Below are 57,671 nucleotides of genomic sequence, written 5' to 3'. Positions count from 1 at the left end.
TTAATAAAGAAGGTTTTTGAATGCTTTATCCAGAATCAAATGAATGTCGGATGTTAACCAGTCTTGATGGCTTTTGGAATTTCAAGGTTGAAGAGCAGCCGATTGATCCCGCTCAACCGTTGGCGAATTCAATTACGATGGCTGTGCCGGCATCGTTTAATGATCAGGTAATTGATCAGCAAATTCGCAATCATGACGGCTATTTTTGGTATCAAACAACGTTTAACGTTTCAAAAATGCAACTGGCACAACGCAATGTCTTACGGTTTGGCTCGGTTACTCACGAAGCAACGGTTTACGTAAATGGCAAGCAGGTTGGTCATCATCAGGGCGGGTTTACGCCGTTTGAAATTGAACTTGATGGGCAAATTCATCCTGGCGAAAACGACCTTAAAGTCCGGGTTTCAAACCTGTTAAGCAATAAGACGATTCCGATTGGAAAACTGACGGAAGAAAATGGAAATTACCATGTAGACCCGAACTTTGATTTCTTTAATTATGCCGGAATTCACCGCCCCGTTAAACTTTATACAACATCGCGAATGGCCCACATTGACGAGATCGTCGTTAAGTACGATACGGATCTAAAGCAAACAACCGTTAATCCGGAAGTGAGGGTTACCGGAGATTTTGACCAGGTGGTTGCTGAAATTCTGGATGAAGATGGAAACCGAATCGAACGGGTTCAGGGAAACTCATTGAACGAAATTCAAAAAATGGTGATCAGCGATACGCATTTGTGGCAGCCGATGAATGCTTACTTGTACCGTTTAAAAATCAGCTTGTTGGCTGAAGGCGAACTGATCGATACGTACACGCAGGAATTTGGTATTCGAAAAGTCGAAGTCAAAAATGCTGGGATATATGTTAATGACCAGCCGGTTTATCTTAAGGGATTTGGCCGGCATGAAGATTTTCCAATCATTGGCAAGGGGATGAACCGGGCGGTGATCAACCATGATCATCAAACAATGAAGTGGATGCATGCGAATGCTTTTCGAACATCGCACTACCCATACTCTGAAGAAGAAATGCAGCTTGCAGATCGCGACGGTTTTTTAGTGATCGATGAAGTCCCGGCGGTTGGATTATATGCCGGCTTCTCGGTTTCAATGATGGGGCAGAAAGCAGCAAATACTTGGAAAATAATGCAAACAATGGATGCCCATAAACAGGTTATCCAAGAAACGATCACGCGGGATCAGAACCACCCATCAGTTATTATGTGGTCGGTTGCCAATGAACCGGCAAGCCAGCAAGAAGGCGCTCACGAGTACTTTAAGGAAATAACGGACTACACCCGTCAGTTAGATTGGCAGCATCTTCCACTGGTGGCACCGAAAATTGCATCAGCAACGGTTGACGTTGATTTGACGGGTGATCTGTTCGACGTGATCGCATTGAACCGGTACTACGGGTGGTACATTGATTTTAATGATTTAGCCCAAGCCAAATCAGACTTGATGACTGAACTTCGAAAATGGCACCAGAAGTTTCCGGATAAACCAATTCTCTTTACAGAGTTTGGGGCTGATACGTTAAGTGGAATGCATTCGATTAACCGGGAGCCGTATTCGGAAGAATACCAGCATGATTATTATCAGATGAACTTTGATGTCTTTGATCAATGCGATTTTGTTTGCGGCGAATTGTTATGGAATTTTGCGGACTTTGCGACTCCGGCCGGATTGATCCGGGTCGATGGAAACAAGAAAGGAATTTTTACCCGTGACCGGCAGCCAAAACAAATCGTATATGATTTAAAGAAACGCTGGGGAAATAAATAGCTTAGAGATTGAAAATTTAAAGACGAGGTTGTGATTGAGGACGCAACCTCGTCTTTTTCTCATAAAAATAGCAATAATTATCCGTTATTTTATAAAAATTTAATATTTTGGCAACGATTAATCAGGAATTTTCTAAAAAATGTAAAAGAAAAATTCTCTATTTTGAAGAATTTTATCAGCTAAAAGCGAACTATGAAAAATTGTATTGCTTTTATAATTTGCGTTTTACTATAATAAAACTGACGAAATTGAGAAAAGAGGGATTTTAATGAAGAAGATCAAGAAAGTTTTGCTTTCGCTTTTTGCAATTTTAGGATTAATAACGATGACCGCCGCTTCAAGCGTTCACGCTGACGGCGATTATACTCCGAAGCATTTAACGGTGGAATTCGTTCCATCATCAAATGCGCAAAAGATGTCGGCACGGGTCAAACCGCTTGCTAAGTTATTGGAACAACAATTACACATTCCAGTAACGGTTACCGTATCAACGAACTACAATACGATCGTTGAAGCCATGGGTTCGAAGAAGGTTGATGTTGGTTTCTTGCCGCCGGATGCCTACGTTCAAGCTCACAAACAATACGGTGTTAAGGTTCTTTTGCAAGCTCAACGGTTTGGTTACAAGGAACCGGATGATCAACAAACGAATCAACTTGTAAATTACTATCGTGCTCAAATCGTTGTTCGGAAAGGCAGCGGAATCAAGAATCTCAAGGATTTGAAGGGCAAGAAGATCGCGGTTCAAGATACAACTTCAAGTTCTGGATGGGTATTCCCAGTTGCCTGCATGGAAGAACACGGGATCAACATTAACAAGGATCACATCCAAACTGTCCAAGTTAAAGGTTATGACCAAGCCGTAATGTCAGTTTATAACGGCAATACCGATGCCGCCTTCATTTTCCAAGGCGCACGGAACCTTGTAAAGAAGGACGCTCCAGACGTTATGCAAAAGGTTGTTCCGATTTACACGACCCCAAAGATTCCAAACGATACAATTTCAGTTCGCGGCGATATGAGTGCGGCATTCCAAAAGAAATTGATCAAGGCCTTCCAAAACATTGCGAAGTCAAAGAAGGGGCACGCAATTATTTCAAGTGTTTACCAACACGAAGGATATGTTCCAGCAAAGGACAGCGACTTTAATACTGTTCGGAAGTACGACAAGATCGTTCAAAAGATCAATCAGTAATTTGGAAAGGTTGAACATTTTTTATGGAAGAACCGTTAATTGATATTCGAAATGTCAGCAAGGTATATGACAGTGGAACTGTTGGCCTGAAAAACATTAATTTAACAATTAAAAAAGGTGAATTTGTGGTCGTTGTTGGGTTATCAGGGGCCGGCAAGAGTACGTTGTTGCGGACGATCAACCGGATGCACGACGTTACGGACGGCGATATTTTGATCGAGGGGAAGTCGATCATTCACTACAAGGGCAAAGAGCTGCGGAAGTTACGGCGGAAAATCGGGATGATCTTCCAAAACTTTAATTTGGTAAAACGGTCATCCGTTCAACGCAACGTTTTATCCGGAAGAGTTGGTTACTACTCAACGTTGAAGTCCGTTCTGGGGCTGTTTTCAAAGGAAGACAAGCAAAAAGCGGTTGATGCGTTGAAACAAGTTAAAATGGCTGATAAGATCTATTCCCGGGCTGATGAACTTTCTGGCGGTCAGCAACAACGGGTCGCCATTGCACGGGCGTTGATGCAGGATCCGAAAATCATGTTAGCCGATGAACCGATTGCTTCGCTTGACCCGTTAACAACGAAAGCCGTAATGGATGAATTGAAGGAACTTAACCGGAAACTTGGAATTACGGTAATTGTCAACTTGCACTCCGTTCCACTGGCAATGCAATACGCTGATCGAATTGTCGGTTTACGGGCAGGACAGTTAGTTTACGATAAGCCGATTGAAGAAGTTCAAGAAGCAGACTTTGATTCAATTTATGAAGGAGCGGCAAAGCAAAATGAATGAAGTACCGAAAAGAACGTTTGCGCAGCGGTTCCATCTTAAGTTTGTCGCATGGTCAGTTTTGTTTATCGTCCTGCTTTGCGGTTCAGCTGCGTTAACAGGAGTTAATTGGGGAGAATTTTTCAGTAATATTGGTCAATTCTTCAGTTTGATCGAGAAGATGGCGCACCCGGATTGGAAATATGTTCAAATCGTGATTCAACCCGTAATCCAAACGTTGCAGATGGCGATCGTTGGAACAACGATTGGGACGTTGGTTGCAGTGCCATTTTCAGTCGTTGCAGCGCGTAACCTGGTTAAAAATCCAGTAATCCGCGGAATAATTCGCTTTATCTTGAACCTTGTTCGGACACTTCCTGATTTGTTATTGGCGGCCATCATGGTTGCAATCGTCGGGATTGGCCCGAGTGCAGGGGTTTGGACATTGGCAATCTTTTCATTCGGGATGATTTCGAAATTATTTTATGAATCGATCGAAACGATTGACAATGGCCAGCTTGAAGCTTTACGAGCAGCCGGAGCAAACTATTTTCAAATTATCGTGTTTGCCGTTTTGCCGCAGGTAATCGAAAACTTTATCAGTTACTTCCTTTACACGTTTGAAATCAACGTGCGGGCATCAACGGTTTTAGGATATTTAGGTGCCGGCGGGATCGGAATGCTGTTGCAGCAGTCACTGGATTCCTTTGATTACAGTCAAACGGCGGTTATTATCATTGCAACGTTAATTGTTGTTCTGGTAATTGATGGATTAAGTAATTATTTACGGGAGAAATTGGATTAAATGGTTAAAGCATCGAAAAATAGAAAATATGATTGGATATTCTGGGTGATTTTAATCATTGCGGTATATGTGTGGGCAATTCTTGGAATGAATTTGTCCGGAATCCAATCATCAGCAGTTGAAGTTACGAAATCAATCTTTAATGGAATTTGCCATCCAGATTGGCATTACGTCTATAACGGCAGCGGCGAAGACTTAGTATCGCTGATCATTCAAACATTGGCGATTGCGTTCCTCGGGACGTTTGTTTCAGCATTCTTGAGTGTGCCGTTTGCTTTCTTAGCTGCCCGGTCATCAAAGCATCTCCAAGTCCGGTCCAAAATCGGAAAGTTTATTCTGGTATTTATCCGGACATTTCCGGAAATCGTGCTTGCGATCATGTTCATCAAAGCGGTTGGCCCGGGCGCATTTGCCGGGGTGCTAGCCGTTTCGATCCACTCGATCGGAATGCTGGGAAAGCTCTTTAGTGAATCATTGGAAAACATGGATCACGGGGCTGAAGAAGCAATTTTATCTGTTGGCGGAACGAAAAGTGATGCCCTTTTCTTAGCAACGTTGCCGGATATTATGCCGCAGTTCCTGTCATACACTTTGTACCGGTTTGAAATTGCGGTTCGTTCGGCTTCAATCTTAGGAATGGTTGGTGCTGGCGGGATTGGGACGCCATTGTTGTTCGCAATTCAAACCCGGACATGGAGTCGGGTCGGCATCATCCTTTTAGGAATCGTTGTGACGGTTACGGTGATCGACTGGATCTCAGGAACTTTGAGAAGAAAACTTGGTTAAAAATAGAAGGTTGCGATGTTAGGCGCAACCTTTTTGCTATCTCCGCATAATCGGGTTCCAAAACAAACGAGCTGCGTGGAAGGACGCAAACCTCCGAATCTATGCTGACGCGATTCGTTCGCTTTTCTACTTCCACCACGCTCGTTTTGAACGTTTTGTCACACCTTCATTTTTTTAACGTCTTTACTTTATTTTTAATGATCGAAAAGGGTAAAATTAGGTTATAAGTAAAATTTGAGAAGGAGTGTCGTCATGAAAATTAAGATCGTATCAACAAGTGATGTTCACGGATATATTTATCCCACGAATTTTACAAGTCGGAATGACTATCATGGATTAGGCTACTTAAAAGCAGGCGCAGTTATTGAAAAGATTCGGCGCCAAGCAGAACAAGACGGGGATATCGTATTATACGTTGAAGACGGGGATTTTGTTGAAGGCTCGCCGATGACGGATTACGCATATCAAACCTGTGATGAAAAGCACTATAACCTTGATCTGGTTAAGATGGTCAATCACCTTCAAGCAGACGTTGGAATTTTAGGCAACCACGAATTTAATTATGGCCCAGACTATTTGAACCCAACGCTTGCAGACCGGAATTATCCAATTTTAAATGCCAATATGCAAGAAGGAACGGATTACCATATTATCGATGCTCCTTATAAAATCATTGAAAAGAACGGGGTTAAGGTCGGGGTTCTCGGACTGACAACGCAATACATTCCGCATTGGGAACAACCTGATCATATTAAAGGTTGGAAATTTGAACCAGCATTAAAGGCTGCGCAAAAGTACGTTCCTGAACTGCGGGAAAAGGCTGACATCGTTGTCGTTGCATATCACGGCGGATTTGAACGCGACTTAGCAACCGGCGAACCAACTGAAAGTTTGACCGGCGAAAATGAAGGCTATCAATTATTGACGGAAGTCCCAGGAATTGATGCGTTAGTTACCGGACACCAACACCGCCAAATTGCGGAAGTGGTTAATGGAATTCCAACGACTCAACCAGGATTCCGTGGCGAAAAGGTTGGCTGCATTACACTTGAATTGAATGATCAGAAACAAGTCATCGGTTCAAAGGCTGAACTGATCGATACGGCTGATGCGGATGAAGAAATGTGGATGAATGCCCTGACTGCTGATTGGCGCAATGATGTTGAAGACTGGCTTGATCAAACATTGACGACGATCGATGGTGATATGGAGATCCATGATCCGATGCAAGCCCGGCTGCACGGTCACGCTTACCTTGACCTGGTCAATAAAGTTGAAATGGATGCCACAGGGGCTGACATTGCCGGAACTGCTTTGTTTAACGATGAAGTTACCGGATTAGGTCATGAAGTTACGATTCGAAATGTCATGAACAGCTATGTTTACCCGAATACTTTAGTCGTTGAAAAGATCACTGGAAAGGACCTTAAGGCGGCGTTGGAACGTTGTGCATCATTCTTTGAAGTTGGCGAAGATGGCAAGCTTAGCGTTTCAAAGGACTTTTCATACCCGAAGATGCAGTTATACAACTACGACTACTATTCAGGAATTGATTACACCTTTGATTTACGGCAACCGCAAGGCCACCGGGTAACTGAATTGAAGTATCACGGCAAAGATGTCCAAGATACCGATGAATTAAACGTTGCGATCAACCAGTACCGGGCTGTTGGCGGCGGTGACTATCCAATGTACAGTATGGATAAAATGGTCAAACAGGTTGAAAACGAAATGCCGCGGATGATCATTGCATACTTGCAAAAGCACCCTGAAATCAAGGCAGTTCAACCAACAAATTTAAAAATTATTATGAAATAAAAGCGAGGAATTAGTTTATGGAAAAGGCGGCAATTTATCACCGCCCGGAAAGCGAAATGGCTTACTTGGCGGGCAAAAACCAGTTTCGGATTCGGCTTCGGACCAAACATGCGGATGTGTATCAGGTCGAAATTATTTATGGAAGACTGGATCGCATTAAACAGCAAAAACTGGCAGCTGACAGTGAAGATATGGAAATCATCCGGCCGAACGTGGAAGCAATGCAATGTACCTTAAAGACGGATTTGTATGATTACTGGGAGATCACGATTCCAGTTAAGGTTCGGGAACGGACCCAATATCTTTTCCATTTGATTGGCGATCATGATGGTGAACTGCTTTATGATGCGGTTAACGTCCGTCTTTACATGGCTGATTTTTTGGAAAAGGCAACCCCGTTTAACACCCCATATTATCAAAACATGTTTTTAATGCATTCCAATCCTGAATGGACGAAACACACGGTATGGTACCAGATTATGCTTGACCGGTTTGCTGATGGTGACGAAAACAACGAACCGCTTGAAAAAGCCCGGTGGGATCTTGATAAATCAACGGCGACGAACTTTTATGGTGGTGATTTGCAAGGAGTGATCGATCATCTTGATTACCTTGATGAACTTGGAATCAACGGGATTAAGCTTTCACCGATTTTTGCATCATATTCGAATCAGAAAAACGACCCGGTCGATTTTTATGATTTGAGCTACATGTTTGGTTCAAAAGAGCTTTTCCGCGAGTTTGTCCAAAAGGCTCATCAGCACGGAATGCGCGTAATGGTACAGCTGCCGCTTGACCGGATGAGTGACATGTCGCTTCAGTGGCAAGATGTTCAACGGCTGGGAGCACAATCACGGTTTGCAAGCTGGTTTAAGGTTCGACAATTCCCGGTCCAGATTCCAAGTGAAAATGAAGACCCGGATAAGTATTACTTAACGATTGACGGCAATATTCATATGCCGAAATTAAACTTGCAAAGCCCGGCGGTTCAGCAGTATTTGCTGGAAACTGCCCGGTATTGGATCGAGACGTTTGATATTGACGGCTGGGAAATTTTGAATGCTGACGAGATCGACCAAACATTTTTGAATTTAATGACCCAACAAATGCACAGTATCAAAGCTGATTTTGTTGTCATGGGTCAATATCAATACTTACCAAACGGTGATTTAGCCAAGGACTACATTGATAGTGCGAATAACGTCGATTTTTATACGATCATGCATGACTTCTTCGTTACACATCAGTTAAGCGTTACGGAGATGATTTCGCAAATCAACGATGCGTTAATGAAGAATACCGTTTATACGAACCAAACGCTGATCAACGAGGTTGAAAGTTTTGTAACTCCGCGGTTGATCAGTGAGTGCAACGGCGAAGAAGATCTGGCGCGGGCAATCATTGCATTTACTTTTATGCAAATTGGAATTCCATCGTTCATGTATGGTACTGAAGTTGGAGTAACTGGTGAGAACGTTCCAACGAACCTTGCACCGATGAAATGGAAGGATGAAGAACAATCTTCGTCAATGCTACAATTTATGAAAAATGCGATCGCGATGCGGCGGGAATACGCTAATTTATTAAATGACGGCACCCTTGAATGGGGCCAGTTAAGTAATAAATACCGGTACTTTACGCTGACCCGTGAATATGATGGTCAAAAATTATTCTGTCTGTTTAATTTCGGATATGGAAGCGTGAAGGTCGTTATTCCGCAAAATTCCGAAGTTGTCTTGAGTCAAAACTTAATGGAAGATGAAAATAAAATTGCTCAAAATGGATTTGTGATTTTGAAAGTTTAAATCAAAAAAATAGGCTGTGACGAAAGTCATAGCCTATTTTAATAATTAGTTTTTAATCTTACAATCGAACAGCGAATGATGGTTGGAAGTATTGAGTGCTTCCAATTGAAACGCTTTGGCCTGGTTCTGGAGCGGCAATGTATTTACCATTACCAACGCAGATGGCAACGTGGTATGCAGAACCTTTGTTACCCCAGAAGTATAAGTCGCCTGGTTGAGCTTGGCTTACAGGAATTTGAGTACCGCAATTTTCTTGTTGCGTTGTTGTCCGTGGTAAGCTCTTGCCAAAGTGGTTGTATACATATTGAACGAAACCTGAGCAGTCGAAACCGCTTGGAGTTGTTCCGCCGTATACATATGGAACCCCAATGAATGATTCAGCATATGAAACAACGTTGTTTCCACTGCCTGTCCGCGTTGTTGAACTTTGTTGTGCTTGCGAACTTACTTGAGCAGCTTGGTTATTGTTATTGTTGTTTTGTTGTTGATTGTTGTTGCTTTGAGCAGCTTGTTGGTTGTTAGCTGTCCGAGCTTGTGGAGCAGCAGCTTCACGAGCTTGAGGTGCTTGTTGTTGTGAACTTGCTGAGCTTGCTTGAGCTTGTTGTGATGAAGATGAAGCAGCTGCAGGGTTCTTAGTTGGATTATTAATAATCAAGCTTTGACCAACTGTCAATGAGTTTCCTAAGTTCGGGTTAGCTTCACGCAATGAAGCAACTGATACACCGTATTCTTGGGCAATTGCGTAAAGTGAATCGCCTGACTTAACTGTCGCAGTTGTGTGGTTAGCAGCGATGACTGCTTGCTTTGAACTGCTTTGTGAGCTAACTGATGAAGCAGGAGCTGCAGAACTTACAGATGAAGCAACTGAAGTTTGTGAACTTGAACTGCTTGCAACTGTTTGTTGTGAAGCGCTGCTTGAACTTACTGAAGCTGAAGAAGCAGAACTTGAAACTGGAGCTTGTGAGCTTGAAACAGTTGTTGCTGATGAGCTTGTGACTGCTGGAGCAACCTTTGAAGTTGCAACTGAACTTGTTGCAGGTTGTATTTGGGTTGCAGATAAAGCAGGAGCTTGTGAGCTAACTGATGAAACAACTGGAGCTTGTTTTACAGTGCTTTGAACAGCTGGTGTGCTCTTAACGGTTGATTGAGCACTTGGTTGTTGAGCTTGTTGAACAGGAGCTGCTTTTTGAGTTGTTGAAGCAACTGAAGCTTTTGCAACTGGTGCTTGTTGTTGAACTGGTTGTGCAACTGTCTTAGCCGGAGCAGGCGTTGCAGCTTTAGCTGGTTGTGCAACAGCTTGACCGTCAACCTTTAATGTTTGACCAACATAGATCAAGTTTGATGTTAAACCATTTAATTGTTTTAAGTGGCCAACGCTTGTATTGAATTTTTGAGCGATTGCCCAAAGAGAATCTCCAGATTGAACAGTATATGTATGTGTATTGTTCTTTGGAGCTTGTGCGTCCTTATTTGGAATTTGTAAATTTTGGCCAACATAAATCATATTGGTATTTTGATCAATGTGGTTTAATTGTTCAATTGATTTAATTGAAACTCCAAACTTTTGAGATAAGGCCCACACAGTGTCGTTTTTAACGACGTGGTGAACAGAGTCAGCATTAACAGCAGTTGCAGCTGAAGCTAAGAATAATCCAGCAGCACCTACCGTTCCTGCGACGATTTTCTTTGCTGTTTTCTTCAAAAAATTTCACTCCTATAACTATATAGACTTTAAAAATACACCCGTATTATATTTTAAAGGGCTTTACATAATGCGTCAAATTATCAAAAGTACATATAAAAAAATTAATGCAATTAAAACGCTGGTCTAATGCAGTTTGAAGCCGTTAACATAATCTTCATAATTTACAGTTCTGTTACATCTTTATTTTTTTACTATAATAAGGGTGATTAAGGATTTTAGGAGGAGAAAAATGGAAGATCAGTTTCAAAAGATTTTTGAAGAAATCAAAGCAGATCCAATGAATCAAGAATATACGAAAAAGGGAATCGATCCGTTATATTATGCTGACGCAGATGCCCGGATTTTGATCGTCGGTCAGGCTCCGGGACGAGTCGCTCAAGATACTCAAATCGTATGGAATGATAAAAGCGGCGATCGGCTTCGTGATTGGATGGGAGTTAGCCATGACGAATTTTACCATTCAGGTAAGATTGCGGTTCTTCCGATGGATTTTTATTTTCCAGGAAAGGGCAAATCAGGCGACCTGCCACCGCGGAAAGGTTTTGCTGAAAAATGGCATCCGCGGTTGTTAGAAGCGATGCCGAATTTGAAATTGACATTACTGGTTGGAAGTTACGCCACCAAGCATTATTTACACCTTAAAAGCTCAGCGAAACTAACGGATGTTGTTCATAATTACCAGGATTATTTGCCACAATATTTCCCGTTGGTTCACCCTTCACCGCGGAATCAATTATGGATGAGTCGCAATCCGTGGTTTGAAGAAGAAGTTTTACCAGATTTAAAACACCGAATTGATCAATTCTTGAGATAGTTTTCTGAAAGCTCACCGCAAAAGTTAGCTTTTTTCTGAAAAGCGTGTATAATAGTAAGTTATGAATTTACTTACAAATAGTTAGAATGAGGTGAGACTTTGAAAGCAAAAATCCCAGAATGGAAACAGAATTTGCGGGTTCTTTGGTTTGGAAACTTTATTGTTGGAATGGGATTCCAATTGATCATGCCGTTTATGTCCTTATACATTAAGACGTTAGGACATTTTAATCGGATGCAATTGAATCTTTGGAGCGGAATCGTTTTTTCAGCAACTTTTTTAGTTTCATCATGGATGGCCCCGATTTGGGGAAAATTTGCTGATCGGCACGGCCGCAAGAAAGTGATGCTGATTTCGGCTGCCGGCATGGGAGTCATGATGGCTTCGATGGGATTGGTTGCTCATGTATGGCAGTTAGCTCTTTTGCGGTTACTCCAGGGATTCTTTGCCGGATACGTTGCGAACACATCAGCGCTGATTGCTTCTCAAGTTCCAAGCAAGCATAGCGGGAAAGCATTAAGTACCTTGTCGACCGGGACAACGGCCGGAATGCTTCTCGGACCATTATTCGGCGGAGCAGTTGCCGGAGCGTTCGGTTATCGGGTAACCTTTTTCTTGACTGGGCTGGCATACGCAACGGTATTTACGTTGACCCTGTTTTTTGTTCACGAACGGAACTTCACGCCGGTTTCAAAGGAAAAGACGCTTCCGGCCCGCGAATTGTTTAAATCGCTTGAATATCCGCAAGTCATTATTGGAATGTTTGTTACAACGTTGATCATTCAGGCTGGAAATAATTCGATTTCACCAGTCATCAGTTTATATGTTCAACAATTATTGCATGGCGGCCATAGTGTTGACATGGTTAGTGGAATCATCGCTGCTTTGCCGGGGATTGCAACGTTGTTTGCAGCTCCGTTGTTCGGAATATGGGGTGATAAAATCGGAACGCAGAAGATTTTGCGTGGCGGTTTGATCTTTGCAATGTTAGTCTACATTCCACAGGCCTTTGTAACGAATGTCTGGCAGTTAGGAATTTTACGGTTCTTAGTTGGAATTTCAGATGCGGCATTGCTTCCACAAGTTCAGACGTTGTTAGCTAAATATTCGCCGAATGAATATTTAGGCCGGGTATTTAGTTATAACCAGTCAGCGCAATTTATGGGAAACATTTTTGGCCCATTGATTGGTTCAACGGTTTCAGGAATGTTTGGCTACGGTGGCGTGTTCTTATCAACTGCATTTCTAGTTTTGATCAATATTGGATGGGTTCACCACAGTACAAAAGGAATTGATGCGAAGAAAGCATAAAAAATGGTTGGCAATCGCCAACCATTTTTTATTTTGCAATTTGAGTTTTCGACACGGCCTTTAAAATCAGAAGGTCAACGGCTGCCTGGATCGGCCATGAAATAATTTCTTTAGGAACCCGCACAGCCAACAAAGCGGTCAGTGCCATGTGATGCGGGGAAGTCATGCTTAAGATATAAACCCACAGAGTCGTAAAAATAACGTTTGAAATTAAGATTTGAATAAATTCATATAAAAAGACCCGTTGCCAGGTAACTTTCTGGTGGTAAAGAAATGCACCGGCGATGATTCCACTGATAAATGCGGAAAAGGTAAATCCGGGAAAGAAGACTCCGCCGGAACTGAATACGGTGTTGGAAATAATATCAACAAGAACGAGGATCACACCGCCAAGCCACGGACCGGTCAAGTAACCGATCAATGCCGTTCCAAGAAAACCAATTCCGATTTTTAAAATGGCGGGATCGCCGATCGAAATTTTGTTAAGAACGATCTGGATCGCAATCAGCAGCGCAGACATTGTAACGGTCCGAACATCGAGTTTCGGACTCTTCCAAGATAATTTTTTCATCAAAAAAGCCTCCCAAAATCCACGGGGGAGACACATACACCAGATGAATTTTATGGTGAATGCGGATATAAATCGCCCGTTATGGTTCTGCCAAAGTTCACATTCCGTTCCATTGGCCATTTACGAGATATATCCTACCCCTGTTGTGACCTATTCTAACACTTTAAAAAATGAAATTCCATATAAAATTTTGATATAAAAAAATAATGTTCACATATTAGTGAACACTATTGCTGTTTTTACTTTTGATTAATCGAATTATCTTGATTAAATATTAATTATGATGGTCGCTGATTTTTTGCTTTAAAATCGCACTGCCATAAATCAACGCTTCAATGACCGTGATAAAGAAACTGACCGGCCAGTTCGTTAAATAACTTAAATATAATCCGATCCAAATTCCGGTGATTGCGAAGATGAAGGTCAGGCCAATCATTTTCCATAATGAATGCGCATAGTATTTAGATGCGGATGCCGGAATCGTAAGCAGAACGAAAATCAGCAACGCACCAATGATCTGCGCCGTAATGCTGACGGTCAACGCAAGCATTAAAAGGAAGAGGATTGAAATCAACTTGTTATACCGTTGATTATATTCAGAACCTTGGGCATCAAAGGAATTGAAAGCTAATTTCCGGAAAGTAAAGAAAATCAGAATCAATAAGAAGATGCTCAAGCAAACGAGATCACGCAGGTTAGTAGCATCAATGCCGACGATGCTCCCAAACAAAATGCTGGTTGCGTAGTTGGCTTGTTTATCAGAAAGTGACAGGAAAAGCACTCCCAGGCCTAAGAAAATTCCTGAAAAAACACTGATCGATGATTCGCGCCGGCTGACTTTTTCACCTGAAAAGCCGATAAATAACGCACTGCAACAGGTGAAAAGCAACATTCCTGCAAGCGGTGAAATGCCCGCAAACACGCCAAAACTTGCACCTGAAAAGCCGATTTCAGAAAGGGTGTGGGCAAAGAATGATGTTTGCCGGGCGATGACGAAAACGCCCATGACAGCACAAATTAATGCGATAAATATTCCAGCAATGAATGCATATTGCATAAAAGCATAATTAAACATTAATTTTCTCCTTTCTTCATTTTAGTCATCGTTGCGGTTTGATTTTCAAGGTGCAACTCGTTATCAGCATATGCAGCGATCAGTTCCGGATCGTGGGTGATAAAAATCACAGTTAAATCATGATTTTGCATGATCGATTTTAACAGCTGCAACAGAAAGTGCTTGGCTGATTGGTCCAGGTTAGCAGTGGCTTCATCCAAAATTAAAAGCTGCGGATCAGCGCACAATGCTTGGGCAAGGTAAGCCCGTTGCTTTTCACCGCCGGAAGCTTTTCCTAAAGGCCGCGCTTGGATGCGGGCCAATTTTGTTTCGTCCAGAATTTCACGTAATCGTTGGTTCATCGCTTTTGAATTCCATGGAAGAATGCGATGTTTAAATCCTAAAGCAACAAAGTCATGAATGTTAAGAGGATATTCATCATCAATATTGCGCAATTGCGGGACGTATTGAACCTTATCGCGCGGAATTGCAAATTGCGCATGAATCGTTGAATTCCGGTTAAGGTCCTGAATTAGATGCTTGATCAAAGTTGATTTACCAACGCCGTTTTCACCCGTAATGCACGTTAATTCATTGCGCGGGATTGCAAAGTTCAGGTTTCGAAAAAGCGTTCGGTCAGGGACTTTAATATCTAAATTTTCAACTTCTAAGATTGGTTGCATATGATGATTACCTCTTTGTTTGAACGATTTTAGCGAGTTGATCTAATTCATTACTGAACCAGTCGATGTAATTGCCGCCTTTTGGCATTGTTTCGGTAACTTCGAGAACCGGAATGTTTTCTTTCCGGCAAAGGTCAGCGATGTTATCAACGATTTTGCTATCATCTTGTTTATTTAAGACGAAAAAGGCGATTTTGTGTTCTTTAATATTGTTTTGCAAGTCGCGAATATCAGTATATGACGGATCTGATCCTTCTTCGATTGCAAGGGCAAAATGGCTGTCAGTAACCTTAAAGCCCATTTTTTGAAGGGCATAGTTAAAAACTGGTTCACTGACCGCGACGTTGGCATTTTGCTTTTCGTTTTTGATTTGATCCATTTTTTGGTTAAGAATGTTCAACTTCTTTTTATAAGCAGCCGCGTTCTTTTTAAAGGCTGCGGCGTCTTGAGGTAAAAGTCGGCCATATTGGGCAGCTAACGCGTCAACATATTTTTCAATGTTGGCAGGGTTGTACCATAAGTGTTCGTTATCGCCGTCTTTGGCACCAACGATTTTCCCAACTGAAAGAATTTTCCGGGCTTGCAGTTTATTGACCCATGTATCGTACCCTACTCCGTTTTCAATCACAAGATTGGCCTTAGCAACTTTTTTGGCGGTTGCGGTTGTCGGGGTAAAGTCATGTGGATCAATGTTTGGACTATTAATGATCGACGTTACGGTTCCGTGATCGCCGAGAACTTCCTGAGCAATGTTGCCGTAAAAATTGGTTGTTGCAACGACATTGAGTTTGTCAGTTGATGCTTTTTTAGTGGACGATTGCTTTCCGCAAGCACTTAAAGAAAATGTGAATAAAATTGCGCCGACAGCTAATAAAAATAATTTTGAAAATTTCTTCATTCAGTAGCTCCTTTAATGAAATTAGTAATGATTACTTTTTAGATAATAAAGGGGCAAACTAGGCGTGTCAACAGCCAAAAGTCCGTTAGATCGGGATTACGATTTAGAAATTGAATTGAATTGCTTGTTTATTAGAAAGTGAAAAACGAGGATTACGATTTAAATTTTTTTATTGAATTTTTTGTGAAGTGAAAAAAGAGTAAAAAAATAACCCGCATGGGATGCGAAAGGGCAAAAAAAACTCTGCATTATACATTGTATAGTGCAGAGAAAAAAAGGAGTAAGTGATGATGAACAGAACTCATATTAACGTGAGCCGAATCTAGGGGGAGATGGAAGCCCACAAAGCTCTTTCATCAATATCTATATAATACCCTGGTTTTAATTCAGTGTCAATCCTTTTTGGGAAATTTTTTATCTTTTTTGTTTATAAATGTTTTTGAATTTGTTTTTCAATGATTGTCAGCATATACGGTGTGTAAAAAGCGTTAGTTCCGCTGGCAGTATTTTTCAAAATAAAATCCTGGACTTCATTTTGAAGACGATAGGCCTTGATAAATTGAGTCCGGCATGCTTCATCAAATGAATCAAGTTCGCCGTTATAGATAAACAACGCCGGCCGTTTATGCGACGGAATCATTGCGGTTAATTTAGAGTAATCCGTCTCGCCGAATAAAAAGCCAGCCCGGAAACGTAAGGGGAGAACCCGCGGATCTTCGGCATTCCATTCAGGATCATTAGCAGTAAAAAGGGTCATTCCGCTTAGATCGGCTCCGCGCTTTTCGCCCCAGATGAAGATCCGGTTAGTGTCGATTGAAAATTGGGCGGCGTGCAAAAGCAAAAAGCGAATTGCAGATTTAATTTCGCCCACCTGATGATGCAGATCCCCGGTTAATTGATCAGCTGCCATCATCGCAATTGTGAATCCATGGGCGCTTAACCGGGAAAGCGGAATGGTGTGAAGTTGTTCTTGACCGTCCCCGATGAAAATAATCAACGGGTTGAACTTGGCAGTTGGGGGAACAAGAACATGAACAAAATGATGCGGTAAATATTCATGGTTTAAGCTTAAATGTGGGAGTTGTTCAGTGGTTGGTTCGTTAAAAAATTCAGTCATTTAAATTCCTCATTTGATAAATTTCTACTATATAAGTATAGCGTAAAAAGAAATGAATAAAAATTCTCAAAGAAAGAGAATGGGTCCGGAATTCGCCTTGCTTTTAATGAGTAAATAAATTAAACTTATCAGTAGTGTGAAACATTGAAAAATTAAGTGTTTCACGAAGAACAGAGAAAGGAAATCCGATGACACCAGAAGAATTTAAACAGGAACTTGCACTTCATGGAATCATGCTTTCTGATAAGCAGATGAAACAGTTTGAAGATTATTACGAGTTGCTGGTTGATACTAATAAAGTTGTAAACTTAACAGCAATTACGGCGAAAAAAGAAGTTTATTTAAAACATTTCTATGATTCGCTGATCCTTGGAATTGAAGTTCCAGCTCTTCGGACGGAAGCAGTTACGCTTTGCGATGTAGGTGCTGGTGCCGGATTTCCATCAATTCCAATGAAAATTGCTTTTCCGCAATTAAAAGTGACGATCGTTGATTCATTGAATAAACGCATTAAGTTTCTTCAAGAATTAATTACCCGGCTGGGGCTGACCGATGTTGAACTGTGCCATGCCCGGGCGGAAGAATTCGCGGGCAAAAAGAGTAAGCATCGTGAAAGCTATGATTTTGTGACTGCCCGGGCGGTGGCCCGCATGTCCGTTTTAACAGAATTGTGTCTGCCGCTGGTCAAAGTCGGCGGCCAATTTATTGCGCTTAAAGCCCAAAAAGCCGATCAAGAATTAGCTGATGCCCAGAAGGCAATTCAAGTTCTTGGCGGGCAGTTTAAACAAGATATTCAAACTGAATTGCCAGCCACGCATGATGAACGTCACTTATTGATCGTTGAAAAAGTTAAATCAACGCCAAAGCAATATCCGCGCAAGGCGGGTACTCCTGCACGGAATCCGATTGTTTAGACAATCAAAGGAGGAAAATTATGGCATTTTTATTTTGGGGTAAGAATAAAAAGAAGGAAAAGGATGCTGAAACCGCAACGCCAGATGTTGAACAGCAGCCTCGTCCAGAAGACCAGGTTGAAGAAATTGCGGTCAATCAGATCATTCCCAACCGCTTTCAACCACGGCAAATTTTTGCTCAGGAAAAGATCGATGAATTAGCGGATACGATCAAAGATCACGGGTTACTTCAGCCAATTATTTTGCGCGAATATGAACCTGGAAAATATGAAATCATTGCTGGTGAACGGCGTTTCCGCGCAATTCAAACGTTAAAGTGGGAAAAGGTCCCGGCAATTGTCCGGACAATGTCGGATACCGAAGCAGCTTCAATGGCGGTGATTGAAAACTTACAACGCGAAGAGTTAACCTCAATCGAAGAGGCTGAAGCATACCAGCGCTTACTTGATTTAAACAATTTAACTCAGGCACAGCTGGCTGAAGAACTCGGGAAAAGCCAATCATTTATTGCTAATAAGTTACGGTTGTTGAAGCTGAGCCGGCCAGTTCAGCAAGCAATCTTAAACCGTAAGATTTCAGAACGGCACGGGCGGGCGCTGGTTCGATTAGATAACGAACAACAGGCCAAGGTCTTAAAAGATGTTTTGAATAATCACCTTTCAGTTAAGGAAACTGAAAAGAAGGTCAACCGGATCGTTGTTCCCCGCATGAAGCCGAAAAACCGGCCGCAAATTAAAGGGGTTGCCAAGGATGTTCGACTGGCAGTCAATACGATCAAACAGTCAGTCAATATGGTTCGTGAAACGGGAATCGACGTTCAGGTTGAAGAAGAGACCAACGATGATGTTCAAAAAATTGTAATTGAAATTCCATTAAAAAATAAAAATGAACGAAACTAGTGAAGGAGAGTGGATTAGATGGGACGCGTAATTGCACTTGCCAACCAAAAAGGCGGGGTTGGTAAAACCACGACAAGCATTAACCTTGGTGCTTGTTTAGCAAAATTAGGCCAGAAAGTATTACTGATCGATGCCGATGCTCAAGGAAACGCAACGAGCGGACTTGGAATTCGGAAAGCAGATATTAAAGCGGATGTTTATGATGTTCTGGTAAATGAAGTTCCAATGACGGATGTGATCATTCACACCAGCCGGAAGAACCTTGATATTGTTCCGGCAACGATTCAATTATCAGGTGCTGAAATTGAATTGACATCTCAAATGGCACGGGAAAAACGGTTAGCGGATGCAGTTGTGCCGATTCGAGACAGCTATGATTATATTTTGATCGACTGCCCGCCTTCACTTGGAATGCTGACGATCAACGCGTTTACAGCTTGCGATACGATTTTGATTCCGGTTCAAAGCGAATACTATGCTTTGGAAGGATTAAGTCAGTTATTAAATACAATTCAGCTTGTGCAAAAGCACTTCAATCCAAACTTGAAGATCGAGGGGGTCTTGTTAACAATGCTGGATGCCCGGACTAACCTTGGAAACGAGGTTGTTGAAGAAGTTAAACGGTTCTTTAAAGACAAGGTTTATCAAACGATTATTCCCCGCAACGTCCGGCTTTCAGAAGCTCCAAGTCATGGAATGTCGATCATTGACTATGATCCATCATCACGGGGAGCGAAGGAATACATGGCGTTAGCAAAGGAGGTCTTAGCAGCTCATGGCAAGTAAGAATAAAAAGGGACTTGGCCGCGGAATCAATGCTTTATTCGCTGATTTTGACGAAGAAAAAGAAGCAGATGAAAAGGTTGAAGAACTTCAACTTGACGAGATCCGCCCGAACCCTTATCAACCACGGAAAAACTTTGATGAAGAAAATTTAAAGGATTTATCAGATTCAATTCGGAAAAACGGGGTCTTCCAACCAATCATTGTGCGCAAATCAAGTGTGATGGGTTATGAGATCATTGCCGGTGAACGCCGTTTCCGGGCTTCAAAATTAGCTGGAAAGGACTCAATTCCAGCAATTGTGCGGGCAATTGACGATGAACAAATGATGGAAGTTGCCGTCCTTGAAAACTTGCAACGGGAAGATTTAAGTCCGCTTGAAGAGGCTGAAGCTTACAGTACATTGATGAAGAACCTGAAAATTACCCAGTCAGAGTTATCAGAACGGTTAGGCAAGTCGCGGCCATATATTGCAAACTATTTGCGCCTCTTGGATCTGCCCCGGGAAGTCAAAGCATTTGTTCAAGACGGTAAGTTGTCAATGGGCCAGGCCCGGACATTGCTGGCTTTGAAAGACAAGGATAAGTTAGTTGAACTTGCAAAGAAGACGGTTAAGGAAAACTACACGGTTCGTCAATTGGAACAAATCGTCAATGACATGAACGGGAAAAAGAAAGTCAAAAAGGACCGGAAAAAGAAACTTTCACCGTATCTTCTTCAAAGCCAAGACCGGCTTCAAGAAAAATTTGGAACGAAGGTTGCAATCAAATCCAACGAAAAGACGGGCAAGGGTAAAATTGAAATTAACTACCTGTCAACGGAAGATTTTAATCGAATCTTGGATGTTTTAAACATTGAGTTGTAATCATGAATTATTTATGAGGCGAGCTTTTAAATGAAAGATTATGATTTAAACGACATTGTTGAAATGAAAAAGGCTCATCCGTGCGGAACCAACCGTTGGAAAATCATTCGGATGGGAATGGATATCAAGATTGAATGTACGGGGTGCGGCCACATTGTAATGCTTCCCCGGCGTGAATTTGAACGCAAAATGAAGAAAATTTTAGAAAAAGCTAATTAGAAAGAGTGAATGAAATGGCATTAACAGCTGGAATTGTCGGCTTGCCAAATGTTGGAAAGTCAACGCTATTTAACGCAATTACAAAAGCAGGAGCAGAAATGGCAAATTATCCATTTGCGACAATTGATCCCAATGTAGGAATGGTTGAAGTTCCTGATAAACGATTGGCGCGGATCGATGAAATCATCCCTGCCAAAAAAATTGTCCACACCACCTTTGAATTTACTGATATTGCGGGAATCGTTAAGGGCGCCAGCAAGGGTGAAGGATTAGGAAACAAATTCTTGGAAAACATTCGTCAATGTGACGCGATCGTTCACGTTGTTCGGGCTTTTGATGATGATAATATCACTCACGTTTCAGGAAAAGTTGACCCAATCGATGATATCAACACGATCAACCTTGAATTGGTATTGGCCGACCTTGAATCGATCAATAAGCGTTATACCCGGGTTGAAAAGGTTGCTAAAACCGGGCGTGATAAGGATGCCCAAGCTGAATTCGCCGTTTTGCAAAAGATCAAGCCAGTGCTTGAAGAAGGAAAGCCGGTTCGCTCGATTGAATTTAACGATGATGAAAAGAAAATCGTTAAGGGCTTATTCTTATTAACTTCAAAGCCGGTCCTTTACGTTGCAAATATCGGTGAAGAAGATATGGCTGATCCAGACGGCAACAAATACATGCCAGAAATCAAGAAGTTCTTAGCCGAAAACGATCCTGGTTCAGAAGTTATCGGGGTTGCTGCCGGAACGGAAGAAGAAATCGCCGAAATGGATGATGACGAAAAGAAGGAATTCCTTGAAATGGAAGGCGTTGAAGAGCCTGGATTGAACCGGCTGATTCGGGCCTCATACAAGTTATTAGGCCTTGAAACATTCTTTACAGCCGGTGGGAAAGAAACCCGGGCTTGGACTTTCAGACACGGAATGAAGGCTCCGCAAGTTGCCGGAATTATTCACTCAGACTTTGAACGGGGCTTTATTCGCGCTGAAACTGTTTCATTTGATGACCTTGATAAATATGGCAGCATGCAAGCCGTTAAAGAAGCTGGTAAGATGCGCCTTGAAGGAAAAGACTACGTGGTTCAAGATGGCGACATTATTGAATTCCGGTTCAATGTCTAAAATAAGAGTTTAAAAGTCGATTTCAGTTAAAGGAGGAACCGTTGTGGCAGACGAAGATATTCGGCAAAAAAATCAAAAAGCAGCTCAACGTCAGGCAGAAACCCGTGAAAAAGAACGTCAGGAAAAAATGATCGAAATCAATAAGCAATTCGCGGACTTGACTAAACGGAATGCAGAGTACATGATCAAGTTAAACCGGGCGTTGAATGCTCAAGGGTATGACCCTGAAAAGAAAGCAACTGCTTTAAATGAAGTTTATGAAGAATTAAAAGTTAAGCAAAAACAAGGCTATACAGCTGCAAAGTTATATGGTCCGGCTGCTAAAAAAGCAGACGATATTATTAACGGACCGAAGCGCGAATTGGAAAACAAACCGCCTAAGTTCTGGGAATCAGCTTTGGATAACGGATTATTGATGTTCGTTATGTTCTGTGCAATGTACGGAATTTTAGGTCTGTTTTCAAAACGGCAAACAGCAGATGCTGGGTGGTTAACGATCGTTTCAACTTCCGTAATTGCCGGCTTAGGATTAGCAGGATTCTACAAGGTAATGAATAACCGGAAGGCAAAGCACCGGATCTTACGGGCAATTGGAGTCTTCTTAGGCTTGTTGATCGTTTGGTTCGCTGCCTTTGCATTGATCGCCAAGATTCCGCCACAGGTCAACCCGGCCTTTACGCCGCTTGCTGATATCCTGTTTGCACTGATTGGTTTTGGTGTACGGTATCTGTTAAAGAAGAAATTGAATATTCGTTCATTCTAAGGCTTAAAGAGGCTGCGACTGGTGTTGCCGCCTCTTTTTGAATATTGGTACAGAAATTTTTTGCGCGTAGATCCCTTGATTAGATTTTTTTAATTAATCGAGGTGTGTTAAAATTAAAGCTAAAGGGGAAAACAGTTTTATTAAGGGATCTAAGATTAAAGTTTGATGAAAAGATGGAGGAATATTTTATGGAACTCGGAAAGAATTTAGAAGAAGAACGTGAAAGTTATCACTTTACCCAAAAAGAGGTTGCTGACATTTTGCACGTTTCACGGCAAACTGTTTCAAACTGGGAACGTGATGTCAGCTATCCGGATTTGGAAAGTCTGGTATATTTAAGTGATTTATATCACATTTCAGTTGACCAGCTGTTAAAACATGCGATGTAAGAGTTAAGCGAGTCTTGATAAAACTGAACGAGGAGGTTGCATCTATGGGCAGCCTCCTGTTTTTAACCCCATTGTCATGTTTTCGTCATCTAAGCGTTCTTGACAAACGCCTGAAATACCATAGAATTAAGAAAGAACATAATGATTGCTGAATGCTGGAGGAAAGACATAAATGAATCAAGATAATACCGGAATTAAACTTTTTGCCTTAAATTCCAATCCTAAATTGGCTCAAAAAATTGCCGATGATCTTGGAGTTGAGTTGAGCGATACAACTGTTCATCATTTCAGCGATGGTGAAATTCAAATTAATATCGACACAAGTGTTCGCGGATGCGATGTTTTTGTTATTCAATCAATTTCAGATCCAGTCAATGAAAACTTTATGGAATTAATGGTAATGATCGATGCGTTACGGCGGGCAAGTGCCGGAACGATCAACTGCGTAATTCCGTATTACGGTTATGCCCGGGCTGATCGGAAGACGCGGCCACGGGAACCAATCACAGCAAAACTAATTGCTAACTTTTTGACGATGGCAGGTGCTGATCGGGTAGTTACCCTTGATTTGCATGCTGGTCAGTTACAAGGATTTTTTAATATTCCGGTTGACCACCTTTTAGCAATCTATAGTCAAGCTGATTACTTCAAGAAAAACGGCCTTGATAAAGATGTTGTGGTCGTTGCTCCGGATCACAGCAGTGTAAAATTAGCGCGGAATTTGGCAGAATGCCTGAAAGCACCAATCGCAATTGTTGATAAGCGGGATTCGAAACGCGTTGATAAAAATACTGATGTGATTGGGGATGTCAAGGGCCATCAATGCATTATCTTTGATGATATGATCGATACGGGTGCGAAAATGGCGGATGCCGCTGCCGTGTTGAAACAAGCGGGGGCAACGGACGTTTACGGTTGTGCAACGCATGCAATTTTCTCTGGCAATGCGGTTAACGAATTGAAAAATTCAGCGCTTAAAGAAGTTATTGTAACCGATACGATTCAAATGCCTGAAGAGAAAAAGTTTGAACAGTTAAGAATCTTATCAGTTGCACCGATTTTTGCGAAGGCAATTTCATTGATTTATCACAATCAATCAGTTGATTCATTATTTAACAAAAACGATAATATTTAAACAATGGGTTGAACGGAAAAGCGAAAGTTTTACAATGCTGTTCAACCCTTTGTATCTACTGGAGATAAAAGGAAAGCATGGAAAAACGAAGCGAATCGATTAAGCGTCGGCGACAGGAAAAACTGGCGAACATTAAATTTCGAAAAATTGATATTTTAATCTTAATAATGACGCTTCTTGGCCTTTTTGGCTATCGGCACTGTATGCATGTTGCTGATCATCACCAAATTGTGATCGAACAACAGGCCAAAGCGCGGGCTGCTAAAATAGCAAGGAAAAAAGTTGCAGCCGCAAAGAAGCGGGCTGCAAAGTCAGTAATGCGGACGCCGATCAATTGGCAGGAGTCTTCAGAAAAGGTTCCGTATCCAAATTTAAATAACGTTAAAAATTTCTGGATCAAAGTGGCGTTGTTAAAGAACCGGACATATTTGATGTCGGGGAATAAGGTAATTTACACGATGTACTGTAGTGGTGGCCTTTTCCATAAGGATCCGAATACCGGAAAGATGGTCAGCGATACGCCGACGGGAACATACCAAATTCAACCGGAACGGGGCCAAAGCTTCTTTAACAGTTCATTAAATGAAGGCGCAAATTACTGGGTTTCGTGGAAGGATAACGGGGTTTACCTTTTCCATACAGTCCCAACAAAGAAAGACGGAAGTTACAATGTTCCGGAAGCTGAGAAGCTTGGAAAGCAACCGGCTTCGCACGGGTGTATTCGGCTATCAGTTCCGGATGCGAAATGGATGATGCAGAATTTAAAGGTTGGAACAAAGGTTGTTGTTCAAAATGATTAAAAAGTTGGGACATCAGTTCCAACTTTTTATTTTTTTAATGTTGATATTTTGAACGTGTATGTTAAAATACAATTAAATTAAAATTAGTTTTTGATGAAAGAAGAATCATGATGACAAAGGAACAGGATATTACATATCAAGATCTGCAAAAATTTAACCAAGATTATGAACAAACCCCAGCGTCAGCTTCACTTGGCCGGGCGGTTCAGGAAAACGGCGTGATCGCAGCCAGCCGCAACTATGCAGCTAAACGCGGTTTAAACCGGGTATTTTCAATTGAGGTTGAAACCGGAGCAGTGACTGCTCAGAAAAAGAGCGGTCGTTGCTGGTTATTTGCAACGTTGAATACCATGCGCCACGAATTTGAAAAGAAATACAATGTTAAGGACTTTCAGTTCTCCCAAAACTATAATTCGTTTTTTGACCGGTTGGAAAAGGCTAATCATTACCTTGAAGAAGTGATTCGGTTGGCTGATCGTCCAAGCGATGACCGGGAATTACTTGATGTTTTGAACTGGAATGATAATGATGGCGGTCAATGGGCCAATGCGGCGGCATTGATTGACAAATACGGGGTTGTTCCGCAAAGCGTCATGCCGGAAACTTTCGCAAGTGATCAAACGAGCGACTTAAACTCATCATTAAATCTGAAACTTAGTAAGGATGCAATGCATCTGCGTGAAATGAAGGCAGCCGGGAAATCCGATGAAGAATTAAGGGCATATAAAAAAGAAGCTTTAAGCGATATTTACCGGATGCTTGTTTATGCGTTTGGACAACCGCCAGTTAAATTTGATTTTGAATACCGTGATCAAGATAAAGATTACCACATTGATCGCGATTTAACGCCGAAGAGTTTCTTTGAAAAATACTGCAAGCGGAATTTTGATGATTATGTTTGTTTGTTAGATGCACCCGATCATGAAATGGATCAAAAATATGGTCTGCCAAGTCAAGACTATATTTACAACGGCAAGCATATTGAATTCTTGAATGTGGGCACTCAAGAATTGAAGGATGCCGTGATTGCATCACTTAAAAACGGTGAAACGGTTTGGTTTGGATGCGACGTTTTACAAGATCTTGATCGGCAAAAAGGTTACCTTTCATCTGAATTCTTTAAACAGGGTGAATTATTTAACGTTGACCTTGAATTAAGCAAAAAAGATCGCCTGATGTCACGCAACGGGGAAGTCTCCCACGCAATGACGTTTACGGGCGTTGATATCGTGGATAGCAAACCAACCAAGTGGAAAGTTGAAAATTCATGGGGAAGTAAAATCGGCGACCAAGGCTACTTTGTGATGTCGGATGAATGGTTCGATAAATACGTTTATGAAGTCATTATTAACCAAAAGTATATTTCAGAACGTGCTAAGCAAATTAATCACCAAGCAAAGATTGATTTGCCAGCATGGGATTCATTGAGATAATTTGAAAAGAAAGGTTACGGCGATTGTCGTAACCTTTCTTTTTTCTTAAATCGTGAGAGTAAGAATTTTTCGTTAAACAAATATTATTTTTTTAAGATTCATTATTAGGAATAATAGAAACTATTTAATCTATGGTACAATCATTAAATGAGTGATAAAGTTAAAAAGTAAAAAATTTTATCAAACAAATAACTATTATGGGGTGAGTTTAAACGTGAGAAAAAGAGAAAAGAAATCCTCGCGTAAAGTTTCGGATTCAAGCAAAAACACCCGTCTCTTGCAATTGCTTTCATTTGCATTACCGATTTTGATTTTATTAGGGTACTTTGCTTACCGGAAGATGTTCCCGTTTGGAAATTCGTCAATTTTGACGGTTGACTTAGGGCAGCAATATGTTGATTTTTATTCATTTTATCGGAACACATTGCTGCACCATTTCAGTCAATTCTTCTATTCATTCCAAAATGCGATTGGGGGCAGCATGTGGGGAACATGGGCATACTATTTATTCAGCCCGTTTAATTTAGTATTGCTCTTTACGCCTGGAAAATGGATCACATTCGGGATTCTCTTGATTACCGTTTTAAAAGTTGGATGCAGTGGATGGGCATTCAGTAAGTTGCTGCTTAAAGAAAAGTGGCAAAAAGGATTCTTAGTTCCAGCATTTTCAATTGCATATGCCTTAAACGGTTTTGTGGTTGCAAATATCTTGAACATTATGTGGTTAGATGCATTAGTTTTCTTGCCACTAATGATCATCGGAATTGAAAATCTGATTGAACGGAAGAGCATGTGGGTCTACCCGGTATTTTTAGCAATTATTTTAGTTACAAATTACTACATGGGTTACATGATCTGCATCTTCGCGGTTTTATACTTTGCATGGACATATGTCCGCAACAGTGAAAAGATTCAAGCAAAGTGGAAGACGATTGGAAGCTTTATTGGCCGGTCGCTTCTTGGAGCCGGCATGGCAGCCGTTGTCTTATTACCAACGTTCTTTAACATTATGCAGACCAAGGCGCAATATAATACCAAGTCATTCCAATGGAAATTTGATTACTCACCATGGAAGATCTTGCCGAAGTTTTTGGTCGGCGGGTTCAACTTTGACCAAATGCCAAAGGGAACGCCAAACATCTTCGTTGGAACTTTGGTATTAATTGGATTTATCTGCTACTTCACATGCAAGGAGATCAAACTGAAAGAAAAGATCGCAACGATCGTTGTGAGTGCCTTCTTTGTTGTTTCCCTTTGCTACCAACCGCTTGATTTGTTCTGGCACGCAATGCAATTCCCTGTATGGTATCCATACCGGTTCTCATACATTGTCTGCTTCTGGATGATTCTAATTGCGGCGCGGGGACTATTGAAGATCACCCGGCTATCCCGGTTACAGTTGATGCTCAGTGTTATTGTTTTAGGGGTAATCGTCGAATACAGCTTCTACAACATTAAGAAGTTTGGTTTCTTAAAGAGCACGAATATTGTAATCAGCAGCGTGATCATCATCGGATTCTTAGTATTATTCTCAGTTCCGATGAAGAAATGGTTCAAACTTTCATTATTAGCATTAACAACCGTCGAAATGGGGGCAAACGTCGCTTTGAGTTTGAATCCAATCGACTATGTTAAACAAAGCGATTTTGCCGGCTTTATTTCAAACCTGAATACTGCGCTTGATGGAATTCGGCCAGGTAAGAATGAGTTTTACCGGATCGGCAAAACCTTTGAACGTTCAAAGGACGATCCAATGCAATGTAACTTCTATGGAACCGATGAATTTAATTCAATGATGGATCCGAAGACTTCAAACTTTATGAACGAAATTGGGGATTCATCCGGTGATAATTACACGGGTTACAGTAACGGGACGCTATTCTCAGACTCATTCCTTGGAATCAAGTACATGTTGAATCAAACGTCAGATACGAACGTTTTATCACCATATTCAACCCGGCTTGATTTGAGTAATGATAATTTGGTAAATGGAACCAACACGATTAATATTTACAAGAATCCGTACGTCTTGCCGATTGGTTTTGCCGCAAGTCCAGATATCTTGAATGTTAAGTTACAATCTGCCCAACCAATTCAAAATCAAAACATGATTGCGGCTGGCTTGGCAGGCAACAAGAAACTGAAACTCTTTAAGTCATATAAAGATTTAAGTGTTGTTTACAGCAACTTGAAGGATGAAGGAAATAATACGTATACCAAGGTCAATGGTAATCAGGATGCAACGATTCAAATGCCATTTACACCAAAGACAAACGATCCATACTACTTAACGATCGGACCAGCATTTGCCAATAATGGTAACTTGAATTGTTCATTCACGATCGGTGATCAACAGTTGACCCAAACCGGGGACTTTAACTCACCAATGATCTTGAACATTACCGGCGGCGGTCAAAAAGATCAAAAGCAAACGTTGACGATGACATTGACTAACAATAGTTTGCAACTTGACAGCTTTGGGTTGTATCACCTTGATATGAGTAAATACAAGTCATTAATGAATGATTTGAATGAACACCCATTGAAGCTTGATCACTTCAGTAATACGAAGATCAGCGGAACGATCGACGTTCCAAAACATGAATTGATCATGACAACGATTCCTGCTCAAACTGGTTGGCACGTTAAGGTTGATGGCAAGACAGTTAAACCGAAGAAGGCGCTTGATGAATTCTTAGCAGTTCCTGTCAGTGCTGGAAAACACCAAGTAACGTTTACTTACCGGACACCATACTTGTTCCTCGGAGCAATCGTATCCGTTGTAAGTATCGGAATTTTAGTTGTTTTGAAAAAGAAGGAAGATTCAACCGTTCGTCAATCAGAACCTGAAACGACGAAATAGTAAGTGTAAAAATGAAAGGGGTAACTCAAGATGGCAGAATCAAGAAGTAAAAAACATGGGAAAGTAAGGAAAACCCTTGTAAGTATTTTGGTTATTTTATTGGTATTATGCGGCTTAGCATTGATTTTTAACGAACAAATCAAATCATTTGTTGTTAACCACATTTCAACGACCGCATTAAACAAGCCAATCAGCAGTTCAAAGCCGAAGAAAGGGCAATTCGATTATGATGCCGTTCGTCCGGTTGACACGAAAGATGTTGCCAAGGCTGCAACTTCAAATGCAGCGGATTCAATCGGAAAGATTGCGATTCCAGATGTCGGGATTCACTTGCCAGTCTTCTACGGTTTAGCTCAAAGCAATTTGATGCGTGGGGCTGGAACGATGAAACAAAATGAAACGATGGGTGAAGAGGGCAACTACTGCCTTGCCGGTCACCACATGGAAGACAACAGCATTTTGTTTGGACCGTTAGCAAACATTGGCGTTGGGGCCAAAGTATATTTGACAGACGGAAAGAACGTTTATACTTACAAGGTTACATTGAAGAAAATCGTTAATGAAGATCAAGTTCAATGGTTAAATGATGTCCCAGGTCAAAAGTTATTAACATTGGTAACCTGCTCATCAGGAACTCCTGGAGTTAAGACCCGGATCATTGTTCGTGGCGAACTCCAACAGGTTCAACCGGCAAATAAGAGTACTTTGAAAGTGTTTGATAAATAAGAATGAAAAAAGCTATGGCTTTGGCCATAGCTTTTTTTGTTACTTTGATTTTGGAACTACGCAATGCCCGTTGCATGCGCATTTTTGATCATCGATCATCGGGCAATGACAAATTCCGTCCTTACCTGCACACGGACAGCCGGCAGTACATTGCATGCCATTCGTACAAAGTGGTGCATTTTGGTTTTCCATCTTTTTTCACCTCCTAGTTAAAAGGGTAGCATTAATAATTAAAAAGGAACGGTTAAAGTTTAAAAAGTTTATAAATAAGTCTTATTAAAAATTAAATTCCCAATAATGACGGGTGATTTTTGATAAAATAATAAGCATAGGTTATTAAAATTCGAACAATAATTAATATTAGTAATGAGTAAGATTACTTTAGGAGGTTAAAATTTGAAAAAAAGAAACTATCTTTTATGTTCATTAACTTTGACGGGAATGCTGGTAGCGGGAAGTTTGGCCCCGGCTGTGAATGCAACAACGGTTGCGGTCAATCAGCAAGCAGCGCAAACATCGGGTAATTCACTTCAAGGACAGTTGGATCAAGCAAAAGCTAATCTGCAAGCTGCGCAAACGAAAGTGAATGAAGCGCAAAGTCAATTAAATACAATTAATCAACAAGTTAAAAATAATAGCGATAAGTGGCAGGCATTAGATAAACAGCTTGAAGACCTTGATAACAAATTAGCAAGTTTAAACAGTAATTCAAGCAGTGTCAGCAGCGGAACGACAGATCCACGCGCTGAAGTTGCAAAGCAAATTCAACAAGTGCAAACTGAATTGAAAAATGTTCAGGCCCGACACACAACGTTAGCCCAACAGCAACAAACTGCTAAGGCAAACCTGAGTGCTGCTCAACAACAATTGGTCACTGCTCAAAAAGCTTATGACCAAGCAAAGCAGGCATTTGATGCTGCGCAAGCAAGCAGTACAACATCAAGTGCCGTTTCAAGCAGCACTTTAAATGGAAGTTCAAGCGTTGCAACCAGTGGAAGCTCCAGTGTAGTTCAAGCTTCAAGCAGCTCGGTAACGGCAAACGGTGCGATTTCATCAAGTACGGATTCAAGTTCGACAAAATCAAGCTTAAAGGGATCAACTAGTACCTCAACGGGTTCAAAATCTTCAAGTTCAAGTTTGACACCGCAAGAACAGTTGAAAGATGCTCAACAAAAGCTTGCGGATGCAAAGAAAAACTTGCAATCGGCGCAAACGAATTATGATAATGCAACTCAAAAGGCACGGAGTTTGAGTCAGCAATGGCAAGACTTGGATAATAAGGCGATTCAATTAGAAGACCAGTATTATCAATTAGCAGATAAGAATACTGCAGATGCCAAGCAAATGTATCAAGAAATTGTTAAGTTGCAGACCCAGGTTTCAAATACTTACCAGCAATATACTGCGGCAGTTAAAGACCAACAAGCTGCGAAAACAGCCCTTGATAATGCTAAAAGTGCAGTTACAAGTGCGCAACAAGCAGTTGACAAAGCCCAGGCAGCATTGAATGGAACCAGTTCTTCAAGCTCAAGTAAGTATTCATCATCATTGAGTAAGAGCAGTCTAAAATCATCGAGCAGTAGTAAAAAGAGTTCAAGTGTAAAGAGCTCCTTAAGCGAAAAATCAAGTTCAAGTAAGGTTTCATCAAGTAGTAGCCAAAAGAACTCAAGTACTTCAAGTAATTTAAGCAGCCAATTGAAGTCATCAAGTAGTAAGAAGAGCTCAAGTGTTGAAAGCTCATCAAATAAGACTTCGAGCAGCAAGCAATCAAGTACTTCAAGCAGCACAAGCAGTAAGAAGAGTTCAAGCATTGAAAGTTCATCAAGCAAGACTTCAAGCAGTAAGCAATCAAGTATTTCAAGCAACGTAAGCAGCCAGTTGAAGTCATCAAACAGCAGTAGTAAGAAGAGTTCAAGCATTGAAAGCTCATCAAGCAAGATTTCAAGCAGCAAGCAATCAAGTACTTCAAGTAATACAAGCAGCCAAATGAAGTCATCAAGTAGTAAGAAGAGCTCAAGTGTTGAAAGCTCATCACGCAAGACTTCAAGCAGTGTAAGCAGTCAATTGAAGTCATCAAACAGCAGTAGCCAAAAGAGCTCAAGTATTGAAAGTTCATCAAGCAAGGCTTCAAGCGATAAACAATCAAGTACTTCAAGAAGCGCAAACAGTAGTAAGAAGGACTCAAGTAATAAGCAATTAAGCACTTCAAGTAACGGAAACAACAAAAAGAGTTCAAATGTTGGGGATTCATCGAGAAAGACTTCAAGTAGTTCGAAGTCATCAAGTGGCGAATTAAGTGGCAAAAATTCATCAAGCAGCTTGAAAAAATCATCAACTCAAGATCCAGCAGATCCTGGAGCAAAGAGTTCAAACTCAAAACCAGCTTCATCAAGTACTGAATCAAATGGTTCAAAGAAGACGGCTGATCCGGATAAAAATGTTGCTGATCCAGGAAATAAGAGTTCATCATCTTCAATGAACTTTGCTAAAAATGAAGATCCAGCAGCGAAGAATTCAAATGATCCAACTGTTCAAGGACAAGCAGGTGCAAAGCAGTTAGATGTTTCAAAAGCGAATGCTGATAACCGGAAGTTGCCGGCAACGGGTGAACAACGCGGAATTTTAACAGCGATTGGAGCAGTAATTTTGGCTGGCTTGGGAGCAATGATTCCTTTCAGAAAAAAGAGTGATAAATAATAAACGATAAAAGGTCGGGTTTTCCCGGCTTTTTATATTTTTGAAAGAAGAGTAAAATAAAAGGATATGTTATCAGATTCAAGGAAGTGGAAAAATGGCAGTTACGATCACTGATCAAAACTTTGCTGAAGAAACAGCTAGCGGATTAGTTTTGCTCGATTTTTGGGGCGATTGGTGCCAACCGTGCAAGATGCTGGATCCGGTTCTTGCACAGCTTGAAGATCAATTCGACAATCAAATTAAGTTTGCAAAGGTTGATGTTGGGCAATACCGGGAACTTGCGGAGCAATTTGGAATTCAAAATATTCCGACTCAAATTTTATTTGTTAATGGGCAGGCCAAAGAGAAAATTACAGGATACCGGCCATTCAAACCATTTGAAGATTATCTTCGTCAAAAAATCGATCAATATCTAAATTAAAAGGAAGAGTTTTAAAATGAGTGATAAGGTAAAAAATTATTTGAGCGTTGCTTTCTTTGCCTTTTTTGGCGGAATCAGCAGGTATTATTTAGGAAAAATTTGGCAAAGTAGCGGAACGATCGTTGCTAATTTGGTAGGATGCTTTTTGTTAGCATTTCTGACGTATTATGTGATTGAACGCGATTTGCTTGCTGGATGGCTGAATGTTGGATTGGGAACCGGGTTTATCGGGGCATTTACGACCTTTTCTTCATTTACAGTTGATTTCATGAAATTGGTAAACGCCCATCATTTGATTCATGCGATGGCTTATTTAAGTATTAGTATTCTAGGCGGTTTTTTATGTGTAACTCTCGGCTATATTTTAGCAAGCCGGCTGGTAAAGAAGGAAAAGGGTGAATTTTAATGATTTGGATGTTAGGTTTAGGTGCAAGCGCTGGAGCATGTGTGCGGTATTTTTTAACGAATCTGATCAAAAAACACGTTAAGGGTTCATTCCCATTAGCAACGTTCTTTTTAAATGTTTCAGGGGCCCTTGTTTTAGGATTCGTTGTTGGAATTAAGCTTAAGACATTACCATATGCAATTCTTGGAACCGGCTTTTTAGGCGGTTACACGACCTTTTCAACGTTTAATACGGAATTGTTTGCATTACTGGATGATCATAACTACCGGATGGCGGTGTTATACGGAATATTAAGTTATGTGATTGGAATCAGTTTTGCTTTTCTAGGGTTTATGCTTGGTCAGCATTTGATCGGTTAATATGGTAAGATAGTTAGTGATGTTTAGAATTGAAGGATTAATGAATTGGATGGTAAGAAATGAAAACTGCGATTCTGACAGATAGCGCGGCGATTATTGCTCCTCAAATCAAGCATAAATTAGCAATTAAAACGTTGTCGTTACCGTTATTGTTGAACGGCAAGCGATATTATGAGAAGTATGACTATGATCGGCAACAGGTTAAGGCAATGCTTCGTGAAAAAAATTCGTTTTTAATGTGCGGTCAGGTGTCAGTGACAGCAATCGATGAATTTTTGAATGAACTGATCGATAAGGGTTATACAGATGTTATCTGGGTTTACCTTGATAATGATATTAGTGGTTTAGGAAATAATTTGCGCTCATATCAGCAACGCCATGATCAAATCAACATTCATTTGGTTGATTCGTATTCAATGGGCGTCGCAGAGGGTAATTTAGCGGTATTAGCAGCGAAACTGGTTGCTCAGGGAAAGGACTGGAATGCAATTGAGCCGATTTTGAAAGAGGTTCGGAATAGCAATCAGACCGTGATGATTTTAAAGAATCTGCGGCATATTTCGACTACCGGATACGTTAAGAATGGGGTCTTTCCGATTCAAAAAACGATTTTTCGCCCGCAAACGTTAATGCGTTTTAATCCGCAGGGGCAGCTTGAAGTTCAAAGTACTTATCTGCAGCATAGCAAACTTTCCCGGACGATTCGGCGAATGATCATGCCGGCGTATCAAGAAATGGCAGGGCAACTTCAAATTACGATTACCGCAATTCGAACTCGGCATAACGATCAAGTGATTTCACGGTTGATTAAGGCAATCAACCGGACATTTCCGGCTGCCCAAATTAAATTATATGAAATGAACCTTTCGATGATTGCCCATATCGGAACGGATGGGATCGTCATCAGTTGGGGTTAAGCTAAAAATCAGGGATGGTGAATTTGTCATCATTGCTGATTTTTTTTATACTAGAACATGAGTGGTTCGCGAAAATCCCACTTAAAAAAACTAGAAAGAGGTTTGATACCTGTGAATAATCAAAAAAAACAGTCTTTAGTTAGTCTAACTAAAGCCGGAATCGTTGCGGCCCTTTACGCGGCATTGACAATTGTATTGTCGCCGATCAGTTACGGTGCAATGCAGATTCGGTTATCTGAAATTTTTAATAACCTTGCCGTTTTCAATAAGCGTTATATTTGGGCATTAACGATTGGATGCGCAATTGCCAATCTTAATTCACCGCTTGGAATTGTTGATATCATCTTCGGTTCCTTGGGGACGCTTTTAATGACAAGCCTGAGTTATTTCTTAAGCCGGCGGGTCAAATCGACGGCCGGCAAGCTTGCAATTGCAGTGGTTGTATGTACGTTGATGACCTGGACGGTTGCGTTAGAATTACATTTCGTAAATCACCTTCCGTTTTGGCCAACATACTTAGCGGTTGCAGTCGGTGAATTCATTTCAATGGTAATTGGTGCGGTAATTTTTGGAATTTTAAGCAAACGAATTGATTTAACAAAGTAATGGAGGATCAAAATGACATTTGAAGAAGTTTTACCGGAATTAAAAAAGGGTAAAAAAGCCGTTCGAACAGGTTGGGGCGGTTCGGAAGAATACATTTTCGTCGTTAATAATGACACTTTGAACGGCGAAGCAATCAACCCGTATTTAATGATTCGGACAAAGGAAGAACCGGCATTGTCGCAATTCATGCCGACCTCATGCGACGTTTTAGCTGAAGATTGGAAGTTGGTTGACTAATGAATTTATATCCGGAATTTGAAGGAAAAATCGTTGTTATCACGGGCGTTTCATCGGGAATCGGCTTTGAACAGGCCAAGGCCTTTTTGGATGCCGGAGCGAAAGTTTTCGGGGCCGATATTCAAAATGGTGGCCAAGTATATGAGCTGAATGATCACGGAAACTTTAACTTTACGAAATGTGATGTAAGTGATCCACAGGAAATTGAGGCCTGGTTAAATCCAATCATTGAAAACAACCAGATCGATATTTTGATCAATACGGCAGGAATCCTTGACGGCTATGCTCCGACTTTAGAAACGACCGAAGATCAGTGGGACAAAATTTTTGATACGAATTTGAAGAGTATTTTCAGGATCACAAACCTGATTTTGCCGCAGATGCTTGAAAATGGTCATGGAACGATCGTTAATATGGCATCGATTGCTGGCATGGTTGCCGGTGGTGGCGGCGCTGCATACACGGCTGCAAAATTTGGAATTATCGGTTATACAAAGCAGTTGGATTATGATTATGCTGCGAAAGGCATTCGAGCAAATTGTATTGCTCCCGGGGCAATTGAAACCCCAATGAACGCCAAGGACTTTGAAGAAGACGATGGCAAGATGGCCAAATGGGTTGCTGATCAAACCCCAGCAAAACGTTGGGCGCAACCAGAAGAAGTTGCTGCGTTGACCATGTTCTTAGCAAGCCCGCGAGCTGATTACATTCATGGAACAGCGGTCCCAATCGATGGCGGTTGGTTAGAAAAATAAAGTGACTGACCTGGAATTTCCAGGAACAGCCACTTTATTTTTTATATGAAGCAATTTCAATTAAATTGTTATCCGGGTCAGTAATGTAAATTGAAGTCATTTCGCCTTCGGATCCCATCTTTTTTTCAGGGCCTTCAACGATGTTTACAAAGTAACTTTTAAGGTGGTTTTCAACATCATTGATGTCATCACCGACAACGATGCATAAATCAGCCGCCCCAATTGTTGGATGGTCAGCTTTTAACTCGGTTGGCCGGTCGGTCTTTTGAAGTCGAATCAACTGGTGACCGCACCGTAATGTAGTGACATTTTCATCGGTTTGATCTTCAATGACAGGCATGTCAAAAACTTCGTGATAAAACCGCGTTGCTTGCGGAATGTTGCTGATAGTTAAAACAATATGATCAAGACGTCGAACACGCATAATGGGTGCTCCTTTCTAGAACAAAAATTCAATCACATAATATTATACACAATGCAACTTGATTCGTTAAAAAATTGATTAATAATTTTGAAAGCGTTTATTTCAAAGCGCTTTTGTTTTATAATCATAAATGTGAATATAACAAATAAGGAGAAAGCATATGGCAAAGAGATATGGTGCAATTGAAGCCGGCGGAACAAAGTTTGTTTGTGCTGTCAGTGACGGAAATTTAAACGTTTTAAAGCGGGTTAAAATTCCGACAACGGTTCCCGCCGAAACGATGAGTGAAGTTTTCAAGTTCTTTGAAGAAAACCCATGTGATGCAATTGGAATTGGTTCATTTGGTCCAATCGATGTTAACCGTAATTCAGATACATACGGTTACATTACAACAACGCCTAAGGAAGGCTGGGCAAATTATGATTTCCTTGGCGAAATGAAGAAACGGTTTGACGTTCCATATGCATGGACAACGGACGTTAACGTTGCTGCATACGGTGAATTAAAGCGTGGGGCTGCTAAGGGATTAGACAGCTGCGTTTACTTAACTGTCGGAACTGGCGTTGGCGGTGGTGGAGTCGTTAACGGTAAATTGCTTGAAGGCTTTGGCCACCCTGAAATGGGACACATGATCATGCGGCGCCATCCAGATGACAAGTACGAAGGCCATTGCCCATATCACAAGGATTGTCTTGAAGGGTTAACAGCTGGTCCAGCGGTTGAAGCACGGCACCATGGGGTAAAAGCATACGAAATTCCAAAGGATGATCATGACTGGGAAATCGAAGCATACTACCTTGCTCAAGCATGCATGGACTTAACGGTTGTTCTTTCACCAGAAATGATTATCTTTGGCGGCGGTGTTTCAAAGCAGGAACAACTCTTCCCAATGATGCGGGAATCATTCAAGAAGCAAATGAATGGCTACTTGAAGACGCCTGATTTGGATAAATACATTGTTCACTGTGCATTAGGCGACGATGCTGGAATCACAGGATGCTTACTTTTAGCACAAGAAGAAGACGAAAAAGCAAGTAAGTAGTTTACAAAAAAACGAACTGATAAAAAGCAGTTCGTTTTTTTATCTGTGCACAGCTTTATTATAATTACGCCTTATTGAGATATAAATAAAAAGAGATTAAAAAACTTTAAATATCGTGCTGGATTTCATATTCCCACTTAAATTGCTGCTACAATATACTGTGTATAAGTATTGAGTAATTTTAATGAGTCAAAGGTTATAGAGGTGTACAAATGAAAAATAAAAGTTATTTCGGCGATCGTTACAACCGAGTAAAACTATATAAAAAAGGTAAGTTTTGGGTTGCTTCTTCCTTAACGTTCTTATCATTAGGAATTGGAGTGGGGGGGGATAGCAACAGGCATTGCTCACGCACAAGAAGTGCCTCAAGCTTCAATTGAATCAGCAAAAATTTCTAGTCAACGACTTGTTAGTGAAAACAGCAAGGCGTCTATTCAAATACAATCAAGTTCACAATTAGAAAAAATAAAAGTCCAATCAGAAACAGAAAAATCAGCGACAACGGAGGTTCCTTCATCATCAGTTAAGCCTAATAGTAGTCTTCAACAAAGTTCAAGCTTAGTTTCTGCTGCAAGTTCGTTAGCTGTTTCTTCACAAAGTTCGAAGAGTTCAAGCAGTCACATGTCGAGTTCAGCGATTTCATCTTCGAAGGCTTCGATTTCCTTAAATTCAAAGGAAAGCAGCCAAGTCGAAAGCTCAAAGTCGTCAAGTAGGGCTACAAGTTCGCTTTCATCCAAGGCCTCACAATCGTCAACCAAGCAAAATTCAATGACTGGTTCCACATCTTCGCCAACATCACTTGTTGATGGCGAAAAGGGAACATTATCGAATGATCCGGAATTCCCGTCCGCAGTCAAAACGACCGTTAATGATGGCCAACGGTTGAGTGAAATCAATCCGGTAATAAAGAACCATGATGAAAATGAAAATGCAACCTTTACGGCTACCAATAAGCTGTATGATATTAGTTCAACTTATGTTGGAGATGTCACCTTATCGCCAGAAGATGCCCAAAATATCGATATGGATAATTTGGATGCCCAATGGTATATCAAATATGAAAATAACGATGGGCAACTGATCAATGATGTTATTACGGCTGATGATCGTTGGGATAATGGTGAAATTTACTACTCATATGAAAATGGATCAAAGGTTCGAACAGATACTGAATCAGGGGTAAATTACCTTTCAAAGAACGGTTATTCCCTTGATCAAGTTGAAATTAACTATTTCATTAATCCCTGGAACCAAAGTGTAACGGTAACGCTTTATTTTGACCATAGTCGGTCAGCAGGAAAACCAGTTGACGTTGTTTATCAAACTGCTGATGGTAAAATTTTAGGAACGGGAACTGCAAGTTATGAAAGTTCATCAGGAACGGCCGAAGCTACGCCATACATTGGTGATACTTACACAACTACTGCCAAAACATTTACGGGTTATCAGTTAACAAATACACCATCAAATGCGACAGGAACGGTTACTGATTCAGCACAAACGGTAACATATACGTATGCTCCAATTCAAGAGAAGGTAAACGTTCAAATCATTGATGATACAACTCATCAAACGATCAAGACGGTTACAGTCAATGGGAGTTTTGGACAAACCGTTTCAGAAACAACCAATGATATTTTACAAAAGAATTTGACCAATGCAGCTAACTATAATGTTATTAGCAGCACTTGGCCTAGTTCGTTAACCTTTAATACTTCAAATAATGGAGCAACCTATACGATTCATGTTAGTCATAAAACGAAGTCAGCAACGGTAACTGCTAACGTTACCCAAACGATTCACTATGTGTATAGTGGCTCTTCAAAGCGGGCGCAACCGGATCATACTGCTCGGATTACATTCCAAGCAACGGAAACGGTTGATGAAGTTACTGGACAAATTATTTCGCAAACTTCATGGAAGAATGTATCGGGAACAGATGAATTTCCATCGATTCAATCACCGGAAATCATTGGCTATACCCCAAGTTATACGGCATCACAGGCGATTACAGGGGTAACTGCTAATACGCCGAATAACGTCCAGACAATTACGTACACGCCAAATAACTACGTGATGACCATTACATTCTATGATATGGATGCTAAACGAGTCATTCAGCAGAAGGTCCTTGAAGGTGCTTATGGAACGACTGCAAACTTTGACTATCAATCGGTAATTAATCAACTTGAAAGTCAAGGTTATAAAGTTGCACGGAACAACATTCCTTCAAAAGGATTAGTATTCAATAACACTGGAAAGCAAAACTATGAAGTTGACTTTACCCACACATCAACGGTTTTACCAAGTGATGCTAAGGGATTAACCAAGGTTATTGAAAGAACGATTCATTATGTCTATGCTGATGGGAAAGCCGCTCATGCTGATGACGTTCAAACGGTTACGTATACACGAACAGCGACAGAGGATAATGTTACCCATGAAATTACTTACGGTACATGGACAGCAGCAAATAATAACTCAACTTTTACGGAAGTTAAGTCGCCAACAATTAATGGATATACTCCAAGTATTGCAACCGTTGCGGCTGAAAATGTCAGCAGTAATGCAAATAATTCCGTTGTTACGGTCGTTTATACTCCAAATAATGGAGGGACTCAAACACCGCAAAGTGATACGAAAACAACGGTTACCCAAACCATCTACTTTTTAAAGAATGATGGAACGCAGTTGCTTCAACCAAAAGTAACAACAATTACATTTACGCGGACGAAGAATGCCGATGGAACATATACTGCTTGGACGGCAGAGGGCAGCGATGATTTTCCGGCATATACTGCACCAACAATTAGCGGTTATGAACCAAATATCAAGACAATTCAAGCGGTAAATGATGTTCAAGCGACTGACGCTAATAACGTTCAAACGATCATTTATTCACCAATTGAAGCCGATGCTGAAATTGTATTTTATGATCAAACAACAGGGAAGAATATTAACGTTGTTAACTTGAACGGTGATTTTGGAACGTCTTCAAGTTACTCGCCAGCAACTGAAATCAGTACGCTTGAATCAATGGGTTATAAGTTAGTATCAAATGACTTTCCTAAAAACGGAATTTCATTTGAAGAAACCGGCAGTCAGCAGTACACCCTTGTATTTGCACATACGATCGTTCGGGTGACTCAGACATCAACGGTAACCCAAACAATTAAGTATCAATATTCAAATGGAACTCAAGCTGCCGCTCCAGTAATGCGTTCATTAACGTTTACGCGGACGGGGACATTGGATAAGGTAACCAACCAAGCAACTTATGGCGATTGGAAACCGCAAACAACGAATGTTTTCGGTACGGTTAAGTCACCAGTAATTTATGGCTATTCGACTTCTCATCCGGAAAGTACGGCGGTAACGGTTGATGGTTCAAGTCCAGATAATGTTCAAATTATTACCTATATTCCAAACACGGAAACGGCAACGATTACCTTTACTGATCAAACAACGGGTCAAACAATCAATCAGGTAACGGTTCAAGGCGATTTTGGAACGTCATCAAATTATTCGCCAGATGCTGAAATCTCCGCTTTGGAAAGCCGGGGATATGAATTAGTAAGCAATAACTTTAAGCCAATTTCATTTGATAAAGATAGCACAAGTCCGCTTGTTGATTATCAAGTTGTTTTAAAGGAACAAATTGTAAATTCAACTGAAACAAAGACAATTACCCAAACGATTCACTACGTTGATCAGACAGGAAAGCCACTTGCTGCTGATCATACGGCAACGATTACCTTTACGCGTCCAGTTACAACGAATAAGGTGACAAGTGCAACTACTTATGGAAATTGGACTCCAAGCAGTTCAGAATTTCCGGCAGTTGTTTCGCCAACGATTACGGGTTATACCCCTGATAAGGCTGAAAGTACGGCAGTAACAGTTAGTGCACCGACGGCAACAACTACGCCGCAGAATAATGTTCAAACGATTACGTATACGCCGAAACAAGAAACAATTAAGATCGAATACATTGATGCATTTGATCCAAGTGATCCGGCGACACCAAATTACAATTCGACGAATGTTTTAAGTACGACGACCTTGACGGGAGCATATGGAAGTGAAGCTACTTATTCACCAACAAGTACAATTACTAATTATCATAACCAGGGATACGAGCCAGTTGGTTTCCATCCATCTCTTCCGGCAAAAGGATTATGGTTTAACGTTGATGGTACACAAGTCTTTAAGTTTTATTTGATCCATCAAACAAAACAGGTTGCGCAAACAGCCCACGTAACATATACGGTTCACTATGAATTAGGACAAGCACCAGCTGATGGTTCAAAAATCAATTTACCGGCTGATAATGTGCAAAACTTCACCTTCACGCGTGATAACACGGTTGATGAAGTTACCGGAAAAGTTTTATCAAATGGTAAATGGAACGTGGCTTCACAACAAACAAAAGCTGTTACATCACCAACAATCACAGGTTATACGGCCAATCCAACAGTTGTGGCAAGCCAGGTAATTACACCGAATGCCGATGGAACGGATGCTTCAATTACTAAAGATGTAATTTATACACCAAACCAGGAAAGTGCAAAGATCGAATATTATGATCAAACCACTGGGAAAGTATTAAGTACGGATACAGTTACAGGGGCATTTGGAACAAAGTCAAGTTATAACCCAGCGGAAAATATTCAGAAATATATTAGCGAAGGTTATCAGGTTGTATCTGATGGTTTCCCAGCAGGAGGAATTGATTTTAATAATGCCGGGAATGTTCCAACTTACCGCATTACATTCAAGCATCAGGTTACAACAGATACAGTTACAAATAATCCTGATAAAATTAGCGGTTTAAGTTTAACAGGAACCCAAACAATTAATTATGTTTATGGAGCAAATACTGGTAAACAAGGTCAGCAAGCAGCACCGACCAAGACAACAAAGATCACCTTTACGCGGACGGCAACTTATGACCATGTAACAAAGCAGGTTACTTACGGAGCATGGACATCGCAGGCAACGGGGTATCCAGCAGTTGTTTCACCAGTAATTAGTGGATATACTCCGAGTGCGGCTTCATCAACAGCAATCACAGAAAAGCCGGCAGCTAATGCAACTGCAAGCGATATTAGTAATACTCAAACGATTACGTATAATGCCAACCAAGAAAAAGCGGTTGTTAACTATATTGATGAAACAACTGGGAAGACACTTAACTCGGTTGCGTTAACAGGAGCCTTTGGATCAACGGATAAGTATGATCCAAGTTCGCTTATTAAACAGTACGAATCAAAAGGTTATGTATTGGTTAATAATGGGGTTCCAACAAACGGAATTCAATTTAATCAAGATGGTAAACAATTAACATATGATGTAATGTTCAAGCACGGGACGACAATTTATGGACCTGCTTCAACGAATTTGCCTCAGGGAGTAAAGGTTTCAACGTCAACTACCCGGGTAATTAACTACGTCTATGGAACGAATCAAAATGGACAAATTGTTGCCGGAACGCAAACCGCAGCTCCATCAAATACGGAAACTGCTAAGTATGAACGGACAGTGACGGTGGATAATGTTACAGGTGCTCAAACAGCTTCCGCTTGGAAACTTGTAAGTGGCATTGCAACATTCCCTGAAGTTAAGTCACCATCAATTACAGGATATACAGCTAATGTTGCTGAAGAACCTTCAATGAGTGCTTATCCTGATGATCAAACCCATACAGAAACGGTGGTTTACACACCAAATCAGGAAAAGGCAACAATCACGTATATTGATGATACGACGGACAAGACTTTGAAGACAGATACTATTACTGGTAACTTTAATTCAGATTCAAATTACGATCCACAAACTGTAATTAATCAATATGAAAAACAAGGGTATCAACTTGTTAGTGATAATTGGCCAACGAATGGAGCAGTCTTTAATAAAGATGGTGTTGTTCAAAATTACCAAGTTCATTTGAAAGAAGCAACCCAAGATTTCGACACATCGAATAATCCGGATGACCTTGATCTGAAACATACGGTAACCCAAACGATCCATTATGTATTTAGTAACGGTAAACAGGCGGCACCGGATGCAACGGCTTCAATCACGTTCAACCGGACAGCGATTAGAGACGAAGTGACTGGCAAAATTACGTATTCGGCATGGCAAGCAGTTGGAAATGACGATTTTCCTGCTGTGAAGTCGCCGGTCATTACGGGTTATACCCCAAGTGCAGTTTCATCAACTGCAATTAACAATGTTACTGGCGATGCGGCTGATAATGTCCAAACGATTACTTATACTCCAAATAAGGAAACCGCAACGATCAAGTATGTTGACCAGACAAATGGTGAGACATTGCAAACTGTAACGATCAATGGAGTTTACAACGGAACAACTGCATACGATGCAAATTCAGTTATTCAAAACTATGAAAAACAGGGATATGTGCTTGTAAATAATGGGGTACCCGCAAATGGCATTACCTTTAACAAAGATGGAGTAACACCAACTTATACGGTAACGTTGAAACATGGAACAACGACTTATACTTCAACAAATAATCCGGCAAACTTGGATTTGAGTAATACGGTAACGCACACGATCCACTACGTGTACAGTACTGGTGGTCAAGCTCAGCCAGATAATGTTCAAAAATTGACATTTACGCGGACGGCAACAAAGGATAATGTAACGGGAACAATCACATATAGTAATTGGGAACCAGCAACCGGAACCTTTAGTTCAGTGCCAACGCCAACAATTACGGGTTATACTCCAAACGCAACATCATCAACAGCAGTTACTGGAGTAACATCATCAAGTGCTGATAGTTCACAGACGATTACGTATACTCCAGACCAAGAAAGTGCAACGGTAACATTTATTGACCAAACAACGGATAAGACGATCAAGAATGTAACCTTGACGGGAGCATTTAACTCAACATCGAATTATTCACCGGCGAGTGAAATTGCTGCATTAGAAAAGGCGGGGTACCAATTAGTAAGTAATAATTATCCGACAACGGGTGTTAAATTTGATGAAGCAGGACAAGCCCAACACTTTATGATTACATTGAAGCATACGTACACAACAGAAACACCAACTTCAAATCCAGATGGGCTTAACCTTACTCATGATGTGGTTGAAACGATTAATTACGTCTATGCGAATGGTAAGCAAGCTGCTCCAACAAAGACAACGACGATTGCCTTTACGCGGACAGCAACAAAGGATAATGTAACTGGCAAGATCATTGGGTATTCAGCCTGGCAAACAAATGGTAATGATAGTTTCCCAGCGGTTGTTTCACCACAAATTACCGGTTACACACCAGATAAATCGAGTGTTGCTGCAGTTTATCATTTGACCGGTCAATCACCAGATGTAACGACAACAGTAACGTATACTGCTGATCAAGAAAAAGCAGTCGTGCAATACATTGACGATACAACTGGCAAGGTGATTGCAACGGATAATCTATCGGGAGCATACGGAACCGATTCTTCATACCAACCTGAAAATGAAATTAAGAAGTATGAACAAGCCGGTTATCAATTTGTAAGCAGTGACTATCCACAAGATGGAAACGTCTTTGATCAAAATGGCAAAGTCCAAACTTACCAAATTCATTTGAAGGAAACAACGACAACGTTTACCCCAAATAATAATCCGCAAAGTTTAGATTTAACGGATACTGTAATTCAAACGATCAAGTATCAATTTACTGATGGGAAGCAGGCAGCTTCTACTAAGAAAGCATCGATTACGTTTACACGGGATGCAATCAAGAACAATGTAACGGGAGCAATTACTTATACACCGTGGACACCGGCAATTAGTAACTTCCCTCAAGTTACATCACCGGAAATTACTGGTTATACTCCTAGTCAAAAACAAAGTTCAGCAGTCGCAGTCCAACCTGGCGATAAGGATAATGTTCAGGTGATTACTTATGCGCCAAACCAAGAAAAGGCGACAGTAACGTTTATTGACCAAACAACTGGCAAAACTTTACAAGTTGTTGATTTAAGTGGTGCATATGGAACAGTTTCAAGTTATCAACCAACTGCAACGATTCAAAAGTATGAAGCCGAAGGATATGTTCTTGTGAAGAATGGATATCCACAAGGTGGTGCAAGCTTTGATGAAGACGGAACGGTTAATAATTACAATATTTACTTGAAACATCAAGATGATCAAAACCCAGCTGGCTTAGACCTCGATCAAACGGTAACGGAAACGATCAACTATGTTTACGCTAATGGTAAACAAGCGGCAGCAAGCAAAGTATTAACGTTACACTTCCACCGTGATGCTCAAAAGGATGCCGTAACGGGTGCAGTTACCTATACTCCATGGCAAGCAGTCGATGGAACTTCATTTGATGCAGTTAAGAGTCCGGTGATTACTGGGTATACCGCAAACAAACCGGTTGTTCAAGCTGTTGATGGTGTTTCAGATAAAACTCCTGATCGGACGATCACCGTAACTTATACACCAAATCAAGAACAAGCAACGGTAACGTTTGTTGATGATACGGCAAATAAGGTGATTTCAAAGGTTAACCTTAACGGTGCATTCGGAACAACATCTACTTATAGCCCAGCAGCAACGATCAAACAATTAGAGGCTAAGGGTTATGAAGTTGTTAGCGATGATTTCCCAACAAATGGAATTGAATTTGATCAAGCCGGTAAAGTACAGAACTTTACAATTCACTTGAAACACAAAACAACAATTAACACTGTTGATAATAATCCAGATAATGTAGCTGGATTAACGCATGAAGTGACGCGGACGATCAATTACCGTTATCAAAATGGGCAAACCGCTGCAAAATCAGTTGTTCAAAGCGTTACATTCACGCGGACGGCAACAAAAGATCAAGTTACTGGACAAATTACTTATAGTCCATGGGCAAGAAGCCGGGATGTTGCATTTGCAGCAGTTCAATCACCAGAAATAGCTGGTTATACTCCGAGTGAAAAAGTAGTTTCAGCGGTTGCAACGGTGAATGCTGATACCCAAAACATGGTTGAAAATGTTATTTATACTCCGAATGAAGAACAAGCAACGGTGAGCTTCATTGACGATACAACGGGCAAGGTGTTATCGACGACAACGTTAAGTGGCGCATATGACACAGATTCTGATTATCAACCAGATCAAACGATCAAGCGCTATGAAAGCAAAGGATACGAACTTGTAAGTAACGATTATCCACAAGACGGAAACATCTTTAACCAGGCTGGAAAAGTTCAACACTTTGAAATCCATTTGAAGCACCGGATTACGACAGACACAGCAACCTCTAATCCAGATAAGTTGTTAAATCTTCAGCATACGGTAACGCGGACGATTAATTATCGTTTCCAAAACGGAAAGACAGCTGATCCGTCTGTTGTGCAACAGATTGTCTTCAGTCGAAGCGCAACCTTTGATCATGTTACTGGGCAAATTACGTATTCGAAATGGAAAGCATCTGCAAATGACGCTTTCAGTAAGGTAATTTCACCGACTATTAAGGGTTATACGCCAAATAAAGCAGCAATTCAGGCCCTTAAGAATGTTGCTGAATCAGCTTCAAATATTACCCAGGTCGTTACCTATTCTGATAATCAAGAAAGTGCAACGATTACTTATGTGGATGATACAACAGGAAAAGCAATTCAAACGGTAACAGTAAATGGTGATTTTGGAACTAAGGCTGATTACGATGAGTCCGCAGTCCTTAAGAACTATGAAAAGAAGGGTTACCAGTATGTCAGTGGAAATTATCCAGCAAATGGAATCACTTTTGATGTTAGTGGAGTTGTAAAGCATTACGTTGTTCATTTAAAGGAAACAATTAATAACTATACGCCGGATAATAATCCAAAGAAGCTTGACTTAACGAAGACGGTTACCCGGACGATCAATTACGTGGACGCCAACGGCAAGCAATTGGCTCCAAGCGTAACGCAAACGATCACGTTTACGCGGAACGCAACGGTCAACGAAGTTACGGGTCAAGTAACTTACACTGATTGGCAACCAAGCGGCAGTGACAGCTACGATGCGGTTGAATCACCAACTGTGAAGGGCTACACGCCAACGCAAAAGACAGTTAAAGCTGAAAACAACGTTTCGGTAAATTCAACTGATCAAGTTGTCAATGTCGTCTACACGGCTGATAAACCAGCAACACCGGAACACAAGCCAAGTGGACCGGACAAGAAGCCAGTTACGCCAGAACACAAGCCAAGTGAACCGGACAAGAAGCCGGCAACACCGGAACACAAACCGAGTGAACCGGACAAGAAGCCGGCAACACCGGAACACAAACCGAGTGAACCGAATAAGAAGCCAGCCACACCAGAACACAAGCCAAGTGAACCGGACAAGAAGCCCGCCACACCGGAACATAAGCCGAGTGAACCGGACAAGAAGCCAACGACACCGGAACACAAGCCGAATGAACCGGACAAGAAACCGGCAACACCGGAACACAAGCCGAGTGAACCGGACAAGAAGCCCGCCACACCGGAATACAAACCGAGTGAACCGGATAAGAAGCCGGCAACACCAGAACACAAGCCGAGTGAACCGGACAAGAAGCCGGTAACACCGGAACATAAGCCAAGTGAACCGAACAAGAAACCGGCCACATCGGAACACAAGCCAAGTGAACCAACTAAGAAGCCGACAGTACCGGAACACAAACCAAGTGAACCAGCTAAGAAGCCGCAAGCATCAGTTGCAAAGCCAACTGAACACGTTCAACCATCGAAGAAACCTGTTCAAACCACTAAGCCAGCGGCAGGACAATCATTGAAGGTTGAAACGGTGAAGAAGGCTGTTTCAACGAAGCAGGCTTCATCAGCAAATGATGGAACGGTTCGCGTTGCAGAACAATCAACCACGATTGAAAAGCAAACGCCAAATAATTCAGCTGCGCAACCAAATGAAAGTAAGAATACTTTGCCGCAAACCGGTGAAGATTCAACAAATCATTCGTTGTTCGGTGAATTGTTGCTTGCTCTTTCAGGATTGCTCGGACTCTTCGGAATCGGAAAACGGAAAAAAGATAAAGAAGAATAGATGAATGAGAAACGAATCTTTGTCAATTGAGTTGGCGACGAACGTTTAAAGAGAAGCATTGACTGTATTTATGCAGTTAATGCTTTTTTTGGGTTAAAAAGCGAAAAGCAAGTAAAAAAATAGTATTGATGATTTTTTCACCAATACTAAATCTTATGGGAATATTTTTTGTTTAAAAGTGTTTTCCTTTCGGTTTATTCCACCAGCCAGAAGCCCTCTTCTTAGCAGGCTTCGTTTGTTTCCGTGGCGGAATTGGTTCTTCAGATGAAGAATCTGATTCGTGATTTGAATCTGTTGGGATTGACTGATCAACCGGTTGATCGTCATTTTGAATTTCATAATCGGTTGCTGGTTCGAGGAGAATGTCTTCATCTTCGGCAGGTGAAGTATTTTCCTCAGCGGTTCCAAAGATCACTCCTAATAATCCGGTCTTCTTCAAAATTGCAAGGTATGCAAGTCCAAAGCCACCGGCAAGCACTGCACAGTAAATAAATGCGGTGACTTTTGATTCTGGAACGAAGAAGATCTTGATCAACTTGTTGATGACAAATGTAATTGCTAACAAGACAGCGTTGATCTTAAGAATTTTACCAGCATAGTGCAGTTGCCCTTTTTGGATGTAGTTGCGCCGAAGCATCAAGTAAACATCTAAGGTTACAAGTCCAAAGGCAATTGAGGTTGCCAGTGTCGGACCGAATGCACCGAAGAAGTAAATTGCAGGGGTCTGCAAAGCAAGCTTTAAGATTACCCCAACACCGAATTTCTTGATGGCATAGCGTTGATAACCCATTGACTGAACTGCAGTGAAGAAGTTCATGAAAAGGGCCAAAATAATACTGTTGATCAATGCAAATGACATTAATTGAGCACCAATCTTTTGGAAATCAAAGAAGATTCCGTTGACTTCCCAGGCTAAGATCGAAAGCAAAATTGATGCCGGAATCAAACATGCTAAGTTTAATTCAATGTTTTGCGAAAGAACGGTTCCGGTTTCCTTGCGGCTTTGCTTTTGCGCTAACAGCGGCAAAGACGTTTCGGAAATGGCCGTTGTTAATGAAATTACGACCGCGGTGATCTTATTCGGGTTGGCCGAGAAATAAGTAAAGAGGTCGCGCGCCGTTTTCAGCGGCATATCCATCATTCCGACCGCAATTGTTTTGAAAGTCATCTGATCGACAAATTGGAAAATCGTGATTGCTGATCCGATAACAACGAACGGAATGGCATCGTGAATGATTGCTTTGAAAATTGAAGGAATGTGATTATTGTCTGCTGGCAGACTTTGTTTGTACATTTCCTTATATTCATTGCGCTTTTTAAATCCGTGATATGTTAAGTACAGTAAACTGAAGACCGCCCCGACAAAGGCAGCAAATGTACTGTAATTAACAGCCTTTAAGAAACTTCCATGGAAGACTTCCATGATCACAAATGTCGTTGCGATGATAAAGATGACCCGCATGAGTTGTTCCCATAATTGAGAAATTCCATACGGTTGCATGTCCTGATTTCCTTGGAAGAACCCTCGAATCAGACTCATTGGCGGTAAGATTACCAATGCGGGAACGCAGCACCGAATCGTAACCGTTGTTGCTTGAACGGAAACAACCGGACTCGTTGCCGCAATCCAAGGAGCGGCGACCCAGAAAATGATTCCGGAAATCAACCCCATCCCGATCATTACGATCATTCCGTATTTGAAAACCCGTAAACTGTTGCGGAACTTATTTTCACTATTGTATTCCGCGATTTGCCGGGCAATCGAAGACGGAAATCCTGATTGACTTAAAACAAGAAAAAGGGCGTATGGAGTATACGCTGAATTAAAGATTGCCTGAGCAGCATTTCGCTGTTCGAGGCTTCCCATCATCATTAACCAGGGAATTAAATAGATGATTCCGAGGACCCGTGAAAGGATACTCCCCATCATCATCCAAAAACTTCCAGATAATAATTTTTTCTTCATATATAATTCTCTCCAATACTAATTAAACATAACAAGTTTACCACTTTTGAATTGAATTTTAAAAGTTGATTATAAGATGAAAAAAGAGGTCGTGACAATTATGCCACAACCTCTTAATTATTTTGGTATAATCAGGTTCCAAAACAAACGAGCTGCGTGGAAGAACGTAAATCTCCGAATCTATGCTGGCGCGATTCGTTTGCTTTTCTGCTTCCACCACGCTCGTTTTTGATGTTTTGGCACGCCTTGTTTAATCATTAAAAGTTCCGTTTTCAACGTCACTTAAGAACCGTTTTAAGTGCGCGAAGTAAACCGGAGCATTATCGATCATATGGTGGTGACCACCGTAAGGAGTGGTTTCTAACCGAGCATGTGGAATATCATGGGCCATTCGTTTAGCAGACTTCAATGGCATTGTTTCGTGTTCACCGAATGTCAATAAGGTTGGCATTGTGATGTCTTTCATCCGGTCGCGGATATCCCATTCTTTTAATTTTCCAGTTACAACGAATTCGTTGTTTCCTTGGAATGCGTTGTATACCGGAGTAGCCATTGTTGGAATCAAGTGGCGAATTGCCATTGGTTGTTTCCGATCAACGTATTCCCGGTTCAAAACGTCAACGTAGCCTTGGTAACGAGCGTTATCAAGGTCATTCTTGGCTTCGCATTCTTTCATGTAAGCAACAGCTTCAGGAGTTAATGTCTTTTCCCGAAGAGCGTTGATGTGTTCAAGGTATTCGTCAATGTTGTCGACCATTGATGAAATGATCAATCCCTTTAAGTGTTGGCCGTATTTAAGAGCGTACATCATTGCTAGAGCGCCGCCCCATGATTGGCCAATTAAGTAGAAGTTATCATAGTTGAGTTTTTGCCGAAGTTCCTCTAATTCTTCGAGGTAGTAGTTGTATGTAAGGTATTTTTCGGCAATCTTGGGGTCTGAGTAATCTGGTTGGTCAGAATAGAATGAACCAAGTTGATCATACATTGTAACTTCAACGCCGAGATCAGCCAGTTCTTCCCCAAAGTTTTCCCAATATTCGTGGTTACCGCCAGGGCCGCCATGAAGGCAAAGCAATTTGATATCGCCTTGTCCTTCGGTGTGAGTCCAAATGTGATAGCCGTTATCAAGTGTAATAATATGAGTTCCTTGACGCATGTTTTTCACCTAATTTCCTCTAAATTAGTTTAATTGTAGCACTAATTTTAGAAAATGCTCAAACTTATAGTATATTAGAAGAGGAATGATCAATGAGAGGGTGATATTTGTGTTTGATAAGAAACAATTTGCACATGTCTTTGATGTGAAGGACTTTAACCGGTTAGAGATTAGTCTGACCGGAACAGATTTGGTTATCCGCCAAGCAGAAAATGCGGGTATCATTTATTATGGTGAACAAAAAGACGATGATCGGTTTGAAATGAAGCAGGAAGGGCATACGTTGCGGATAACGGAAAAGAGCAGTTTGAATGTTTTGAAAAAGACGTTGGCCTTTAAGTTTTCAGTTGGTAAAAGCCGACTAGAAGTTACCATTCCACAGACTAACTTTTTAAAGTTAAGTGCGGAAGTGACTAAGGGTGACGTGGCAATCGACAACGTTAAAACGTCAACAATTAGTCTGATCGTTGGAAGCGGAGCATTAACGATGGCTGATTCAACGATCGATAATTTGGATGTGAAGGCTCAAAGCGGAAATTTAGTAATGAAGAAAACGCTGCTTGGAAATGCCAAAATTGAAAATCGAACCGGGGATATTTTACTTGATGAATTCCAAAGCGGAGATTCAATGACGGCTGCTTTTGCTGAAGGCCGGTTAAAGATGCGGGATGTAACCTTTAACGATGCTAAGATCACACTTGGTCAAGGCGATGTGCGGGTTCGCGGTTTTAAGGCGACCGGTGATTTCAACTTATCAACCAATATCGGTGATTTGTCACTCCGGCAAATTCAGGCACCAACGATTACGATTGCAGCGATCCGTGGAAATGACCTTAAGAATCCAGCAAGTGTTGAAGGGTTACCCCAACATGAGCGCGGCCATGCCGGAGCTTCATTCTTAACAAGTGCCGGTCATTTGGATGTCAATAAAGAAATTGAAATTACGAAAGAATAAGAAAAAGATGTTGCGGTTGCAACATCTTTTTTTAGTTATTGTCAGTTGACGAAGAATTTAAATTATAACGATCGAGCCATTTTTGTTCTGGTTGAATTCGGTTGGCATACCCGTTAACTTCATTTTTCTGGTCTTGTGAAATGTAGTAGTCATTTACTAATCGTTGAATCGAGATCGATTCGGTTTTAACTGGTGCATTAGCGACGCCGCCAGTCGTTCCGTCATCATCAACGTATTTAATGATGACATTCGGACCATCGGGTTTAAAGTAAAGGTAACTTGTTGGATCGCCATTCGTTGTGAGAAAGTCCATTCCCCAGAATTGCTGGCCATAATCTGAGCCTTGAGGAACACTACCATAGTAAAGACCACCAGGTTGTCCATTGTCAGCGCCTTTAAATTCATCAGGATCTTTCAAAAGACAAATCAAAGTTCCAAGTTGTTGACCTGAAAGGTGCCGGGCATCATAACTCAAACTGTTTGATTGAGAATTTGATGATGAAGCGGTAGTTGCTGAATCCTGATCAGTGATCGAACTTGATACCGGTTGCGTTGACTGATGATTTTTTTGAATATCCTTTTGGACTGTTTGAGGATGAGTGACGGCTTTTGCCGAATGGGTAGTGGTCCCGCACCCGGCTAAAATTGCGGAACATCCGAGAAAAACAGTTCCAATAATCAGTTCCTTTTTCATAATTTTAAATCTCCCGCTCTGTAAAATATTTTACAAAATTCATCTTAACAATATATAAGGAAAAAGACAATGTTCTGATTAAACATGATTTAAAAATTAATAATTAACAAATAATGTTGCTTAATTTACCATTTCTTATCAAGCGGAAGACAAAATAATGCGGAAATATTGCCATTTGGAAGGAAAACGAATAGTATTGTTTGTTGGATGAAGATTATGAACGAAATCGAAATCTGGGGGATTACATATTAATAAAGAAAGGGTAAGTAAAGTGACAAAATTTAAAAAGAACTTTATTCGATTGGTTGTATTGATCACGTCGATGTTTTTAGTGTTCATTCCATCTCAAAATGGAAGCTTGCATGCCGCAGATCTAACGAGTTCTGAAGTTGATTCAATTACGACAAATGTGGGATCTGCTACACCAGGTCAAAAGGTTCACTTCACCATGACCTTAGGGAACAGTAAACAGGTGATTCATACCGGCGATACGATTCACGTTGAATTTCCAAAGGCAACAGCGGATGGAGCAGGAATTACTGGAGTGCCGCATACCGTTTCAATTAAGTATGAAGATCCAAGTAATCCTGGTGATCCGTTAAATGGACAAAACGTCGCAACTGCGCAAATTACAAGCAGTGGAATTACAATTACTTTTAACAGTAAGATGAATGGTCACGTTTTGAATTCCGGTAAATTACAGTTTACAGGAGTCGTAACAACTAAAAGTGGGACGAATCCAACCAAGGTCAATAATTGGCCAAATTCAAATTCGATTCCAACCCCAACGATTAGTGTCAATTCAACGCCCTCAACTTCTGGCAACCAAGGGGGAACACCAAATATCGTTGCGCCAAAGGGAACCGTGAAGAAGAGTGGAACAATTGCCAATAACGGAAACATTAATTGGCAAGTTCATGGCGTATTAACGAATAGCGGAACGTCAACCATTAAAGACACTGCCAAAGACGGTCAGGAAATTGTTCCGAGATCAGTAAAGGTAACTTACTTTATTCAATATGAAGACGGTCAATGGGGAACAGTTCATTTGACCTACTCGCAAGCAAATTATCCTTCATCAGAAGGAAAAATTACTGTTTCAGGAAATTCGTTGACCATTACTGCGAATGAATACAACATTTCGGGAGCATTAATGGGAGCAGATGAAAGCGGCGATTGGTATCCTGTAAAGCAAGTGGCATACACGATCACCTACCAAACAAAGGTTTCATCAAATGAACAGGCAAGTCAATGGCAAAATACTGCAAGCCAAATAAATCCTAATGGAACGCCATCAGGATCAGCAACGGCAACCGTGAAGAACAATTGGCATGGAACAATTGATGGTTCACAGCCTAAGTATGGAGTTAGTTTGCTTAAAATCGGCGAAGAAAATGGCAAGACAGTTGGATTAGCCGGCGCAACGTTCCAAATCAATGGAAATGGAATTACAAAGGATGCGGTTTCAAATCAAACTGGATACTTTAACTTCAATGGACTTCCAACCGGAACGTATACAATTAAAGAAATCAAAGCTCCGAAAGGTTATAAACTTAACCCAGAAACAATTACTGTAAAGATTAGTGATACTGGAGTTACAACGGTTACTGTTAACGGTAAGAATATTACAAATGATGCGAAGGTTGTTGATACGCCGATTGCAACTGCATCAAGCAGCAGTTCAATTAAGGGTAGCAAGAGTTCATCAAGCAGGAAGTCAAGCTTAAGCAAGATCTTTTTAAGCAGCAGTAAGAAGAGTTCAAGCGTAAAGAGTTTATCAAGCAAGAAGTCAAGTTCAAGCAAGATTTCAAGCAGCAAGAAGAGCTCAAGTATCAAGAGTTCATCAAGCAGCAAGAAGTCAAGCTCAAGTAAGATTTCAAGCAGTAGTAAGAAGAGTTCAAGTATTAAGAGCTCATCATCAAAGAAATCAAGCTCAAGCAAGATTTCATTAAGCAGCATTAAGAAGAGTTCAAGCGTAAAGAGCTCCTCATCAAGTAAGAAGTCAAGCTCAAGCAAGATTTCAAGTAGTAGCAAGAAGAGTTCAAGTATTAAGAGTTCATCAAGCAGCAAGAAATTAAGTTCAAGCAAGATTTCAAGCAGCAAGAAGAGCTCAAGCATTAAGAGTTCATCAAGCAAGAAGAGTTCAAGTGTAAAGAGCTCATCAAGCAAGAAGTTAAGCTCAAGTGTGAAGGTTTCAAGCAGTAAGAAGAGCTCAAGCGTAAAGAGTTCATCATCAAAGAAATCAAGCTCAAGCAAGATTTCAAGCAGTAGTAAGAAGAGCTCAAGTATCAAGAGTTCATCAAGCAAGAAGTCAAGCTCAAGTAAGGTTTCAAGCAGTAAAAAGAGTTCAAGCATTAAGAGCTCATCAAGCAAGAAATCAAGTTCAAGCAAGATTTCAAGCAGTAAGAAGAGTTCAAGCGTAAAGAGCTCATCAAGCAAGAAGTTAAGCTCAAGCGAGATTTCAAGCAGTAAGAAGAGCTCAAGCATTAAGAGCTCATCAAGCAAGAAATCAAGTTCAAGCAAGGTTTCAAGCAGCAGTAAGAAGAACTCAATGATTAAGTCATCAAGCAAGGCTTCATCAAAGAAGTCTTCAAGCAAAGGATCAAGCTCAATTAAAAGTTCAGCTAAGTCAGCAATAAGCAAGAAGCACCGCGGAATTGTTAAGTCAAGCAGTTCAATTAAGAGCAGTGTAAAGAGTTCAAGCATCAAGAGCTCATCATCAAGTAAGAAGTCAAGCTCAAGCAGGATTTCAAGCAGTAGCAAGAAGAGCTCAAGTGTAAAGAGTTCACCAAGCAAGAAGTCAAGCTTAAGCAAGGTTTCAAGCAGCAGTGTAAAGGGTTCAAGCATTAAGAGCTCATCAAGCTCAAGTAAGGTTTCAAGCAGCAGCAAGAAGAGTTCAAGTGTAAAGAGCTCATCAAGCAAGAAGTCATCAAGCTCAAGTAAGGTTTCAAGCAGCAGCAAGAAGAGCTCAAGCGTAAAGAGCTCGTCATCAAGTAAGAAATCAAGCTTAAGCAAGGTTTCAAGCAGTAGTAAGAAGAACTCAAGCATTAAGAGTTCATCAAGCAGCAAGAAGTCATCAAGCTCAAGCAAGGTTTCAAGCAGCAGCAAGAAGTCATCAAGCTCAAGCAAGGTTTCAAGCAGTAGCAAGAAGAGTTCAAGCATTAAGAGTTCATCAAGCAAGAAATCAAGCTCAAGCAAGATTTCATCAAGCAGTAAGAAGAGCTCAAGTATTAAGAGTTCATCATCAAAGAAGTCAAGTTCAAGCAAGGTTTCAAGCAGTAGCAAGAAGAGTTCAAGCATTAAGAGTTCATCAAAGAAATCAAACTCAAGTGAGGTTTCATCAAGTAGTAAGAAGAGCTCAAGCATCAAGAGTTCATCATCAAAGAAGTCAAGTTCAAGCAAGATTTCAAGCAGTAGCAAGAAGAGTTCAAGCATTAAGAGCTCATCAAGCAAGAAGTCAAGTTCAATCAAGAGTTCAGTAAAGAGTTCAAGTAAAGCATCAAGCAAGGCTTCATCAAAGAAGGCTTCAAGCTCAAGTGTAAAGAGTTCAAGTGTGAAATCATCAGCTGTATCAAGCAGCAAGGCTTCAAGCAAGAAGTCATCAGTTGAATCAAGCAGTAAAGAAGTTGCAAGTTCATCATCAATGAAGTCAACAACAGCTAAGAGCCACCGTGGCGGGGCTCGTCCTGTAAAGAGTTCATCAAGTAACATCAATACTGAATCAAGTTCAACAATGAACACTGTTTCAAGCTCAGCTAACAAGCCAAGCAAGGACACTGAAACAAGTGTGAAGGTACCATCAAAGGCTTCAACGATCAGTTACGTAAACAAATCAACTGAAAAGTCTATTCCTGTAACAGTAAGTAGTGAAACGAACACAATGGTTGAAAGTTCAGTTTCATCAGCAATGCGGACAGGGACAGGATCAGGTTCAAGTTCATTTGGAAGT

46 protein-coding genes and 2 riboswitches are annotated in these 57,671 nt (G+C 41.0%); of the genes, 35 read left to right on the top strand and 11 right to left on the bottom strand.

The annotated features are described in order from the left end of the window. The first annotated feature begins 20 nt into the window (after positions 1 to 20). From uidA to FC33_RS02390, 7 genes are all read left to right on the top strand, one after another. Positions 21 to 1,787: a beta-glucuronidase gene (gene uidA, locus FC33_RS02420; RefSeq protein ID WP_057827032.1), complete on the top strand. Its 1,767-nt coding sequence runs from the start codon at positions 21 to 23 to the stop codon at positions 1,785 to 1,787. Between the two features lie 268 nt (positions 1,788 to 2,055). Beyond that, positions 2,056 to 2,982, top strand: coding sequence for a phosphate/phosphite/phosphonate ABC transporter substrate-binding protein (locus FC33_RS02415; RefSeq protein ID WP_057827031.1), 927 nt, complete (start codon positions 2,056 to 2,058; stop codon positions 2,980 to 2,982). Between the two features lie 23 nt (positions 2,983 to 3,005). Then, the gene (gene phnC / locus FC33_RS02410; protein ID WP_057827030.1) at positions 3,006 to 3,770 is read left to right on the top strand and encodes a phosphonate ABC transporter ATP-binding protein; all 765 of its coding nucleotides are present in this window, start codon (positions 3,006 to 3,008) and stop codon (positions 3,768 to 3,770) included. Further along, positions 3,763 to 4,551, top strand: a complete 789-nt coding sequence (gene phnE, locus FC33_RS02405; RefSeq protein WP_057827029.1) for a phosphonate ABC transporter, permease protein PhnE — start codon at positions 3,763 to 3,765, stop codon at positions 4,549 to 4,551. Before phnC ends, phnE (FC33_RS02405) begins: the two co-directional genes overlap by 8 nt. Continuing rightward, entirely contained in the window at positions 4,552 to 5,337 is a 786-nt protein-coding gene (phnE, locus tag FC33_RS02400) for a phosphonate ABC transporter, permease protein PhnE (RefSeq protein ID WP_057827028.1), read from the top strand. 252 nt (positions 5,338 to 5,589) lie between these two features. Next, complete coding sequence (locus FC33_RS02395; protein WP_057827027.1) at positions 5,590 to 7,155, top strand: bifunctional metallophosphatase/5'-nucleotidase; 1,566 nt, start codon at positions 5,590 to 5,592, stop codon at positions 7,153 to 7,155. A gap of 17 nt (positions 7,156 to 7,172) precedes the next feature. Then, positions 7,173 to 8,960 carry an alpha amylase N-terminal ig-like domain-containing protein gene (locus FC33_RS02390; protein WP_057827026.1) on the top strand — a complete coding sequence of 596 codons (1,788 nt, stop codon included), beginning with the start codon at positions 7,173 to 7,175 and terminating at the stop codon, positions 8,958 to 8,960. 58 nt (positions 8,961 to 9,018) lie between these two features. Here FC33_RS02390 and FC33_RS08540 read toward each other — a convergent pair whose 3' ends face one another. Continuing rightward, positions 9,019 to 10,662: a C40 family peptidase gene (locus FC33_RS08540; RefSeq protein ID WP_057827025.1), complete on the bottom strand. Its 1,644-nt coding sequence runs from the start codon at positions 10,660 to 10,662 to the stop codon at positions 9,019 to 9,021. Between the two features lie 232 nt (positions 10,663 to 10,894). Between FC33_RS08540 and FC33_RS02380 the strand changes: the two genes are divergently transcribed. Both FC33_RS02380 and FC33_RS02375 read left to right on the top strand, forming a co-directional pair. Further along, positions 10,895 to 11,479 (top strand): uracil-DNA glycosylase family protein, encoded by a 585-nt coding sequence (locus tag FC33_RS02380; RefSeq protein ID WP_057827024.1) that lies wholly within the window; start codon positions 10,895 to 10,897, stop codon positions 11,477 to 11,479. Positions 11,480 to 11,578: 99 nt separating this feature from the next. Next, a complete protein-coding gene (locus FC33_RS02375; RefSeq protein WP_057827023.1) occupies positions 11,579 to 12,790 on the top strand; it encodes a multidrug efflux MFS transporter in 1,212 nt (403 codons plus the stop codon). A 28-nt stretch (positions 12,791 to 12,818) separates the two neighbouring features. Here FC33_RS02375 and FC33_RS02370 read toward each other — a convergent pair whose 3' ends face one another. From FC33_RS02370 to FC33_RS02350, 5 genes are all read right to left on the bottom strand, one after another. After that, complete coding sequence (locus FC33_RS02370; protein WP_057827022.1) at positions 12,819 to 13,361, bottom strand: folate family ECF transporter S component; 543 nt, start codon at positions 13,359 to 13,361, stop codon at positions 12,819 to 12,821. 52 nt (positions 13,362 to 13,413) lie between these two features. Continuing rightward, a riboswitch (THF riboswitch) is annotated at positions 13,414 to 13,505 on the bottom strand. 130 nt (positions 13,506 to 13,635) lie between these two features. Continuing rightward, entirely contained in the window at positions 13,636 to 14,436 is an 801-nt protein-coding gene (locus FC33_RS02365; RefSeq protein WP_057827021.1) for a metal ABC transporter permease, read from the bottom strand. Beyond that, positions 14,436 to 15,098, bottom strand: coding sequence for a metal ABC transporter ATP-binding protein (locus tag FC33_RS02360; protein ID WP_057827020.1), 663 nt, complete (start codon positions 15,096 to 15,098; stop codon positions 14,436 to 14,438). Before FC33_RS02360 ends, FC33_RS02365 begins: the two co-directional genes overlap by 1 nt. Before the next feature lie 7 nt (positions 15,099 to 15,105). Then, positions 15,106 to 15,996, bottom strand: a complete 891-nt coding sequence (locus FC33_RS02355) for a metal ABC transporter solute-binding protein, Zn/Mn family (RefSeq protein ID WP_057827019.1) — start codon at positions 15,994 to 15,996, stop codon at positions 15,106 to 15,108. A 427-nt stretch (positions 15,997 to 16,423) separates the two neighbouring features. Beyond that, the gene (locus tag FC33_RS02350) at positions 16,424 to 17,113 is read right to left on the bottom strand and encodes an alpha/beta hydrolase family protein (protein WP_057827018.1); all 690 of its coding nucleotides are present in this window, start codon (positions 17,111 to 17,113) and stop codon (positions 16,424 to 16,426) included. Positions 17,114 to 17,301: 188 nt separating this feature from the next. Here FC33_RS02350 and rsmG point away from each other — a divergent pair, with 188 nt between their 5' ends. From rsmG to FC33_RS02285, 13 genes are all read left to right on the top strand, one after another. Beyond that, entirely contained in the window at positions 17,302 to 18,027 is a 726-nt protein-coding gene (rsmG, locus tag FC33_RS02345) for a 16S rRNA (guanine(527)-N(7))-methyltransferase RsmG (protein WP_057827017.1), read from the top strand. 20 nt (positions 18,028 to 18,047) lie between these two features. Beyond that, complete coding sequence (gene noc, locus FC33_RS02340; RefSeq protein ID WP_057827016.1) at positions 18,048 to 18,926, top strand: nucleoid occlusion protein; 879 nt, start codon at positions 18,048 to 18,050, stop codon at positions 18,924 to 18,926. Positions 18,927 to 18,944: 18 nt separating this feature from the next. Then, complete coding sequence (locus FC33_RS02335; RefSeq protein ID WP_057827015.1) at positions 18,945 to 19,712, top strand: ParA family protein; 768 nt, start codon at positions 18,945 to 18,947, stop codon at positions 19,710 to 19,712. Then, positions 19,702 to 20,574: a ParB/RepB/Spo0J family partition protein gene (locus FC33_RS02330; protein WP_057827014.1), complete on the top strand. Its 873-nt coding sequence runs from the start codon at positions 19,702 to 19,704 to the stop codon at positions 20,572 to 20,574. Before FC33_RS02335 ends, FC33_RS02330 begins: the two co-directional genes overlap by 11 nt. Positions 20,575 to 20,604: 30 nt before the next feature. Next, the gene (locus FC33_RS02325; protein ID WP_057827013.1) at positions 20,605 to 20,793 is read left to right on the top strand and encodes a DUF951 domain-containing protein; all 189 of its coding nucleotides are present in this window, start codon (positions 20,605 to 20,607) and stop codon (positions 20,791 to 20,793) included. Positions 20,794 to 20,807: 14 nt separating this feature from the next. Continuing rightward, complete coding sequence (ychF, locus tag FC33_RS02320) at positions 20,808 to 21,917, top strand: redox-regulated ATPase YchF (RefSeq protein ID WP_057827012.1); 1,110 nt, start codon at positions 20,808 to 20,810, stop codon at positions 21,915 to 21,917. A 43-nt stretch (positions 21,918 to 21,960) separates the two neighbouring features. Further along, positions 21,961 to 22,680 carry a DUF1129 family protein gene (locus FC33_RS02315; protein ID WP_057827011.1) on the top strand — a complete coding sequence of 240 codons (720 nt, stop codon included), beginning with the start codon at positions 21,961 to 21,963 and terminating at the stop codon, positions 22,678 to 22,680. Positions 22,681 to 22,868: 188 nt separating this feature from the next. Beyond that, positions 22,869 to 23,069, top strand: a complete 201-nt coding sequence (locus tag FC33_RS08425) for a helix-turn-helix domain-containing protein (protein ID WP_057827010.1) — start codon at positions 22,869 to 22,871, stop codon at positions 23,067 to 23,069. Positions 23,070 to 23,241: 172 nt separating this feature from the next. Next, a complete protein-coding gene (locus FC33_RS02305; RefSeq protein ID WP_057827009.1) occupies positions 23,242 to 24,204 on the top strand; it encodes a ribose-phosphate diphosphokinase in 963 nt (320 codons plus the stop codon). Between the two features lie 77 nt (positions 24,205 to 24,281). Then, positions 24,282 to 25,004 (top strand): L,D-transpeptidase, encoded by a 723-nt coding sequence (locus FC33_RS02300; RefSeq protein WP_057827008.1) that lies wholly within the window; start codon positions 24,282 to 24,284, stop codon positions 25,002 to 25,004. 107 nt (positions 25,005 to 25,111) lie between these two features. Then, complete coding sequence (locus tag FC33_RS02295; RefSeq protein ID WP_373863520.1) at positions 25,112 to 26,437, top strand: C1 family peptidase; 1,326 nt, start codon at positions 25,112 to 25,114, stop codon at positions 26,435 to 26,437. 214 nt (positions 26,438 to 26,651) lie between these two features. Then, on the top strand, positions 26,652 to 29,300 hold the full coding sequence (locus FC33_RS02290; protein ID WP_162257608.1) for a YfhO family protein: 2,649 nt from the start codon (positions 26,652 to 26,654) through the stop codon (positions 29,298 to 29,300). A 30-nt stretch (positions 29,301 to 29,330) separates the two neighbouring features. Then, positions 29,331 to 30,026 carry a sortase gene (locus FC33_RS02285; protein ID WP_057827005.1) on the top strand — a complete coding sequence of 232 codons (696 nt, stop codon included), beginning with the start codon at positions 29,331 to 29,333 and terminating at the stop codon, positions 30,024 to 30,026. Positions 30,027 to 30,065: 39 nt separating this feature from the next. Here the strand turns inward: FC33_RS02285 and FC33_RS08400 are convergent, their stop codons facing one another. Then, entirely contained in the window at positions 30,066 to 30,218 is a 153-nt protein-coding gene (locus FC33_RS08400) for a hypothetical protein (protein ID WP_164477235.1), read from the bottom strand. A 204-nt stretch (positions 30,219 to 30,422) separates the two neighbouring features. On the opposite strand from FC33_RS08400, the gene FC33_RS02280 reads away from it, so the two are divergent. The 8 genes from FC33_RS02280 to FC33_RS02245 all read left to right on the top strand — a co-directional run bounded on the left by FC33_RS02280 (position 30,423) and on the right by FC33_RS02245 (position 36,424). Next, positions 30,423 to 32,723 (top strand): LPXTG cell wall anchor domain-containing protein, encoded by a 2,301-nt coding sequence (locus FC33_RS02280; RefSeq protein ID WP_057827004.1) that lies wholly within the window; start codon positions 30,423 to 30,425, stop codon positions 32,721 to 32,723. Positions 32,724 to 32,817: 94 nt separating this feature from the next. After that, positions 32,818 to 33,144, top strand: a complete 327-nt coding sequence (locus FC33_RS02275) for a thioredoxin family protein (RefSeq protein WP_057827003.1) — start codon at positions 32,818 to 32,820, stop codon at positions 33,142 to 33,144. Positions 33,145 to 33,160: 16 nt separating this feature from the next. Next, entirely contained in the window at positions 33,161 to 33,550 is a 390-nt protein-coding gene (locus FC33_RS02270) for a fluoride efflux transporter FluC (protein ID WP_057827002.1), read from the top strand. Continuing rightward, the gene (gene crcB / locus FC33_RS02265; protein ID WP_057827001.1) at positions 33,550 to 33,909 is read left to right on the top strand and encodes a fluoride efflux transporter CrcB; all 360 of its coding nucleotides are present in this window, start codon (positions 33,550 to 33,552) and stop codon (positions 33,907 to 33,909) included. Before FC33_RS02270 ends, crcB begins: the two co-directional genes overlap by 1 nt. A gap of 59 nt (positions 33,910 to 33,968) precedes the next feature. Further along, on the top strand, positions 33,969 to 34,826 hold the full coding sequence (locus FC33_RS02260) for a DegV family protein (RefSeq protein ID WP_057827000.1): 858 nt from the start codon (positions 33,969 to 33,971) through the stop codon (positions 34,824 to 34,826). A gap of 55 nt (positions 34,827 to 34,881) precedes the next feature. Further along, a riboswitch (PreQ1 riboswitch) is annotated at positions 34,882 to 34,926 on the top strand. Positions 34,927 to 34,937: 11 nt separating this feature from the next. Further along, positions 34,938 to 35,432 carry a QueT transporter family protein gene (locus FC33_RS02255; RefSeq protein WP_081037029.1) on the top strand — a complete coding sequence of 165 codons (495 nt, stop codon included), beginning with the start codon at positions 34,938 to 34,940 and terminating at the stop codon, positions 35,430 to 35,432. Between the two features lie 12 nt (positions 35,433 to 35,444). Next, on the top strand, positions 35,445 to 35,669 hold the full coding sequence (locus tag FC33_RS02250; protein WP_057826998.1) for a DUF2829 domain-containing protein: 225 nt from the start codon (positions 35,445 to 35,447) through the stop codon (positions 35,667 to 35,669). Then, positions 35,669 to 36,424, top strand: a complete 756-nt coding sequence (locus FC33_RS02245; RefSeq protein ID WP_057826997.1) for a 3-oxoacyl-ACP reductase — start codon at positions 35,669 to 35,671, stop codon at positions 36,422 to 36,424. Before FC33_RS02250 ends, FC33_RS02245 begins: the two co-directional genes overlap by 1 nt. Positions 36,425 to 36,458: 34 nt before the next feature. Here FC33_RS02245 and FC33_RS02240 read toward each other — a convergent pair whose 3' ends face one another. Beyond that, the gene (locus FC33_RS02240; RefSeq protein WP_057826996.1) at positions 36,459 to 36,848 is read right to left on the bottom strand and encodes a VOC family protein; all 390 of its coding nucleotides are present in this window, start codon (positions 36,846 to 36,848) and stop codon (positions 36,459 to 36,461) included. Positions 36,849 to 37,008: 160 nt separating this feature from the next. On the opposite strand from FC33_RS02240, the gene FC33_RS02235 reads away from it, so the two are divergent. The 3 genes from FC33_RS02235 to FC33_RS02230 all read left to right on the top strand — a co-directional run bounded on the left by FC33_RS02235 (position 37,009) and on the right by FC33_RS02230 (position 48,951). Beyond that, on the top strand, positions 37,009 to 37,890 hold the full coding sequence (locus tag FC33_RS02235; RefSeq protein WP_057826995.1) for an ROK family protein: 882 nt from the start codon (positions 37,009 to 37,011) through the stop codon (positions 37,888 to 37,890). Positions 37,891 to 38,102: 212 nt separating this feature from the next. Continuing rightward, positions 38,103 to 38,270, top strand: coding sequence for a KxYKxGKxW signal peptide domain-containing protein (locus FC33_RS08575; RefSeq protein ID WP_081037028.1), 168 nt, complete (start codon positions 38,103 to 38,105; stop codon positions 38,268 to 38,270). Further along, positions 38,251 to 48,951 (top strand): mucin-binding protein, encoded by a 10,701-nt coding sequence (locus FC33_RS02230; RefSeq protein WP_057826994.1) that lies wholly within the window; start codon positions 38,251 to 38,253, stop codon positions 48,949 to 48,951. Before FC33_RS08575 ends, FC33_RS02230 begins: the two co-directional genes overlap by 20 nt. A gap of 172 nt (positions 48,952 to 49,123) precedes the next feature. Here the strand turns inward: FC33_RS02230 and FC33_RS02225 are convergent, their stop codons facing one another. Continuing rightward, entirely contained in the window at positions 49,124 to 50,917 is a 1,794-nt protein-coding gene (locus FC33_RS02225; protein ID WP_081037027.1) for a putative polysaccharide biosynthesis protein, read from the bottom strand. Positions 50,918 to 51,167: 250 nt separating this feature from the next. Next, positions 51,168 to 52,073 (bottom strand): proline-specific peptidase family protein, encoded by a 906-nt coding sequence (locus tag FC33_RS02220; RefSeq protein ID WP_057827041.1) that lies wholly within the window; start codon positions 52,071 to 52,073, stop codon positions 51,168 to 51,170. Between the two features lie 109 nt (positions 52,074 to 52,182). Between FC33_RS02220 and FC33_RS02215 the strand changes: the two genes are divergently transcribed. After that, positions 52,183 to 53,028, top strand: coding sequence for a DUF4097 family beta strand repeat-containing protein (locus FC33_RS02215; protein WP_057826993.1), 846 nt, complete (start codon positions 52,183 to 52,185; stop codon positions 53,026 to 53,028). A 31-nt stretch (positions 53,029 to 53,059) separates the two neighbouring features. Here the strand turns inward: FC33_RS02215 and FC33_RS02210 are convergent, their stop codons facing one another. Further along, positions 53,060 to 53,722 (bottom strand): Lreu_0056 family protein, encoded by a 663-nt coding sequence (locus FC33_RS02210; protein WP_057826992.1) that lies wholly within the window; start codon positions 53,720 to 53,722, stop codon positions 53,060 to 53,062. A 271-nt stretch (positions 53,723 to 53,993) separates the two neighbouring features. On the opposite strand from FC33_RS02210, the gene FC33_RS02205 reads away from it, so the two are divergent. After that, the coding region (locus FC33_RS02205; protein WP_235803879.1) for a SpaA isopeptide-forming pilin-related protein at positions 53,994 to 57,671 on the top strand (3,678 nt) is incomplete at its 3' end.

This window comes from Ligilactobacillus aviarius subsp. aviarius DSM 20655 (assembly GCF_001436315.1).
Classification (GTDB): Bacteria; Bacillota; Bacilli; order Lactobacillales; family Lactobacillaceae; genus Ligilactobacillus; species Ligilactobacillus aviarius.
Note: the sequence above shows the minus strand (reverse complement) of the source record. Positions and strands in the feature narration are given on the sequence as shown.

Coding starts and splice junctions, on each gene's coding strand:
- FC33_RS02390 (WP_057827026.1), top strand. CDS start 7,173: ATGGAAAAGGCGGCAATTTATCACCGCCCGGAAAGCGAAATGGCTTAC.
- crcB (WP_057827001.1), top strand. CDS start 33,550: ATGATTTGGATGTTAGGTTTAGGTGCAAGCGCTGGAGCATGTGTGCGG.
- FC33_RS02220 (WP_057827041.1), bottom strand. CDS start 52,073: ATGCGTCAAGGAACTCATATTATTACACTTGATAACGGCTATCACATT.
- FC33_RS02335 (WP_057827015.1), top strand. CDS start 18,945: ATGGGACGCGTAATTGCACTTGCCAACCAAAAAGGCGGGGTTGGTAAA.
- FC33_RS02225 (WP_081037027.1), bottom strand. CDS start 50,917: ATGAAGAAAAAATTATTATCTGGAAGTTTTTGGATGATGATGGGGAGT.
- FC33_RS02250 (WP_057826998.1), top strand. CDS start 35,445: ATGACATTTGAAGAAGTTTTACCGGAATTAAAAAAGGGTAAAAAAGCC.
- FC33_RS08425 (WP_057827010.1), top strand. CDS start 22,869: ATGGAACTCGGAAAGAATTTAGAAGAAGAACGTGAAAGTTATCACTTT.
- FC33_RS02270 (WP_057827002.1), top strand. CDS start 33,161: ATGAGTGATAAGGTAAAAAATTATTTGAGCGTTGCTTTCTTTGCCTTT.
- FC33_RS02260 (WP_057827000.1), top strand. CDS start 33,969: ATGAAAACTGCGATTCTGACAGATAGCGCGGCGATTATTGCTCCTCAA.
- uidA (WP_057827032.1), top strand. CDS start 21: ATGCTTTATCCAGAATCAAATGAATGTCGGATGTTAACCAGTCTTGAT.
- phnC (WP_057827030.1), top strand. CDS start 3,006: ATGGAAGAACCGTTAATTGATATTCGAAATGTCAGCAAGGTATATGAC.
- FC33_RS02210 (WP_057826992.1), bottom strand. CDS start 53,722: ATGAAAAAGGAACTGATTATTGGAACTGTTTTTCTCGGATGTTCCGCA.
- FC33_RS02350 (WP_057827018.1), bottom strand. CDS start 17,113: ATGACTGAATTTTTTAACGAACCAACCACTGAACAACTCCCACATTTA.
- FC33_RS02370 (WP_057827022.1), bottom strand. CDS start 13,361: ATGAAAAAATTATCTTGGAAGAGTCCGAAACTCGATGTTCGGACCGTT.
- FC33_RS02365 (WP_057827021.1), bottom strand. CDS start 14,436: ATGTTTAATTATGCTTTTATGCAATATGCATTCATTGCTGGAATATTT.
- FC33_RS08575 (WP_081037028.1), top strand. CDS start 38,103: ATGAAAAATAAAAGTTATTTCGGCGATCGTTACAACCGAGTAAAACTA.
- FC33_RS02415 (WP_057827031.1), top strand. CDS start 2,056: ATGAAGAAGATCAAGAAAGTTTTGCTTTCGCTTTTTGCAATTTTAGGA.
- FC33_RS02325 (WP_057827013.1), top strand. CDS start 20,605: ATGAAAGATTATGATTTAAACGACATTGTTGAAATGAAAAAGGCTCAT.
- FC33_RS02295 (WP_373863520.1), top strand. CDS start 25,112: ATGATGACAAAGGAACAGGATATTACATATCAAGATCTGCAAAAATTT.
- FC33_RS02275 (WP_057827003.1), top strand. CDS start 32,818: ATGGCAGTTACGATCACTGATCAAAACTTTGCTGAAGAAACAGCTAGC.
- phnE (WP_057827029.1), top strand. CDS start 3,763: ATGAATGAAGTACCGAAAAGAACGTTTGCGCAGCGGTTCCATCTTAAG.
- noc (WP_057827016.1), top strand. CDS start 18,048: ATGGCATTTTTATTTTGGGGTAAGAATAAAAAGAAGGAAAAGGATGCT.
- FC33_RS02395 (WP_057827027.1), top strand. CDS start 5,590: ATGAAAATTAAGATCGTATCAACAAGTGATGTTCACGGATATATTTAT.
- ychF (WP_057827012.1), top strand. CDS start 20,808: ATGGCATTAACAGCTGGAATTGTCGGCTTGCCAAATGTTGGAAAGTCA.
- phnE (WP_057827028.1), top strand. CDS start 4,552: ATGGTTAAAGCATCGAAAAATAGAAAATATGATTGGATATTCTGGGTG.
- FC33_RS02355 (WP_057827019.1), bottom strand. CDS start 15,996: ATGAAGAAATTTTCAAAATTATTTTTATTAGCTGTCGGCGCAATTTTA.
- FC33_RS02360 (WP_057827020.1), bottom strand. CDS start 15,098: ATGCAACCAATCTTAGAAGTTGAAAATTTAGATATTAAAGTCCCTGAC.
- FC33_RS08400 (WP_164477235.1), bottom strand. CDS start 30,218: ATGGAAAACCAAAATGCACCACTTTGTACGAATGGCATGCAATGTACT.
- FC33_RS02285 (WP_057827005.1), top strand. CDS start 29,331: ATGGCAGAATCAAGAAGTAAAAAACATGGGAAAGTAAGGAAAACCCTT.
- FC33_RS02235 (WP_057826995.1), top strand. CDS start 37,009: ATGGCAAAGAGATATGGTGCAATTGAAGCCGGCGGAACAAAGTTTGTT.
- FC33_RS02305 (WP_057827009.1), top strand. CDS start 23,242: ATGAATCAAGATAATACCGGAATTAAACTTTTTGCCTTAAATTCCAAT.
- FC33_RS02245 (WP_057826997.1), top strand. CDS start 35,669: ATGAATTTATATCCGGAATTTGAAGGAAAAATCGTTGTTATCACGGGC.
- FC33_RS02380 (WP_057827024.1), top strand. CDS start 10,895: ATGGAAGATCAGTTTCAAAAGATTTTTGAAGAAATCAAAGCAGATCCA.
- FC33_RS02240 (WP_057826996.1), bottom strand. CDS start 36,848: ATGCGTGTTCGACGTCTTGATCATATTGTTTTAACTATCAGCAACATT.
- rsmG (WP_057827017.1), top strand. CDS start 17,302: ATGACACCAGAAGAATTTAAACAGGAACTTGCACTTCATGGAATCATG.
- FC33_RS02300 (WP_057827008.1), top strand. CDS start 24,282: ATGGAAAAACGAAGCGAATCGATTAAGCGTCGGCGACAGGAAAAACTG.
- FC33_RS02330 (WP_057827014.1), top strand. CDS start 19,702: ATGGCAAGTAAGAATAAAAAGGGACTTGGCCGCGGAATCAATGCTTTA.